General features: G+C 63.1%; 49 protein-coding genes (2 of these 49 only partly in view). 23 read left to right on the top strand and 26 right to left on the bottom strand.

Annotation, left to right across the window (positions count from 1 at the left end):
* Both AADW23_RS08365 and AADW23_RS08360 read left to right on the top strand, forming a co-directional pair.
* Positions 1 to 1,041, top strand: partial view of a sarcosine oxidase subunit alpha family protein gene (locus AADW23_RS08365; protein ID WP_341864049.1) — the 3' portion only. 1,890 nt of this gene lie to the left of the window's left edge; only the last 1,041 of its 2,931 coding nucleotides appear in the window; the start codon falls outside the window, past its left edge; the stop codon is at positions 1,039 to 1,041.
* On the top strand, positions 1,034 to 1,570 hold the full coding sequence (locus AADW23_RS08360; protein WP_341864048.1) for a sarcosine oxidase subunit gamma: 537 nt from the start codon (positions 1,034 to 1,036) through the stop codon (positions 1,568 to 1,570). Before AADW23_RS08365 ends, AADW23_RS08360 begins: the two co-directional genes overlap by 8 nt.
* A gap of 25 nt (positions 1,571 to 1,595) precedes the next feature.
* Here AADW23_RS08360 and AADW23_RS08355 read toward each other — a convergent pair whose 3' ends face one another.
* Complete coding sequence (locus AADW23_RS08355; protein ID WP_341864047.1) at positions 1,596 to 2,060, bottom strand: hypothetical protein; 465 nt, start codon at positions 2,058 to 2,060, stop codon at positions 1,596 to 1,598.
* Positions 2,061 to 2,203: 143 nt separating this feature from the next.
* On the opposite strand from AADW23_RS08355, the gene dnaG reads away from it, so the two are divergent.
* The 5 genes from dnaG (at position 2,204) to AADW23_RS08330 (ending at position 8,387) form a co-directional block, all read left to right on the top strand.
* Positions 2,204 to 4,165 carry a DNA primase gene (dnaG, locus tag AADW23_RS08350; protein ID WP_341864046.1) on the top strand — a complete coding sequence of 654 codons (1,962 nt, stop codon included), beginning with the start codon at positions 2,204 to 2,206 and terminating at the stop codon, positions 4,163 to 4,165.
* A 94-nt stretch (positions 4,166 to 4,259) separates the two neighbouring features.
* Complete coding sequence (rpoD, locus tag AADW23_RS08345; protein WP_341864305.1) at positions 4,260 to 6,275, top strand: RNA polymerase sigma factor RpoD; 2,016 nt, start codon at positions 4,260 to 4,262, stop codon at positions 6,273 to 6,275.
* A gap of 872 nt (positions 6,276 to 7,147) precedes the next feature.
* Positions 7,148 to 7,417: an HlyU family transcriptional regulator gene (locus AADW23_RS08340; protein ID WP_341864045.1), complete on the top strand. Its 270-nt coding sequence runs from the start codon at positions 7,148 to 7,150 to the stop codon at positions 7,415 to 7,417.
* Positions 7,414 to 7,866, top strand: a complete 453-nt coding sequence (locus AADW23_RS08335; RefSeq protein ID WP_341864044.1) for a DCC1-like thiol-disulfide oxidoreductase family protein — start codon at positions 7,414 to 7,416, stop codon at positions 7,864 to 7,866. Before AADW23_RS08340 ends, AADW23_RS08335 begins: the two co-directional genes overlap by 4 nt.
* Positions 7,866 to 8,387 carry a DUF4166 domain-containing protein gene (locus AADW23_RS08330; protein ID WP_341864043.1) on the top strand — a complete coding sequence of 174 codons (522 nt, stop codon included), beginning with the start codon at positions 7,866 to 7,868 and terminating at the stop codon, positions 8,385 to 8,387. Before AADW23_RS08335 ends, AADW23_RS08330 begins: the two co-directional genes overlap by 1 nt.
* 50 nt (positions 8,388 to 8,437) lie before the next feature.
* Here AADW23_RS08330 and meaB read toward each other — a convergent pair whose 3' ends face one another.
* Positions 8,438 to 9,409: a methylmalonyl Co-A mutase-associated GTPase MeaB gene (gene meaB / locus AADW23_RS08325; RefSeq protein ID WP_341864042.1), complete on the bottom strand. Its 972-nt coding sequence runs from the start codon at positions 9,407 to 9,409 to the stop codon at positions 8,438 to 8,440.
* A gap of 91 nt (positions 9,410 to 9,500) precedes the next feature.
* On the opposite strand from meaB, the gene hrpB reads away from it, so the two are divergent.
* On the top strand, positions 9,501 to 11,906 hold the full coding sequence (hrpB, locus tag AADW23_RS08320) for an ATP-dependent helicase HrpB (RefSeq protein ID WP_341864304.1): 2,406 nt from the start codon (positions 9,501 to 9,503) through the stop codon (positions 11,904 to 11,906).
* A gap of 147 nt (positions 11,907 to 12,053) precedes the next feature.
* On the opposite strand, the gene AADW23_RS08315 is transcribed toward hrpB, so the two are convergent.
* The 4 genes from AADW23_RS08315 to truA form a co-directional block, all read right to left on the bottom strand.
* The gene (locus tag AADW23_RS08315; protein WP_341864041.1) at positions 12,054 to 13,148 is read right to left on the bottom strand and encodes a DUF2235 domain-containing protein; all 1,095 of its coding nucleotides are present in this window, start codon (positions 13,146 to 13,148) and stop codon (positions 12,054 to 12,056) included.
* The gene (locus tag AADW23_RS08310; protein WP_341864040.1) at positions 13,135 to 15,441 is read right to left on the bottom strand and encodes a xanthine dehydrogenase family protein molybdopterin-binding subunit; all 2,307 of its coding nucleotides are present in this window, start codon (positions 15,439 to 15,441) and stop codon (positions 13,135 to 13,137) included. The genes AADW23_RS08315 and AADW23_RS08310 overlap by 14 nt, the downstream gene beginning before the upstream one ends.
* A 69-nt stretch (positions 15,442 to 15,510) precedes the next feature.
* Positions 15,511 to 17,649 (bottom strand): selenide, water dikinase SelD, encoded by a 2,139-nt coding sequence (gene selD, locus AADW23_RS08305; RefSeq protein ID WP_341864039.1) that lies wholly within the window; start codon positions 17,647 to 17,649, stop codon positions 15,511 to 15,513.
* The gene (truA, locus tag AADW23_RS08300) at positions 17,646 to 18,431 is read right to left on the bottom strand and encodes a tRNA pseudouridine(38-40) synthase TruA (RefSeq protein ID WP_341864038.1); all 786 of its coding nucleotides are present in this window, start codon (positions 18,429 to 18,431) and stop codon (positions 17,646 to 17,648) included. The genes selD and truA overlap by 4 nt, the downstream gene beginning before the upstream one ends.
* A gap of 103 nt (positions 18,432 to 18,534) precedes the next feature.
* On the opposite strand from truA, the gene AADW23_RS08295 reads away from it, so the two are divergent.
* The 3 genes from AADW23_RS08295 (at position 18,535) to AADW23_RS08285 (ending at position 22,022) form a co-directional block, all read left to right on the top strand.
* Positions 18,535 to 19,947 (top strand): YcjX family protein, encoded by a 1,413-nt coding sequence (locus AADW23_RS08295; RefSeq protein WP_341864037.1) that lies wholly within the window; start codon positions 18,535 to 18,537, stop codon positions 19,945 to 19,947.
* A 96-nt stretch (positions 19,948 to 20,043) separates the two neighbouring features.
* Entirely contained in the window at positions 20,044 to 21,045 is a 1,002-nt protein-coding gene (locus AADW23_RS08290; protein WP_341864036.1) for a TIGR01620 family protein, read from the top strand.
* A 59-nt stretch (positions 21,046 to 21,104) separates the two neighbouring features.
* Positions 21,105 to 22,022 carry a DMT family transporter gene (locus AADW23_RS08285; protein WP_341864035.1) on the top strand — a complete coding sequence of 306 codons (918 nt, stop codon included), beginning with the start codon at positions 21,105 to 21,107 and terminating at the stop codon, positions 22,020 to 22,022.
* On the opposite strand, the gene AADW23_RS08280 is transcribed toward AADW23_RS08285, so the two are convergent.
* Positions 22,000 to 23,190 (bottom strand): NAD(P)/FAD-dependent oxidoreductase, encoded by a 1,191-nt coding sequence (locus AADW23_RS08280; RefSeq protein WP_341864034.1) that lies wholly within the window; start codon positions 23,188 to 23,190, stop codon positions 22,000 to 22,002. The two genes, AADW23_RS08285 and AADW23_RS08280, sit on opposite strands and share 23 nt — an antisense overlap.
* A gap of 127 nt (positions 23,191 to 23,317) precedes the next feature.
* Between AADW23_RS08280 and AADW23_RS08275 the strand changes: the two genes are divergently transcribed.
* From AADW23_RS08275 to AADW23_RS08260, 4 genes are all read left to right on the top strand, one after another.
* The gene (locus tag AADW23_RS08275; protein ID WP_341864033.1) at positions 23,318 to 23,620 is read left to right on the top strand and encodes a hypothetical protein; all 303 of its coding nucleotides are present in this window, start codon (positions 23,318 to 23,320) and stop codon (positions 23,618 to 23,620) included.
* Positions 23,621 to 23,812: 192 nt separating this feature from the next.
* Positions 23,813 to 26,731, top strand: coding sequence for an isoleucine--tRNA ligase (gene ileS, locus AADW23_RS08270; RefSeq protein ID WP_341864032.1), 2,919 nt, complete (start codon positions 23,813 to 23,815; stop codon positions 26,729 to 26,731).
* A gap of 85 nt (positions 26,732 to 26,816) precedes the next feature.
* A complete protein-coding gene (gene yghU, locus AADW23_RS08265; RefSeq protein WP_341864031.1) occupies positions 26,817 to 27,680 on the top strand; it encodes a glutathione-dependent disulfide-bond oxidoreductase in 864 nt (287 codons plus the stop codon).
* A gap of 89 nt (positions 27,681 to 27,769) precedes the next feature.
* The gene (locus tag AADW23_RS08260) at positions 27,770 to 28,228 is read left to right on the top strand and encodes a methylated-DNA--[protein]-cysteine S-methyltransferase (protein ID WP_341864030.1); all 459 of its coding nucleotides are present in this window, start codon (positions 27,770 to 27,772) and stop codon (positions 28,226 to 28,228) included.
* Positions 28,229 to 28,259: 31 nt separating this feature from the next.
* On the opposite strand, the gene AADW23_RS08255 is transcribed toward AADW23_RS08260, so the two are convergent.
* On the bottom strand, positions 28,260 to 29,018 hold the full coding sequence (locus tag AADW23_RS08255) for a folate-binding protein (RefSeq protein WP_341864029.1): 759 nt from the start codon (positions 29,016 to 29,018) through the stop codon (positions 28,260 to 28,262).
* Positions 29,019 to 29,135: 117 nt separating this feature from the next.
* Here AADW23_RS08255 and AADW23_RS08250 point away from each other — a divergent pair, with 117 nt between their 5' ends.
* Positions 29,136 to 30,326 (top strand): aminotransferase class V-fold PLP-dependent enzyme, encoded by a 1,191-nt coding sequence (locus AADW23_RS08250; RefSeq protein WP_341864028.1) that lies wholly within the window; start codon positions 29,136 to 29,138, stop codon positions 30,324 to 30,326.
* Here the strand turns inward: AADW23_RS08250 and AADW23_RS08245 are convergent.
* Positions 30,323 to 31,414 carry a pyridoxal phosphate-dependent aminotransferase gene (locus AADW23_RS08245; RefSeq protein WP_341864027.1) on the bottom strand — a complete coding sequence of 364 codons (1,092 nt, stop codon included), beginning with the start codon at positions 31,412 to 31,414 and terminating at the stop codon, positions 30,323 to 30,325. The two genes, AADW23_RS08250 and AADW23_RS08245, sit on opposite strands and share 4 nt — an antisense overlap.
* 63 nt (positions 31,415 to 31,477) lie before the next feature.
* On the opposite strand from AADW23_RS08245, the gene AADW23_RS08240 reads away from it, so the two are divergent.
* Positions 31,478 to 31,645: a Tat pathway signal protein gene (locus AADW23_RS08240; protein WP_341864026.1), complete on the top strand. Its 168-nt coding sequence runs from the start codon at positions 31,478 to 31,480 to the stop codon at positions 31,643 to 31,645.
* 75 nt (positions 31,646 to 31,720) lie between these two features.
* Here AADW23_RS08240 and AADW23_RS08235 read toward each other — a convergent pair whose 3' ends face one another.
* The 11 genes from AADW23_RS08235 to AADW23_RS08185 form a co-directional block, all read right to left on the bottom strand.
* Entirely contained in the window at positions 31,721 to 32,218 is a 498-nt protein-coding gene (locus tag AADW23_RS08235; protein WP_341864025.1) for a hypothetical protein, read from the bottom strand.
* A gap of 134 nt (positions 32,219 to 32,352) precedes the next feature.
* Complete coding sequence (locus tag AADW23_RS08230) at positions 32,353 to 32,637, bottom strand: hypothetical protein (protein ID WP_341864024.1); 285 nt, start codon at positions 32,635 to 32,637, stop codon at positions 32,353 to 32,355.
* A 5-nt stretch (positions 32,638 to 32,642) separates the two neighbouring features.
* Positions 32,643 to 35,558, bottom strand: a complete 2,916-nt coding sequence (locus AADW23_RS08225) for a valine--tRNA ligase (protein WP_341864023.1) — start codon at positions 35,556 to 35,558, stop codon at positions 32,643 to 32,645.
* 217 nt (positions 35,559 to 35,775) lie between these two features.
* Complete coding sequence (gene mnmH, locus AADW23_RS08220) at positions 35,776 to 36,822, bottom strand: tRNA 2-selenouridine(34) synthase MnmH (protein WP_341864022.1); 1,047 nt, start codon at positions 36,820 to 36,822, stop codon at positions 35,776 to 35,778.
* Positions 36,823 to 37,039: 217 nt separating this feature from the next.
* On the bottom strand, positions 37,040 to 37,288 hold the full coding sequence (locus AADW23_RS08215; protein WP_341864021.1) for a hypothetical protein: 249 nt from the start codon (positions 37,286 to 37,288) through the stop codon (positions 37,040 to 37,042).
* Positions 37,242 to 38,558, bottom strand: a complete 1,317-nt coding sequence (locus AADW23_RS08210) for a hypothetical protein (RefSeq protein ID WP_341864020.1) — start codon at positions 38,556 to 38,558, stop codon at positions 37,242 to 37,244. Before AADW23_RS08210 ends, AADW23_RS08215 begins: the two co-directional genes overlap by 47 nt.
* Positions 38,559 to 38,615: 57 nt before the next feature.
* Positions 38,616 to 39,497 (bottom strand): NAD(P)-dependent oxidoreductase, encoded by an 882-nt coding sequence (locus AADW23_RS08205; RefSeq protein WP_341864019.1) that lies wholly within the window; start codon positions 39,495 to 39,497, stop codon positions 38,616 to 38,618.
* Positions 39,498 to 39,561: 64 nt separating this feature from the next.
* Positions 39,562 to 40,752, bottom strand: coding sequence for a CoA transferase (locus tag AADW23_RS08200; RefSeq protein WP_341864018.1), 1,191 nt, complete (start codon positions 40,750 to 40,752; stop codon positions 39,562 to 39,564).
* Complete coding sequence (locus AADW23_RS08195) at positions 40,742 to 42,268, bottom strand: tripartite tricarboxylate transporter permease (protein WP_341864017.1); 1,527 nt, start codon at positions 42,266 to 42,268, stop codon at positions 40,742 to 40,744. The genes AADW23_RS08200 and AADW23_RS08195 overlap by 11 nt, the downstream gene beginning before the upstream one ends.
* Positions 42,269 to 42,281: 13 nt before the next feature.
* On the bottom strand, positions 42,282 to 42,773 hold the full coding sequence (locus tag AADW23_RS08190) for a tripartite tricarboxylate transporter TctB family protein (RefSeq protein WP_341864016.1): 492 nt from the start codon (positions 42,771 to 42,773) through the stop codon (positions 42,282 to 42,284).
* Positions 42,774 to 42,857: 84 nt separating this feature from the next.
* The gene (locus AADW23_RS08185) at positions 42,858 to 43,835 is read right to left on the bottom strand and encodes a tripartite tricarboxylate transporter substrate binding protein (protein WP_341864015.1); all 978 of its coding nucleotides are present in this window, start codon (positions 43,833 to 43,835) and stop codon (positions 42,858 to 42,860) included.
* A 99-nt stretch (positions 43,836 to 43,934) separates the two neighbouring features.
* Here AADW23_RS08185 and AADW23_RS08180 point away from each other — a divergent pair, with 99 nt between their 5' ends.
* The 3 genes from AADW23_RS08180 to AADW23_RS08170 are packed head-to-tail and all read left to right on the top strand — an operon-like array spanning position 43,935 to position 47,001.
* Complete coding sequence (locus tag AADW23_RS08180; protein WP_341864014.1) at positions 43,935 to 44,594, top strand: response regulator transcription factor; 660 nt, start codon at positions 43,935 to 43,937, stop codon at positions 44,592 to 44,594.
* Complete coding sequence (locus AADW23_RS08175) at positions 44,591 to 45,979, top strand: sensor histidine kinase (protein ID WP_341864013.1); 1,389 nt, start codon at positions 44,591 to 44,593, stop codon at positions 45,977 to 45,979. Before AADW23_RS08180 ends, AADW23_RS08175 begins: the two co-directional genes overlap by 4 nt.
* Entirely contained in the window at positions 45,949 to 47,001 is a 1,053-nt protein-coding gene (locus tag AADW23_RS08170) for an ABC transporter substrate-binding protein (protein ID WP_341864012.1), read from the top strand. The genes AADW23_RS08175 and AADW23_RS08170 overlap by 31 nt, the downstream gene beginning before the upstream one ends.
* Positions 47,002 to 47,005: 4 nt before the next feature.
* Here the strand turns inward: AADW23_RS08170 and putA are convergent, their stop codons facing one another.
* On the bottom strand, positions 47,006 to 50,413 hold the full coding sequence (putA, locus tag AADW23_RS08165; protein WP_341864011.1) for a bifunctional proline dehydrogenase/L-glutamate gamma-semialdehyde dehydrogenase PutA: 3,408 nt from the start codon (positions 50,411 to 50,413) through the stop codon (positions 47,006 to 47,008).
* Positions 50,414 to 50,534: 121 nt separating this feature from the next.
* Here putA and AADW23_RS08160 point away from each other — a divergent pair, with 121 nt between their 5' ends.
* The 3 genes from AADW23_RS08160 (at position 50,535) to AADW23_RS08150 (ending at position 53,179) form a co-directional block, all read left to right on the top strand.
* A complete protein-coding gene (locus AADW23_RS08160) occupies positions 50,535 to 51,014 on the top strand; it encodes an Lrp/AsnC ligand binding domain-containing protein (RefSeq protein WP_341864010.1) in 480 nt (159 codons plus the stop codon).
* A gap of 107 nt (positions 51,015 to 51,121) precedes the next feature.
* Entirely contained in the window at positions 51,122 to 52,339 is a 1,218-nt protein-coding gene (locus AADW23_RS08155; RefSeq protein WP_341864009.1) for an FAD-binding oxidoreductase, read from the top strand.
* Between the two features lie 12 nt (positions 52,340 to 52,351).
* Positions 52,352 to 53,179 (top strand): NAD(P)-dependent oxidoreductase, encoded by an 828-nt coding sequence (locus tag AADW23_RS08150; RefSeq protein WP_341864008.1) that lies wholly within the window; start codon positions 52,352 to 52,354, stop codon positions 53,177 to 53,179.
* A gap of 6 nt (positions 53,180 to 53,185) precedes the next feature.
* Here AADW23_RS08150 and AADW23_RS08145 read toward each other — a convergent pair whose 3' ends face one another.
* The 5 genes from AADW23_RS08145 to hpaD all read right to left on the bottom strand — a co-directional run.
* Positions 53,186 to 53,683, bottom strand: coding sequence for a hypothetical protein (locus AADW23_RS08145; protein ID WP_341864007.1), 498 nt, complete (start codon positions 53,681 to 53,683; stop codon positions 53,186 to 53,188).
* A 129-nt stretch (positions 53,684 to 53,812) separates the two neighbouring features.
* Positions 53,813 to 54,613, bottom strand: a complete 801-nt coding sequence (hpaH, locus tag AADW23_RS08140) for a 2-oxo-hept-4-ene-1,7-dioate hydratase (RefSeq protein ID WP_341864006.1) — start codon at positions 54,611 to 54,613, stop codon at positions 53,813 to 53,815.
* Entirely contained in the window at positions 54,610 to 55,464 is an 855-nt protein-coding gene (locus AADW23_RS08135; protein ID WP_341864005.1) for a fumarylacetoacetate hydrolase family protein, read from the bottom strand. Before AADW23_RS08135 ends, hpaH begins: the two co-directional genes overlap by 4 nt.
* Positions 55,461 to 56,858, bottom strand: a complete 1,398-nt coding sequence (locus AADW23_RS08130) for a pyridoxal-dependent decarboxylase (protein ID WP_341864004.1) — start codon at positions 56,856 to 56,858, stop codon at positions 55,461 to 55,463. The genes AADW23_RS08135 and AADW23_RS08130 overlap by 4 nt, the downstream gene beginning before the upstream one ends.
* A gap of 12 nt (positions 56,859 to 56,870) precedes the next feature.
* On the bottom strand, positions 56,871 to 57,671 hold the 3' portion of the coding sequence (gene hpaD, locus AADW23_RS08125; RefSeq protein ID WP_341864003.1) for a 3,4-dihydroxyphenylacetate 2,3-dioxygenase. The gene runs 183 nt beyond the window's last position; 801 of the gene's 984 nt are visible here — the last part of the coding sequence; the start codon falls outside the window, past its right edge — the gene reads right to left on this strand; the stop codon is at positions 56,871 to 56,873.

The raw sequence follows: 57,671 nt of genomic DNA, 5'->3' as shown, positions 1-57,671 counted from the left end.
GTCGCCATGGTCCGCAATGCTGTGGGGGTGGTCGATGTCTCGACCCTAGGCAAGATCGAGATCTTCGGCAAAGACGCTGGCGCGTTTCTTGACTTCTTATACACAAACAACTTCTCCGCCCTGAAACCGGGCCGGGCACGCTACGGGCTGATGCTGCGTGAAGACGGCCATGTGATGGACGACGGCACCACCGCTTGCCTTGCGGAAAATCATTACGTGATGACAACCACCACCGCTGCGGCGGGGCAAGTCATGGCGCATATGGAGTTTGCGGCGCAGGTCCTGCGCCCCGATCTGGACGTGGCCTTCACCTCGGTCACCGAACAATGGGCGCAGTTCTCGGTCGCGGGGCCGCTGGCGCGGGATCTGATGAACGGCGTGCTCGACCAGCCGATCGACAACGACAGCTTCCCCTTCATGCAATGCGGCGTGGTCTCCGCCCATGGCATCAAGGCCCGCCTCTTCCGCATCTCTTTCTCGGGCGAACACGCCTATGAAATCGCCGTGCCAAGCCGCTATGGCGATGCGCTCTACCGGGATCTTGTGGCCCGGGCCGAGGCTTTGGGCGGCGGCGCCTACGGGATGGAGGCGCTGAACGTCTTGCGGATTGAAAAGGGCTTCATCACCCATTCGGAAATCCACGGGCGTGTGACCGCTTTCGATGTGGGTATGCAGGGCATGATGTCGAAGAAAAAGGACTTCATCGGAAAGGCCGCCGCCACCCGTCCGGGCCTTCTGGAGGCCAATCGCGAACGCCTCATCGGCCTCAAACCGGTGGGGGAGGTCAAGGAACTCACCTCTGGGGCGCATCTGTTTGACGCCGACGCCGCGCTGACGCGCGAAAACAGCCAGGGCTACGTCACTTCTGTCGGATACTCTCCGACCTTGGGGCATTTCATCGGACTGGGTTTCTTGCGCGACGGGCCGAACCGGGCCGGCCATCACCTGAAAATGGTGGACCATATGCGCGGCGTCACCGCAGAGGTCGAAATCTGCGACCCTGTGTTCTTTGACCCTGAAGGAGGGCGTGCCCGTGGCTAAACTGACCCCGAAAACGCCCTTCGACGGGCTGCTTCCGATATCCCACGGATCCCTGACCCTGTCCGAGGCCCGCTACGACACGATCACATGGGTTGCGCCCGCCAAGGGCAAGGACGCGGCCGTGTCCAAGGCGTTGGAAAAGCAGATCGGCGCGGCGTTCCCCGAACCGGGAAAGATCAATGGGGCCGCCGTGTGGACCGGACCGCGTCAGGCGATGGTGTTGGGGAAAACTCTGAAGCCGATCACCGGGGCGGCGCTATCGGATCAATCCAGCGCATGGGCCTGCTGCGTGTTGGACGGCCCGCAAGCCAAAGACGTGCTGGCACGGATGCTTCCCATCGATCTGCGCGACACGGCCTTTGCCGTGGGCGATACGGCGCGCACATTGCTGGGACATATGAATTGCGTGGTGATCCGCCGAAGCGCTGACCGTTTTGAGGTCATGGTGTTCCGCTCCATGGCGGCCTCGGCGGCCCATGAAATGCAACGAACTATGGTTATGGTCGCGGCTCGGGAAGCCGCGCAATAAGGGAAGTGGCTCGGGAAGCCGCGCTCTAGATGTTGTCGTGGGGTTCCAGATGCCGCGCGTCCAAGGAAAACTCCAAGATACGCACCAGATCGGCGGCTCGGGCCGGCTGAGAATAAGCGGGGTCGGCCATGCGGCGCGACCACGTGCGGTGGGCGTTGCGAACCTGCGCGTCGGTCTTCCGCTCGGGGTCGCTCCAGATATCATAGCGGTTGCCCATGGCATTGGCCGAAAAGAACTCTCTCGTGCCCTCCATCAGAACGGTCCGGCGGTCGCGCCCGAAGTTCTGTGTCATGAAAATCAGCTCTGAATCGGTTAACTCGGAAACGATCTCGTTCGAGATGTCCTCCAGCCCGCCGCTTAACGCGGTGATTGTCGCGAAGGCTGCTCCGACCACGGCGGCGGTCATGAAGACATAATCAACCGTGACCGCGCCGTTTTCGTCGCGCAGGTATTGGGCCAACCTTGTGGCTATGGGAAAGCTCGAAGTCATGGCCCATGACATGACAGCCCAAATCGGCAGCAGCTAGACTGGAATACGCCACAAATGTGAAACTTCCGAGCGCCCGCCCAGAGTTAACCAATAGGGCCGTTCAGTGGCTAGACTTCCCGCCCCCGCGCTCCGATATTAGGGCCATGTCGATGCCCCCCGGATTCCTAGACGAACTGCGCACCCGCACCTCCATCGTACAGGTGGTGGGCCGCAAGGTGATGTGGGACAACCGCAAGTCCAATCAGGCCAAGGGCGACATGTGGGCGCCCTGCCCGTTCCATCAGGAAAAAAGCGCCAGCTTTCACGTCGATGATCGCAAGGGTTTCTACTATTGCTTCGGCTGTCAGGCCAAAGGCGATATGTTCAAATTCGTGCAGGAAACCGAGAATGTGGGCTTCATGGAGGCCGTGCAAATCCTTGCTGCTGAAGCCGGGATGCCAATGCCCGAACGTGACCCGCGCGCACAGCAGAAGGCCGACAAGAACACGGAACTGGCGAAGGTGACAGAAGCGGCGGTTCAGCATTTCCGCCTGCAACTGAAGACCCAGGCCGCCTCTGACGCCCGCGCCTATCTGGAAGGCCGTGGCATGGACGCCGCCACCCTTGATCGCTTCGAAATCGGCTTTGCCCCCAACGCGCGCCAAGGCATTCATCAGACCTTGATCGACAAGGGCATGGCGGAAGAGGACGTGATCCTTGCGGGTCTGTCCACCCGCCCCGACGACGGCCGCGCGCCCTATGATGCCTTCCGCGACCGGATTATTTTCCCGATCCGCGATGCCCGCGGGCGCTGCATTGGCTTTGGCGGCCGCGCCATGGCGGCGGATGCACGGGCGAAGTACCTGAACTCTCGTGAGACGCCGTTGTTCGACAAGGGCCGCGCGCTGTACAACCACGGCCCCGCGCGGGAGGCGGCAGGCAAAGGCCAGCCGCTGATCGTGGCCGAAGGCTACATGGACGTTATCGCCTTGGTGAAAGCCGGGTTCGGCGCGGCAGTGGCCCCCCTTGGCACCGCGATTACCGAGGATCAGCTGCGCCTGATGTGGCGCATCACCGACGAGCCGATCATCGCGCTTGATGGCGACAAGGCGGGCCTTCGCGCCGCCATGCGTCTGGTCGATCTGGCGCTGCCGCTTCTGGAAGGCGGCAAAAGCCTGCGCTTCGTGATCTTGCCCGAAGGTCAGGACCCCGACGATCTGATCCGCGCCCAAGGGGCCGCCGCGATGCAAGCTTTGCTGGACAAGGCACAACCGATGGTGACGCTGCTTTGGCAACGCGAGACCGAGGGGCAGGTCTTCGACAGCCCTGAGCGCCGCGCCGCCCTCGATGGTCGCCTGCGCACAGCCCTCCAGCGCATCACCGACCCCGGCCTGCGCCGCCACTATGCCGACGCCATCGCTGAACTCCGCGGGGCGCTGTTTCGCCCGCAGCAATCCAATTGGCAGCAAGGCAAGGGCCAAGGGGCGTGGAAAAAGGGCGGCGCTTGGAAGGGCCGAGGCTTTGCCGAAGCGCAGATGCCGTTGGCCGCCACCCGTGCCCGTGTCGGTGCCCTCAGCGGGGAAAGTCTGCGCACCGGGCTGATCGTGGCCACCTGCATTCGCTTCCCCGAGCTGATTGACGTGTTCGAAGACCGGCTCGACCGCCTGACCCCGCGCGACCCCGATCACGCGCGGCTGTCGGCGCACCTTCTGCGCACCCAGACCCGTGACGCGGCGACCCTGTTGGACGAATTAAATGCCTCTCCCCTCGCGCCCGCCCTTGAAAGCCTTCTGGGTCTTTCCCATCTGGCGATTACGCCCTTCCTGATCGGCGATGGTGATTCCTTTCGTGCCGAAGAATGTCTGGCCGAAGAATTCGCCAAACTCGCCGCAACCCGCGCCATAGAGGATGAGATGTTGGAAGCCAGCCAGGACGTGGCCTCGGTTCCCGACGAAGGAGACCCGGCGCTGGCCTACCGCATGAACGAAGCGTTGCGGGGCAAACATGCCGCGCAAAACCCGAAGGGTGAGGATAACGCTGAACAATTTGGCGAGACCAACGAAGCACGTTCCGCGTTCCACCAGTTGCTCTCGACCGCGGGACAGGGCAAGAAAAAAGGCGTCTAGGCCTACCCGAATCAGTGATTCGCTTTAAGGTATGGCAATAGACGGAAGTGATTCGGGCCGCGCCCGATGTAATCCAAGCCCAAAGGGGTAGACGATAATGGCCAAAGACACCGACGATCGTAAGCCAGAGGGCGACGAGCCCGAAATGGGCCTGGATATGAGCCAAGCCGCCGTCAAAAAGATGATCGCGGAGGCCCGCGTTCGCGGCTACATCACTTACGACCAGCTCAACACCGTGCTGCCGCCTGAACAGGTCAGCTCCGAGCAGATCGAAGACGTGATGTCGATGCTGTCGGAAATGGGCATCAACATTATCGAAGATGACGAAGCCGAAGAAAACGACGACAAAGCCGCCGGTGAACTCGTCACCGCAGAAGGCTCTCGTGAAGTGGCCGTTGCCGCGACCGAGACCGAAAAACTCGACCGCACCGATGACCCCGTCCGCATGTACCTGCGTGAGATGGGCAGCGTCGAGTTGCTGTCGCGCGAAGGCGAAATCGCCATCGCCAAACGCATCGAGGCCGGTCGCAACACGATGATCGCGGGCCTCTGCGAAAGCCCCCTGACGTTTCAGGCCATCACCATCTGGCGTGACGAACTTGTCGAAGAAGAAATCCTTCTGCGTGACGTGATCGACCTCGACACCACCTTCGGGCGCACCATGGGCGATGACAACGACACGCCCGTCGTGCCCGCCGGCGTCGGCTCCACCACGCCCACGGCCGCTGCCGCCGCCGCCGCAGCCCCGCCCCCGAAGAAGGAAGAGCCCGCGCAAGAGCTTGACGCCGACGGCAACCCCATCGCCAAAGACGACGACGATGATGAGGACGAACAGGCCAACATGTCCCTCGCGGCGATGGAACTGGCGCTGAAGCCGCAGGTTCTCGCCACGCTGGACCAGATCGCGAATGACTACATCAAACTGTCCGAAATGCAGGACAGCCGCCTGTCTGCGACGCTGAACGAAGACAACAGCTTCTCGAAGGCGGAAGAGGCCGAATATCAGCATCTGCGCTCGGAAATCGTCGAATTGGTGAACGAGCTGCACCTCCATAACAACCGGATCGAGGCGCTGGTGGACCAGCTTTACGGCATCAACCGCCGCATCATGTCCATCGACTCGTCCATGGTGAAGCTGGCCGACCAGGCCCGCATCAACCGTCGTGAGTTTGTGGAAGAATACAAAGGTCAGGAACTGGACCCGACCTGGCTCGACCGCATGTCGCAGAAGTCCGGGCGCGGCTGGCAGGCGCTGCTGGAACGCTCCACCGACAAGATTGAAGAGCTTCGCGGCGACATGGCCCAGGTCGGCCAATACGTCGGCCTCGACATCCCCGAATTCCGCCGCATCGTGAATCAGGTCCAAAAAGGCGAGAAAGAGGCCCGTCAGGCCAAGAAGGAAATGGTCGAGGCGAACCTGCGCCTCGTGATCTCCATCGCCAAGAAATACACCAACCGCGGCCTGCAATTCCTTGATCTCATTCAGGAAGGCAACATCGGCCTGATGAAGGCCGTGGACAAGTTCGAATACCGCCGCGGCTACAAGTTCTCCACCTACGCGACCTGGTGGATCCGTCAGGCAATCACCCGCTCCATCGCCGACCAAGCCCGCACGATCCGTATCCCGGTCCACATGATCGAAACGATCAACAAACTGGTCCGCACCGGTCGCCAGATGCTGCACGAAATCGGCCGCGAGCCGACGCCGGAAGAACTGGCCGAGAAGCTGCAAATGCCGCTCGAAAAAGTGCGTAAGGTGATGAAGATCGCCAAAGAGCCGATCTCTCTGGAAACGCCGATTGGCGACGAGGAAGACTCACAGCTCGGCGACTTCATCGAGGACAAAAACGCCGTCCTGCCGCTGGACTCCGCCATTCAGGAGAACCTGAAAGAGACCACCACACGGGTTCTGGCCTCCCTCACCCCGCGCGAAGAACGCGTCCTGCGCATGCGCTTCGGCATCGGCATGAACACCGACCATACGCTTGAGGAAGTCGGTCAGCAGTTCTCTGTGACGCGGGAGCGAATCAGGCAGATTGAGGCGAAGGCTCTGCGCAAGCTGAAGCACCCAAGCCGGAGCCGGAAGTTGCGGAGCTTCTTGGATCAGTGACCAACTTAGAGTGGGCAGACGCAATCCTTGTTGCCTACCGTGAGGGGGCGAAGCAGGGTCGTTTCATTTGGACATATAGTGACATGGCCTCTGCGACTGGCCGCGCGGGCCAGCATCGGTTGATGGGGCCTGCTCTGGACTTGGTGCGGGACCACTGCCAAACAAATGGGCTTCCTGATTGTGCTTCTATGATTGTTACCAAAGCTGAACTCGGCGCTGGATCAATCAAGCCGTCTGAAAATGCTCTCGAGAAACACGGCGGCTGGCCCGAATTGCGCATGCAACAAGCTGCGTGCCTCACGTTCAATTGGTAGACTTTTGAGACGTTCAGGCTTGTTCCTGTCGAGCAATTTTTGTGATCACCCAGCATTAAGGTCGTAGGCCCCGGACGAGCGCTTGCCCGCCTTCACGCGCTATCCGTAGACCGGGCCTTGGCCCGGGATGCGTCTCTGCCACAGAGGGAATGAAGCTCCGCCTCGCCCACGCAAGAATGCTCACCGCACGGCATCATCCTCACCTACTGTGGCTCAAAATACCCGTCTCCGGCGTCCCTACGACAGGCAAACCCAGGGCGCGCCCCGGTCAAAACCGTTAAACGCAACTGGAAACCCTCTAAGGCCACTCACGACACTTGGGCGCTTTTGGCCCCTGACTGCCCCCTCCATAGCGATGACGGAAAGGCAGGCATAGGCATGGTGATCGTGCGGATGCCGGAACGCGAGCTGCGAATAAACTAACAAGACGTTAGCGAAAATACACTTATTAAACTATATCAACAGCTTAAGCCCTTGCTCAAGCTTGAGCACCCCCTCCCTTCCCTCCTGCTCCCATTCCTCCTATCCTCGGACACGACCCAGAAAACGGAGCCCCCCATGTCCCTCCTCTCCAAACTCTTCGGCGGCGGCGAGAAGCCCAAGGCAGAGCCCGTCCTCCACAACGACTACCGCATTTTCGTGGACCCGCAGTCCGAGCAAGGCGGCTTCCGCGTGGCCGCCCGGATCGAGAAGGACGTAGACGGCGAAACCAAGGTCCATCAGATGATCCGCGCCGATACCTGCCGGACGCAGGAAGAAGTAGCCGAAACCTCTCTGTTCAAGGCCAAGATGTTGATCGACCAACAAGGCGACAGCATTTTCCGGTGAGATCCACGTCCGCCCTGCCCCAAGCCCTTCAAGAGAGGCTGAAAGAACGGGATCTGATCGTGTTCGACGGCGAATGCGTGCTGTGCTCGGCCTTCTTTCGGTTCATCGTCCGCACCGACAAGGGCCAGCGTTTCCACTTCGCCCACGCGCAATCGGACTTCGGCGGGCAGGTCTACGCGGCGCTGGACATGCCGGTGGATGACTTCGACACCAATATCGTTATCGTGGACGGCATGATCTATGAGCGCCTTGATGCATTCGCCGCCGCGATGTCTGCCGTGGGCTGGCCCTATAAGGCGCTGGCCGCGACCCGTTTCATTCCCGAGCCGCTGCGCAGTTTCCTCTATTACCGGATCGCCAAGAACCGTTACGCCATATTTGGCCGCTATGACGCCTGCATGATGCCCGACGCGACCCTGCGGGCGCGTTTCATCGACGGGGTGATCTGATGCTATACCCACGCATCTTGGGCAATGCTTTCCATGATCTACCCGCGCCGTTGCAGGCCTTCCATGCGGTCGAGAATACGGTGTTCTATAAGGGCCGTGTGACCGTCACCCACGGCAACGCCCTGACCCGGCAGATCGCGAAGTCCGGCGGGATGCCTGCGAAATCCGGCGAAATGCCTTTCAGTTTCCGCGCCACCCGCGACGGCGGCAAAGAGATTTGGGAGCGTAACTTTGACGGCCACATGACCCGGTCCCTGCAATGGCTGCACGCGGACGGGGTCGTGGCCGAACAGGTCGGCACCAGTGAGTTTCTGATGGAACCGAAGGTGGAAGGCGACAGGCTTCTGATCCCGATCACTGGCCTGCGCGGCTTTGGCCTGCCGATGCCCCTTGGCGTTCTGAGCAGTGCCGAAGGGGTGGAGGGCGTGACCGAGGACGGCGAGATCACGTTTGACGTGCACGCCCGCCTGCGCGGCTTGGGGCTGGTGATCCGCTACCAAGGCACCCTTGCTCCTGCGTAATCCACCCCGTCGTAGGGCGGGCTTGAGCCCGCTTCCCCCGCCGACGCTCGCTATTTCAACCCGACCAAGATCTCCCGCGCGGCTGCCGTCGGCGTCGCTTCACCCAGGGCCACCGAGCGCGCCAGATCGGCCATTGCGGCTTTCACGCTCTCGTCCTCGCGCAGACGGGCCAGAAGTCCCTCTCGCACCTCGTACTCAAACCAATGGCTCGCCTGTTGCGCCCTCGTCTTGTCCCAGTAACCGTTCTCACGCCGCCAAGTGGCCAGCGTTTGCATCTCGGTCCAGGCCTGCTCCAGCCCGTTCCCTTCCACCGCTGAAACCGCCATGGCTTTGGGGAAATCTGCCGGGTCCTGGGGCCGTTTGCGCAACAGCCGCAACGCGCCGGAGTAATCGGCGACGGTGCGCGAGGCGGTGGCTTTCAGATCGCCATCGGCCTTGTTGACAAGGATCAGGTCGGCCATTTCCATGATGCCGCGTTTCACGCCCTGCAATTCGTCCCCGCCCGCCGGGGCCAGCAACAAGACGAACAGATCGCACATCTGCGCCACCATGGTTTCTGACTGGCCGACCCCCACGGTCTCGATCAGCACCACGTCGAAATTGGCCGCTTCGCATAGGGCAATCGCCTCCCTCGTGCGGCGGGCAACGCCGCCCAATGCGGCTGACGAGGGCGAGGGGCGAATAAAGGCGTTGGGCTCGCGGCTCAACAGATCCATCCGGGTTTTATCCCCAAGGATAGAGCCGCCGGACCGGGCCGAGCTGGGGTCAACGGCCAAGACGGCCACCCGCAGACCCGCTTTCACAAGCGCCATGCCGAAGGCCTCGATGAAGGTGGATTTTCCGACGCCGGGGGTGCCCGAAAGGCCGATGCGCAGGGCTTGGCGGTTTAACCCGCGCAAGCGTTCCAGCAGGTCCGCGGCCTGCGCCTGATGGTCGGCGCGGGTGCTTTCCACCAAGGTTACGGCGCGGGCCAGGGCGCGGCGTTCTCCTGTCGCAATTCGCTCTGCCAGATCGTCGATCATGTCTGCTCCTTCCAGTGCCCCCACTTGACCCATTGGCGCGCAAAGTGTCCAGCCGTTGACGCAAGCCCAAAGCCCGCCTATCGCCGTTGCCATGGACTTGCCCATTGACGTTATTCTGCCCGATCTTGTGGCCGCCCTGCGCGATCAGGGCCGTGCTGTTTTGCAAGCGCCGCCCGGTGCCGGCAAAACCACCCGCGTGCCCCTGGCGCTCCTGCCCGAGGTGCCGGGCCGTATCCTGATGCTGGAACCGCGCCGCCTTGCCGCCCGCGCCGCCGCGGAACGCATGGCGCAGACCATGGGCCAGGACGTGGGAAAAACCATCGGCTACCGGGTGCGCGGCGATAGCGCCGTGGGGCCGGACACAAGGGTCGAGGTGGTAACCGAAGGCATCCTGACCCGGATGTTGCAGGACGATCCAGAACTGCCGGGCGTCAGCGCGGTCATCTTCGATGAATTCCACGAACGGTCTCTGAATGCGGACCTCGGGCTGGCCCTGACGTGGGAGGTGCGCGGCGCGTTACGCGAAGACCTGTGGCTGGTGGTCATGTCCGCCACGCTGGACGCCGCCCCCGTGGCCGCTTTGCTGGACGATGCGCCGCTGATCTCGTCCGAGGGCCGCGCCTTTCCGGTTGAGACCCGCTGGCTCTCCACGCCGCTTCACCGGGACGCGCGTTTTGAAGCCTCCGTCGCCGATCTGGTGCTGCAAGCGATGGAGGAGGTCGCGGGCGGTTGTTTGGTGTTCCTTCCCGGAGAGGGCGAAATCCGCCGGGTAGAGGGCGCGTTGAAGGGGCGATTGCCCGCAGATGTCGTGGTGCGACCGCTATATGGGGCGCTGAAACTGGCCGAGCAACGCGCCGCGATCCGGCCCGAGCCATCGGGGCGCAAGCTGGTGCTGGCGACGTCGATTGCGGAAACCTCGTTAACGATCGAGGACATACGCATTGTGGTGGATGCAGGCCGCGCCCGTCGCGCGCGCTTCGACCCCGGATCAGGCATGACCCGGCTGGTAACAGACCCGGTCAGCCGCGCCGAAGCCGCGCAACGCCAGGGACGCGCGGGCCGCGTGGCCAAGGGCGCGTGCTATCGGATGTGGACCAAGGGCGCAGAGGGCGCTTTGCCCGCCTTCCCCCCCGCCGAGATCGAGGCCGCCGACCTGACCTCTCTCGCGTTGGAACTGGCGCTTTGGGGCAGCGCCGAGGGGCTCGCCTTCCTGACCCCGCCGCCCGCAGGCGCAATGGCCGAAGCACAGGCGTTGTTGCACGGGCAGGGGGCCTTGGAGAACGGTAAAATCACCGCCCATGGACGCAAGCTGGCGCGTTTGCCGCTGCATCCGCGTTTGGCGCATATGGTCGCGAAGGGCGGGTCCGGCGCGGCACGGCTGGCGGCGTTGCTGGCCGAGAGAGATCCGCTCAGGGGGCGCGGGGTGGACCTGAAACTGCGCCTCAAGGCCCTGGACGCCCCGAGGGAATTTAACGCCAACGAAGGCATCATCGCCCGCGTGCGCCAAGACGCCAAACGCTTGCGGCGCTACGAGGATGGAGAGAAACAAAGCCCCGGCGCACAGGCCGCCCTGGCCTACCCCGACCGGATCGGACTGCGCCGCCCCGGAGATCAGCCGCGCTACGTTTTGTCCGGCGGCAAAGGCGCGGTTCTGCCCGATGGCGACGGGCTAAGCGGGGCAAGGCTGATCGTGGCCACAGATCTGGACGGCAACCCGAGAGAGGCCCGCATCCGCATGGGCGTGGAGGTGTCCGAAAGGGACGTCAGGGCGTTATACGGCGACCAGATCGCTTGGGAAAACGTCTGCCAATGGTCCAGGCGGCACCGCCGTGTGGAAGCCCGCCAGCAAGAGCGTCTTGGGGCACTGGTGCTGGACGACAAGCCTTGGCAAGACGCGCCGCCCGAGGCGATGATCGGAGCGGCGATGGACGGTATCCGCGACCTTGGCCTTGCAGCGCTCGGCTGGAACAAACGGGCCCGCCTGCTGCGGGCGCGTGTGGCGTTTTCGGGGGTGGCGGATATGTCCGACGAACGGCTCCTCAGCGCGCTGCCCGATTGGGCCGCCCCCTTCCTCGTCGGCGTGAAGAACGCCGACGACATTGCCCGGTTTGACCCGGCCCCGGCGCTGGAAGCCTGGCTCGGGTGGGACGCGCTGCAAGAGGCCAGCCGCCTCGCGCCCGAGGCGTGGACCACGCCCATGAACCGGCAAATCGCGATAGATTACGCCGGTGAAGTGCCCGAAGTGTCGCTGCGCCTGCAAGAGGTGTTCGGCACGACCGTGCACCCGGTGGTTGGCCCCGATCGCCTGCCCCTGAAGGTCACGCTCCTGTCGCCCGCACAACGCCCGGTGCAGGTCACCACAGATCTGCCGGGGTTTTGGGATGGCTCCTACGCTGATGTCCGCAAGGAGATGCGCGCCCGCTACCCGCGTCACCCTTGGCCCGAAGACCCCCGCCAAGCGGACCCGACATTGCGGGTCAAACCGCGGGGGCAATAGCGCTGTCATTCGCCGCCGAAGGCGGCCCTGCGAAATCGCGCCGAACGCGGCCCTTAGTAAATGCGCCGAAGGCGCGCCAGCACAAGAAACGCGCCGAAGGCGCGGGGCGGTTTGCGAAGCAAAGCGCAAGCGAGGCCCGAAGGGCGCTCAGCCCGACGCGGCTTGGTCGCTGGGGGCTTCGATCTTGATGCCCAGATCATTGGCCCAAGCCTGCGCGGTGGGGTGCAGGGATTCCGAGGCATCTGCCCCAATTTCCCGCCGCCGCCGTTCCCAGAACAATTTCCCAAACCCCGAGAAATTCCCCACCGACGGCGCAAATTCATCGGTCGGAAATCGCTCTTTCCAGTCGGGCGGCAGGGGCAAGCCCGTGGCTTCGGCTTCCTCCAGCATCCAGACCAATGACAGATTTGCCCTTGGGCGTGCGGCGTCGTTGCCGTTCAACTGCCCGCCGATATCCCCGTGAGAGCCCTTGAACCAGACCTGCGAAACGCTCTGCCCCGCCACGGCGCGGTCCGTATTCCAAAGGATCGGGCGGTAAGCGACCCGCGTTTCGTCCATCGCCAAGGCTTGCCGCGCAACCTTGATATGCTCGCCCAATTCGTGGGTGTGAAACGGGTGCGGCAACGGCAAGAACCGCCACACCAGCGGATAGCGCATCCCCAAGGCGCGCACCGTGTCATAGACGCCCAGAAAGCTGATCGGTGCATCGTCGGCTCGGCAGTATTCGGCCCGCATCGCGTCGGCCTGCGCGCTGGCCGCGTCACTGCGGTACAAGTCATACAGCGCCTCAACACGACTTTCCGTCACGGCATCCGGGCGGAGCAAGCCCATTTTGTCGATCAACCCCCCCAAGGATCGCACCGCATAAGCCCCGCGCGAATACCCCATCAAGAACACCCGGTCGCCCGGTTCGTAAGATTTCGCCAACCAGACGTAGGCGCGGCGGATCTGGCGGTTGATGCCGATACCCGCCATGACTTCGTGAGCGTGCAGGATGCCGCGCCATTGGATGCCGGGTTCATAATAGACGTTAAGGCGCGGGTCCTGGGGCTGCTCCTGCGTTGCGTCCGTCAGAAGACGATAGGTCAGGCCAATGTTCGTCTCGGACCCCGGCGTGAGGGACGACATCGTCCCATCCAGCAGCACCACATGGCTGCGGGGCACACGGGGCGAGGCATCATCGGGCGCAGGCTTTTGCCGGAAGCCCTTCAGCCACGCCCATATGGTCTCAAGTCCCAGCAAAAGAAGCCTCTGTGGGGGCGTTTTGCAGCATTTCCCAGACCCTCACCGGGGTGAAGGGCATATCCACATGCTCAATGCCCAGGGGCCACAAAGCGTCTTGCACGGCGTTGGCTACCGCGCCCAAGGCGCCGACGGTTCCCGCCTCTCCGCAGCCCTTCATGCCAAGGATGTTGGCGGTGGAGGGAACGACCTCGTTGCGGAACTCGATCATCGGCAAATCAACGGCACGGGGCATGCCGTAGTCCATGAACGTGGCGGTCAGAAGCTGGCCGTCGTCGTCAAACACGGTGTGTTCCATGATCGCCTGCCCGATGCCTTGGGCCACGCCGCCATGAACCTGGCCCTCGGCCAGCATCGGGTTCATCAACACGCCGAAATCATCGACCACGCTGTAGCGTTCAACGCGGGTCTCTCCGGTATCTCGGTCAATCTCGACCTCGGCGATGTGGCAGCCGTTGGGGTAGGACCGCCCCGGCAGGGTCGTCGTTTCGGACGCTTTCGCCAAGTCTTCCCGTCCCGCCGCCTTGGCCCGTGCGGCGGCCTCCAGCAAGGTAATCACCACGTTGGAGCCGGGGGCGCGGAACACGCCTTCTTCCGCGTCAAAGCTGATGTCGCGGGCGTCCATATCATCCGCCAGAAAGCCCACGAGGCCCGATATCAGCACATCCGCCGTGGCCCGCATCGCTGTGCCCTGGGTTGTGACCGAGCGAGAGCCGCCGGTGCCGCCGCCCGTAGCGATCCGGTCACTGTCGCCTTGCACGACCTCGATCTGATCAAGGGGCAAGCCGGTTTGATCGTGCAGGATCTGGCGGTAGACCGTTTCATGGCCCTGCCCGTTGGACTGGGTGCCGACATATAGCGTTGCGCCTGTTTCCGTCAGTTCCACCGTGGCGGTTTCGTCAGGCGAGCCGAGGATGCTTTCGATGTAGAACCCAATCCCAAGGCCGCGCAGATGCCCTTTCGCCTCGGAAGCCGCGCGGCGGGCGGCGAAGCCTGCCACGTCGGCCTCATCCACGGCACGCGATAGCACACGGTCAAACTCGCCCACGTCATAAAGCTCTCCGGTGGCCGAGGTATAGGGGAAGGCGTCGGGCTTGATGAAGTTCGTGCGGCGCAATTCCACCGGGTCCACGCCCAACTCACGAGCCGCATGGTCCATGACACGTTCCAGCGCATAAATCGCCTCGGGGCGGCCGGCGCCACGATAGGCGTCGACTTGGGTGGTGTTGGTGAAAATCCCGCGGTTACGGAACGCGATGGTCTGAATGTCGTAGGGGCCGCACAGCACTTTGGCAAAGAGACCGGCCTGAATGCCCTGCCCAAACTCGGAATTGTAGGCCCCCATGCTCGACAGGCTATCGACCTTGTAGGCGGTGATCTTGTGATCCGCGTCAAAGCCCAAGGTGCAGGTCACGCTGAGGTCGCGCCCGCCGTTATCGGACAGCATGGACTCTGTGCGCTCTGCCATCCAGCGCACGGGACGGCCCAGTTGCCTTGCGGCGATCGGTACCAAGAGGTTCTCGGGGTAGACCATCGCTTTCATCCCGAAACCGCCGCCCACATCGGGGTTGGTCACGCGGATCTGCGCCGCGTCGGTCTTGAACAATTTGGCGAGGTCTTTCTTGATGCCCCATACGCCCTGCCCGTTCACCGACAGGTGCAGGCGGTCGCCGTCCAGTTCAGCGAAACACCCGCGCGGTTCCATCGAGTTCACGATCACGCGGTTGTCGTAGCTGGTATAGGTCACCACATGGGCTGCCGCGTCCAACGCGGCTTGCGTTGCGTCTTCGTCCCCGACGCCGAAATCGTAGACCACGTTATCGGGTGCGCTTTCATGCAAGACGGGCCCGCCGGGGGCGATGTCCAGTTTCACCGGCAAATCATCCACATCGAAGACGATCAGCTCTGCCGCATCCTTGGCCTGCTGCAAGGTTTCGGCGACCACGAACGCCACCGGTTCACCCACAAATCGCACATGCCCTTCCGCCAGCATTGGACGTGGCGCGTCGTTGCCCTTGGTGCCGTCACGGTTATCCGCTCGAAAAAAGCGCATCGCGTTGTCGAAACCCTCAGCCTTCAGATCAGCCGCCGTCATGACCGCATGAATGCCCTCTGCCATCAGCGCGTCCGAGACATCCAATTCGGTGATGACACCGTGGGCCATGGGGGATCGGAAGACATAGGCAAACAGCGCGTCATTCGGGGCGATATCGTCCACATAGCGGCCTGCCCCGGTCAGAAAACGCGTATCCTCATAACGAGTGACAGACTGGCTGGAACCGAATTTCGACATCTGGCGCGCCTTTCAAAAGGGTGGTTTGTGCAGACACTAGACGCGGAGGCTCTGGTGTCCAGTGGGTCTTTACCGGAACGTTAACCCGGGCGTTTGTGTCACCGTCCCGATGCGGTTGGCATCGGGGATTGTCTCGGCCAGTTCGGCGGGGATTGCCGCCAGAAGGCCGCCTGCGGTTTGGGGATCAAACATCAGATCGGCCAGCGGGGTCTTTGGGGCCGCAGCCACGACCGAGGCCCGGTTCTGCGCCCAAAGGCTCGACCGGATGCCCTTGCGGGCCAGCGCCTCGGCGCCGGCCAGTAGCGGCACGGCATCGAGCGTGATTTCTGCGCCCACGCCAGACGCCCCGCAAATGTTGCTCAGGTGACCGGCAAGGCCAAACCCGGTCACATCGGTCATCGCGTGGGCTATGGGGGCAAGCGCCCGGGCGACCGGTCCGGAAGACTTCGCCATCGCCTGCCAGCAGGCCAAAACGTCTTCGCCGGGGGCTTTGGTCTGCATCTCTGCCGCCAGAATAACGCCCGTACCGATGGGTTTCGTGAGGATCAAGGCATCCCCCACCTGCGCGCCTTTCAGGGTGATCGCGGGACCGTCCAGCAACCCGGTGACAGTGAATCCAACCGTCAGCTCTGCCCCGGCAGAGGAATGGCCGCCCACAACCGCCGCGCCCTCTGCGGCGAAGACCTCTGCGGCGGCGTGCATCACCTCTTCCAGCCATTGGCCCTGCAATCGCGCCGCCACCTGAGGCAAGATCACCTGCGCAAGGGCCGCCTGCGGGGTCGCCCCCATTGCCCAGATATCACCCAAGGCATGGACAGCCGCGGCCCGGGCCACCAAAGCGGGGTCCAGCGCGAAGCCGCGCAGATGGTCGGTGCTGATGACTTGACGGGCCGCCCCCATCTTCAAGACCGCCGCGTCGTCGCCCGGCACGGCCTCCACGTCATCGCGGCTGGCCCCCATGGTTTGCGCCATCACGCCTGTCAACGCGCCCGAGGCCAGCTTCGCCCCGCAACCGCCGCAGGGCACGGGGCCCTCCATCTCTGTCGAAACGCCAATGGCCGCGCCTTTGGGCGCTTGCGGCTGGGGCATGTCCGGCAGGTTCCGAAACTTGTCCATGAACGCCTGGTCAATGCGGTTCTTGAGGGTCCACAAAGGCGCACCGGCCAGTGCGATGCCGGATTTCTCGGCCACGGCGACCTTGCCGCCCAAGGACACCAGCTTCAGGAAATCCTTCTGGGGATGGAAAGGCTTGGCCCGCTGCCCCAGCAGATCAGCCCGAATGTTATGGGTAAGGATCGGCGCTGCCCGCACGGCATAGACGCCTGCCTTGGGGCGCGGATCATGGACGAGATGCACGCAATCCCCAGCGCCGTAAATCGACGGATCAGCGGGCGAGCGCAGGTGTTCGTCCACCTCCAGATACCCATCGTGGCAGGGCAAACCGCTTTCAGCGACCCAAGCCTGCGGCGTGGCCCCGGCGGTGCCGATGGTCAGGTCTGACGCGACGCGACGCCCGTCCTCTAGTTCTACCGCTTCAGCGGTGACGCGGGCGACATTTGCCCCCTCGATCAGCGTAACCCCGTGGTCGTGCAGCCCCGCCAACAGCTTGGCCCGGGCCGAGGCCGCAACGGCGGAGAGAACGTCGCCTCGGTCAATCACGCTGACACTCACCTCGCGGCCCAAGGACCGCATCCGGTGAACGGCGGCCATGGCAACCTCGCATCCCGCGACACCGCCGCCGATGACCGCGATGTTAATCGGGCCTTCATCGCCACAAGCCTGCGCCCAAAGGTCCGCAAACCGGCCCAAGGGCTTCGCCGCAATGGCATGTTCCGAGAAGCCCGGCAGCTTGGGCATTTCCGAGGTGATCCCCACGTCCAGCGACATGATGTCATAAGCCACCGCCCGCCCCGAGGCCAAGCGCACCAGCTTTGCCGCCGGATCAATCGCCACGGCGCGGTCCACCAAGAGCCGAGCATTGGCAAAACGCGCCAGCCGCACCAGATCAATATCAAGGTCTTCGCGGGCGTAATGCCCCGCCAAATGCCCCGGCAACATGCCAGAATAGGGGGCGGTCGCGCCGGGATTTATCAGCGTGACCCGCACGCCGGGGACCGGGTTCATGCCCCATTTGCGCAGGACCAACGCGTGGGTATGGCCCCCGCCCACGAACACCAGTTCCTTTACGATCGGGACCAACGGCGTCATGCCTCTTTCCACCCTTCCGCAAACGGATCATCGGGGTAGCCTACACCGGTCATATACAGCCCATGTGGCGGGGCGACGGTGCCGCATTCAGCCCGGTCACAGGCTGCCAAGGCGCGGCGGATGTTATCGGGCTCCCACGCGCCAGAGCCCACATGCTCTAGCGAGCCAACGATAGAACGCACCTGGTTGTGCAGAAAAGACCGCGCTTTCAGGTGAAAGCGGATCTCCTGGCCCGCAGGTAAGTTGATCTCCTCCAGCCGGACCTCATCCAGCGTTTTGATCGGAGAATTGGCCTGACATTGGGTGGCGCGGAAGGTGGTGAAATCGTGTTGCCCCAGAAGGTGCTTGGCCCCTTCCGCCATCGCCGCCACGTCCAACTTGCCGCGCACGCCCCACGCAAGGCCCGCGTCATGGATCAACGGTGCCCGGCGAGAGATCAGGCGGTAGGTGTAGCTGCGCCATTGGGCCGAAAACCGGGCGTGAAAATCCTCGGTCACTTGCGCACAGGCGGTGATTGCAACGGGGTGGGGCCGGAGATGATGGTTCAACGCCTCCGCCAGCCGGAACGGTGTCCAGTTGCGCTGCATATCGGCGTGGGCCACCTGCCCCACCGCATGAACGCCCGTGTCGGTGCGCCCGGCCGTGGCGATGGTGGGCACGTCCTTTTCCAACCGCGCCAAGGCGGCCTCAATCGTGCCCTGCACCGACGGCAGGTCCGTTTGGCGTTGCCAGCCGACAAAGGGCTGACCATTATATTCGATCTTCAAAGCATAACGAGGCATGTTACGGGGCTATCCCATGTCAGCTTCCCCGTCCATTGGCCCTCGAAACCTTTGGTGCGAATGACTATCTTTAGGCGATCACGAAGCAGAGAGGACGCGCCCCTTGGTCATCGGAGCCATCGCAGACACCCTTGGCCGGGGCATCGAGACCGTGTCGGACACGGTGTCGGAGACGTTTTTTGAACCGGTAATCCGCCTTGGCGTCACCGGATTGGCGCGGTCAGGCAAGACGGTATTCATCACTTCTTTGGTCGCCAACCTGCTGGACCGGGGCCGCATGGCGGGCCTAGAGGCCGCGTCCTCGGGGCGGATCGAAGCGGTTTACCTGCAACCGCAACCCGACGACACGGTGCCAAGGTTCGAGTTTGAAAGCCACCTCGCAGCGATGACCGGGACAACGCCCTATTGGCCCGATAGCACAAGATCGGTGTCGGAATTGCGCGTGTCGTTGCGGGTGCGCCCAAAGGGGTTGTTGTCGGGGCTGTCGGGGCCGCGCACGGTGCATCTGGATATCGTGGATTACCCCGGCGAATGGTTACTGGATCTTGGGTTGCTGGAGCAAACCTACGCCACTTGGTCGGCAGAAGCCCTGGCCAAGGCCCGCACCCGCAACGAGGGCGCGCGCTTCATCGCGCGGCTCGACGCTGTGGACGCCAGCGAGCCGTTGGACGAGGCTGTGGCAAGCGAGTTGGCCCGCGACTGGACGCGCTATCTGAACGCCGCCCGCGACGCGGGCTACAGCGATTGCACGCCGGGGCGGTTCCTGTTGCCCGGTGATCTGGAAGGCTCGCCCGCATTAACCTTTGCGCCCTTGCCCGAGGGGGCCTCGCCGCGCGGCAGCCTGGCCCGCGAGTTCGCCCGGCGGTTTGAGGCCTATAAATCGCAGGTGGTGAAGCCGTTCTTCCGGTCCCATTTCGCGCGGCTCGACCGGCAGGTTGTCTTGGTGGACGCCTTGGGCGCCATTCATAATGGCCCCCGCGCGGTGGAGGATTTGCGGCAGGCGCTGTCGGGTATTCTGGGCAGCTTTCGCCCCGGTCGGAACACGTTTTTGACCTCGATCCTTGGCAAGCGGATCGACAAGATCCTGTTTGCTGCCACCAAGGCGGACCATTTGCACCATGAGCAACATGGGCGGTTGCAGGCGATCATGGAGGCGCTGGTCGCAGACGCGCGACGGCAGGCGGATTTCTCAGGCGCGGGAACGGGAGCCATGGCCATCGCCTCGTTACGCGCCACGGTGGAAGAGATGCGGCGCGTGGATGGCGCGGATTTGGGCGTGGTGCGGGGCGCTTTATTGGACAGCGGACGGCAGGCGGCGCTGCATCCGGGCGACTTGCCCGCCGATCCGAACGCCCTGCTGGCCCCGGCCCGGGATGGGGCAGAGGCTTGGTTGGATGGGGATTTCGGCGTCATGCGGTTTGCCCCGGCGCCTCTGTCGTTGCGCGCCGGAGAGGGCCCGCCCCATATTCGGCTGGACCGGGCGGCGGAGTTTTTGATCGGGGATAAGTTGCGATGAGTGGCACTGTTGACAGGGGCTCTGCCCCTTATGCGCATCCAAGAGATGCGCAAACCCCGGAGGTGTATGGCCAAGGTGAAATTGGGAGCCCCCGTGATGAGTGAACGTAAGGGCCCTGTGCTGATCGAGCTGGATGAGGCCCCGCAAGTCGGGCCAGAAGTGGCAGAGCCGGTGCCTGACGCGATCGGTGGCGCCGATGGGCGCGCGATGCAGGTCGTGGCGACCTTGGGGGCGAAGCGAGCGTCAAGGTTGGCGCGATTTTTCTGGTCGGCGCTACTGGGGCTGGTCGGCTTTGTGGCGTCCTTGGCGGCATGGAACTTCGTGACAGGGTTGCTGGCGGAAAATCCCATTTTGGGGTGGATCGCTTTGGGGCTGGTCGGCGCTGTGTTGTTGGCTTTGGTGTTGGTCGCGCTACGGGAATTGGCGGCGTTCGCCAGGCTTGGGCGATTGGACCGGGTGCACCGGGCCGCGGAAGCGGCGTTGGCAGAGGGGGATCTGGCCGGGGCACGGCGCGTGGTGGCGCAGATCTCTGGCCTGTATGTCGGGCGGCCTGAGTTGCGGCTCGGGCGCGATGCATTGGAGCGCCAGCGGGAGGAGTTGTTCGATGCGGCTTCGCTATTTGCCTTGGCGGAAGCAGAGGTGATGACACCGTTGGACCGCGCGGCCAGTGCTGAGATCGAGGCCGCAGCCCGGCAAGTGGCGACGGTGACGGCCCTTGTGCCCTTGGCGTTGGCCGATGTGATCGTGGCGCTGACGGCGAATTTGCGGATGATCCGACGGATTGCAGAGGTCTATGGCGGGCGCGCGGGCACCCTTGGGTCGTGGCGGTTGACACGGGCGGTGATGACGCATCTGGTGGCCACGGGGGCCGTGGCGATTGGCGATGATCTGTTGGGGTCGGCCCTGGGCGGTTCGGTCCTGTCAAAGCTATCGCGGCGATTTGGAGAGGGTGTTGTAAATGGCGCGTTGACCGCAAGGGTAGGCCTTGCGGCGATGGAAGTCTGCCGCCCGCTGCCCTTCGGAGAGGGGCGCCGTCCCAATGTGACCGGCCTGATCCGCCGCGCGCTTACGGGTTTGCTGAACCGCGGCGAGGGTTAAGTCCGCGGCCTCGCACGGCGGGCTGATGACAAGCGCCCTGCGCCGTGTCATGGAGAGCCATGGCAGCTTCCACAATCCATGCAGACCGCCCGTTGCTCGGCATTCTATTGATGCTGGGGTTTTGCGTGGTCATCCCCTTTTCGGACGCCTTGGCGAAGGTATTGGGGGAAGAGTTTCCCCTGATGCAACTGGTTGTTGTGCGCTTCGCCACCCAGACGCTTCTGTTTGTGCCGATGGCCTGGATGGCGGGGGCGGTCTTGTTTCCCTCGCGCAGGGTCGCGGCGCTGACGCTGTTGCGGGCCTGTTTGCAGATCGGCGGTTTGGTATTGATGTTCTCGGCGCTGAGGGTGTTGCCCCTGGCTGATGCTGTGGCGATTGCCTTTGTGATGCCGTTTCTGATGTTGATCCTTGGGCGGTTTTTTTTGAACGAGGAAGTGGGGCCGCGACGCCTGTTGGCTTGCGCGGTGGGATTCATCGGCACGTTGATGGTGGTGCAACCCAGTTTCATCGCCGTCGGGTGGAGCGCATTGATGCCCGTGGGCGTTGCGTTTTGTTTTGCGTTCTTCATGTTGGTGACGCGGGCTATGGCGCGGGAGATTGACCCGCTGGCGCTACAGGGGGCTTCGGGCCTTGTGGCGCTGCCCTTGGTGGTGCCGTTCCTGTTCTTTCCAGTGGCCGAGGTTGCGCCGCTGGCGGGCGCTATTGCCCCGGTCGGCGCTGAGGTCTGGTTGTTGGTTGCCTTGGGGATCTTCGGGTCCATCGGCCATTTGTTCATGTCGTGGTCCTTGCGCTACGCGCCCGCGGCCACGCTTGCACCGATGCAGTATCTGGAGATCCCCGTAGCAACATTGGTGGGGTTCGTGATGTTCCGGGATTTGCCCGACGGATTGGCGGCGGCAGGGATTGCCGTCACCGTCGCTTCGGGGCTCTACATCGTGTTCCGCGAACGCCGCCTCAGCCGCGAGGGCGCGGTGTAAGCGTTGGCATTGGCGGGATGATGTCGCCGCAGACAAGCCGTGTCAGGACCAGTGGTAACGGCCATGTCCGGCTAAGCGGTGCCAGAATGTGATCGCGCAAAAGGGGCAGCGCTGTGCTATCGGATTGATATTGGGGCGTGAAGGCGGCCGAAAAGGCTTGGTAGAGCTTCACATGATATTTGCGCGCTTGGGCGTAGCATCGCAGCGCCTCCTCGCGCCCGACGGGCGCTCCTCGCAGCGCAAGTTGGAGGGCCTGGGCATCCAGAAGCGCCATGTTTGCCCCCTGCCCCAGTTGCGGAGAGGCTCGGTGGGCGGCATCTCCGATATGAACCAGCCCCTCGGCGTAAGGGCGGCGCAGGGCACCGTGGGTATAGCGGGCCGGGGTGAAATCGGCGTGGGACAGGTCATCGGGCAGGAAGGGTGCGAAGTCAGGCCAAAGCTGCGTCGCCTCGGCCCGCCAATCGGCGAAGGGACGCGCGAAGTGAGCGTCGATCTCTGACACCGGCAGGGAGTAGAAGATCGCGGCAAGTTGGGTGTCTGGTGCATCGGCCATGGACCCCACCGGCAAGATGCCAAGCATCCGGTTGGCCTTGCGGTAGCGCTGCGACAGGCGGTCTTGCGCAAAAGGCGCATCCTTCGGCCAGGGGACCGTGGCCCAAACTGCGCCGTAAGGCAGCGGGCGCGCGGAGAGCGACGACAGCGCAGACCCCGCGCCAAGGGCATCAACGATCAGATCAAACGGGCCGATCGGCTGGCCATTCACCAAAAGGCTTTGCCCGTCGCGCCCGGTCACGGTGCTAGAGGCCATGATCCGGCCCCCCGCCTTCTGTGCAGCCCGGTAAAGCGCCGTGAACAGGGCAGCGCGATGGATGCCGAGGCCCTGACGCTCGGGCGTCTCGCCATAGGCCACGGACAAAACGACCTTCCGACTTCTCGCCTCATCGCCATACATGTGCTTGATCGCGGTGCCGCAGGTTGCGGCTTCTTCCGCGGCACCGCAGGCGCGTAACACATCCATGCCGACAGGCTGGATCACCAGCCCGGACCCCACGGGGCGGGGCGCATCGAATTGGTCAAAAACCGTGACCGCGTGGCCATCGCCCGCCAAAAGCGCCGCTGCGGCCAACCCGCCGATCCCTGCCCCTGCAATACCGATATTCATCTTCATGGGGCGTAGCTTATCCCACCCCCCGTCGCCGCCTATGCGACGCGGAGTCCCCCTGCAGGGTTTCCCGCATTGCGGGCAGAAACCATGCTATGTTTAAAACGCACACTTCATCTTGAGGAAATCTGTAGTGAAAATTTCAGACCTGACCACCCTGTCAAAACTCGCCATTGGCCTCGTTATTGCGGGCGGCGTGCTTAGCTTCCAAATGACCAACACGTCTTCGGTAAACGGCGTCTCATCTTGTGAGTTCATCGACTACGGCAAACTGATCTTCGGTGCCTTGGCCGTGATCGTGGGCGGCTTGGGCGAAGTCGCCGCGCTGCGCCTGACGGACACGCGAATGATCAACCTCGTGGCCTCGGGCGGGGCTTCCATCCTGGGCATCTTGCTGGTGCTGATGGGTCTCGGCATCGTCGGCGGGCCTTGCTAACAGCCCTTTGACGTTGGCGGACGGGGGCGTTATACGCCCCCCATGGCACGGCAATTCGGCATGTTCATTCGAATTAGCACCCCGGCGCTCTGAACCCAGAGACGCCGGGATTTTCGCGCTGCATTGGGGCTTGAGCCTCTGCGCCGCCCTGCTACACCGACACCAGACATTTGAATATGAGGAGCGCCCGACATGTGCGCCGCTGAACCCGTGGACTACAAAGCCACGTTGAACCTGCCCAAAACCGATTTCCCCATGCGCGCGGGATTGCCCAAGCGTGAACCCGACTGGCTGGCCCGTTGGGAAAAAATCGGCGTCTACGATCGCCTGCGCGACAAGGCCGCCGCAGCCAAAGGCACCGATGCCGCCCGCGCGCCGTTCACGCTGCACGATGGTCCCCCCTACGCCAACGGCCACCTGCACATCGGTCACGCTCTCAACAAGACGATCAAGGATATCATCGTCCGCAGCCACCAGATGATGGGCCGCGACGCGCGCTATATCCCAGGTTGGGATTGCCACGGCCTTCCGATCGAATGGAAGATCGAAGAGCAGTACCGCAAGAAGGGTCGCAACAAGGATGACGTGGATATCGTCGAATTCCGCCAGGAATGTCGCGACTTTGCCGCCGGTTGGGTGGATATCCAGCGCGAGGAATTCAAACGGCTCGGCATCACGGGAACATGGGACAAGCCCTACCTGACGATGGATTTCCGCGCCGAACGGATCATCGCCGAGGAATTCCAGAAGTTCCTGATGAACGGCACGCTCTACCAAGGCTCCAAACCCGTCATGTGGTCTCCGATCGAGCAGACCGCCCTGGCCGAGGCCGAGGTGGAATACCACGATAAAGACAGCTTCACGATCTGGGTGAAGTTCAAGGTGCAAGGGGCCGCGACGGACCTGAACGACGCCTTCGTGGTGATCTGGACGACGACCCCATGGACGATCCCGTCCAACAAGGCGGTCGTGTTTGGCAATGACGTGGCCTACGGCCTCTACGAAGTCACCGACGCGCCCGAGGAATGTTGGGCCGCCAAGGGCGACCGCTTCTTGCTGGCCGACAAGATGGCCGCTGACGTTCTGGGCCGTGCCCGTCTGGAAGAGGGCCAGTGGACCCGCGTCCGTGATGTGCCAACCTCGGAACTGGAAGGCGCATCGCTTTCCCATCCCCTTGCCGGGGCCGAAGGCTCAAACGGCGAATGGGACGATCCGCGCGACTTCCGCCACGGCGATTTCGTCAGCGACGAGGAAGGCACAGGTTTCGTCCATTGCGCCCCGTCCCACGGGATGGAGGAATACGAGCTCTACCGTGATCTGGGCATGTTGGAGCAGGTCATCACCTACAACGTAATGGACGACGGCAGCTTCCGCGCCGATCTGCCGTTCTTCGGCGGTCACTTCATCTTGTCGCGCAAGGGCGGCGAAGGCACCGCCAACAAAGCGGTCATCGACAAACTTGTCGAGGTCGGCGGGCTGCTCGCACGAGGCAAGATCAAGCACAGCTACCCCCATTCGTGGCGGTCCAAGGCCCCGATCATCTACCGCAACACGCCCCAATGGTTCGCCGCAATCGACAAGACCATGGCCATCGGGGACGATGAATTCACCATCCGTGGCCGGGCCTTGCAGGAAATCGACAAGGTGGAGTGGACGCCAAAATCAGGCCGCAACCGCCTGCATTCGATGATGGAAGCCCGCCCCGATTGGGTTCTGTCGCGCCAACGCGCTTGGGGCGTTCCGCTGACGTGTTTCACCAAGAAGGGCGCTCTGCCCACGGACCCGGATTACCTGCTGCGCAACGAGGCCGTGAACGCCCGTGTGCTGGAAGCCTTCGAGACCGAGGGCGCGGATGCCTGGTACAAACCCGGCGCGAAAGAGCGTTTCCTGGGCAGCGATGTGGATCCCGAAGCCTACGATCAGGTGTTTGATATTCTTGACGTTTGGTTTGACTCCGGCTCCACCCATGCCTTCGTGCTTCGTGACCGTGAAGACGGGACCGAGGACGGCATCGCCGACGTCTACATGGAAGGCACCGACCAGCATCGTGGCTGGTTCCATTCCTCGCTTCTGCAATCGGTCGGCACCCAAGGCCACGCGCCTTATCGCAACGTGGTGACTCACGGGTTTACGCTGGATCAGAAGGGCATGAAGATGTCCAAATCCATCGGCAACACCATCGTGCCCGAGGAAATCATCAAGCAATACGGCGCCGATATCCTGCGCCTTTGGGTGGCTCAGACGGACTATACCGCCGACCAACGGATCGGGCAGGAAATCCTGAAAGGCACGGCCGACAGCTACCGCCGTTTGCGCAACACGATGCGCTTCATGTTGGGCTCTCTCGCCGATTTCACCGAGGCCGACCGGGTCGAACCCGCCGATATGCCCGAGCTGGAGCGGTGGGTTCTGCATCGCCTGACCGAGCTGGATGCAGTCGTGCGCGACGGCTACGCCAAGTTCGACTTCCAAGGCGTGTTCCAAGCGGTCTTCACCTTCGCCACGACGGACCTGTCGGCCTTCTACTTCGATATCCGCAAGGATGCGCTTTACTGCGACGGTGACACCGAACGCCGCCGCGCGGCGCGCACCGTGTTGGATATCCTGTTCCATCGCCTCACCACATGGCTCGCGCCGATCCTGGTGTTCACGATGGAAGAAGTCTGGCTGGAACGCTTCCCCGGCGACGATAGCTCGATCCACCTGACCGACATCCCTGAGACGCCCGCCGCATGGGCAGACGCGGAATTGGCAGCGAAGTGGGCGAAGGTCCGCAGCGCCCGCCGGGTCGTGACCGCCGCGCTGGAAATCCAGCGCCGCGACAAGGTGATCGGCGCCTCGCTGGAGGCCGCGCCGGTGGTCCATGTGGCCGACGCGGACGTTTTGGCCGCGCTGCAAAGCGTGCCCTTCGACGATATCGCCATCACCTCGGACGTGGTGCTGCAAGAAGGCACAGGCGGCGCGTTCACCTTGCCGGAAGTGGACGGTGTCTCGGTCGATTTTGCCAAGGCCGAAGGCGAGAAATGCCAGCGCTGTTGGAAGATCCTGCCCGACGTGGGCAGCCACAGCCACGAAGGCGTCTGCGGGCGTTGTAACGACGCTTTGAACTGAGATCGGGGGGGCCGCGGGGAAATCCGCTGGCCCCTTCCGCTTTGGCGACCTACGTTCAGGGCAACCTGACACGAGGAGACGCATCATGAGCGATCAAGAAAAATACACCCCCCCGAAGGTCTGGACATGGGACGCAGAGAACGGCGGCGCTTGGGCGTCATTGAACCGTCCGATTTCGGGCGCGACCCACGACAAGGAATTGCCCGTGGGCGAACATCCGTTCCAGCTCTATTCCCTCGGCACGCCCAATGGCGTGAAAGTTACGGTACTGTTTGAGGAACTGCTGGAGGCGGGCTACAGCGATGCTGAATACGACGCTTGGCTCATCCGCATCGGCGATGGCGACCAGTTTGGCAGCGGTTTTGTAGAGGCGAACCCGAACAGCAAGATCCCCGCCATGTGGGACCGTTCCGGCGACACGCCCGTGCGCGTGTTCGAAAGCGTCGCGATCATGATGCATCTGGCCGAGAAGTTTGACGCCTTCCAAGGGCCTGCATCCGCCCGTGCCGAATTGCTGTCGTGGCTGATGTGGCAGATGGGCAGCGCGCCTTTCCTTGGCGGCGGCTTTGGCCATTTCTACGCCTATGCCCCCTATCCGATGGAATATCCGATCAACCGTTACGCGATGGAAACCAAGCGTCAGATGGATGTGTTGGACAAGCATCTGGAAAAGAACGAATGGATGGTCGGCGGCGAATACACCATCGCTGATATGGCGATTTGGCCATGGTACGGCCGCACGGTCATGGGGGATGCCTACGACGCCGGAGAATTCCTTTCCGTGCACGAATACAAGCACCTGCTGGCATGGGCCGAACGCATTGCCGCCCGCCCCGGTGCTGACCGGGGGCGGATGGTCAACAAGACCTCCGGCGATCCGTCCGAGCAGCTGTGGGAGCGCCACTCTGCCGAGGATTTCGCCACCAAGACCCAAGACAAGATCGGCTGATCGCGCCCCGCGCTTCGCCGCCCCGGTGGCGGAGCGCTTTGCACAGGTTCCGGGTTGATCGCTGCGCCGCCCCGTCCCAGGATCATCCCATGAGCAACCGTCTTTCCCTTGATACCCCCATCGGGCCAACTTGGATCGAGGCCGATGAACGCGCCATCATCGGCGCGGGTTGGGGCCGTGTGGATGCCCCCGCCGAGACCCCGCTTCTGCTTGAGGCGGCCGCAGAGTTGCGGGCCTACTTTGACGGCAAGCTCGTTCGTTTCACGGTGCCAATCCGCCACGGACGCACCGATGCGACGGGCCGCGTTTTGGACGCGATGCTGGCCATTCCCCTTGGGGAAACCCGCGAATACGGCGCCATCGCGAAACAGGTGGGCCTTCCCCCGCAAGCGGTCGGTCAGGCCTGTGGCGGCAACCACATTCCGATCCTGATCCCCTGCCATCGCATCTTGTCCGCCAAGGGCCTTGGCGGGTTTTCCGCACCAGGGGGTGTGGATACAAAAGTATGGCTTTTGCGACATGAAGGGGCGGCAGGTTTGCTGATCTAGCCCATAACTTGCACAATCTTTGCCTTTGCCCTCAATTATCCACAGGCGCGTCGGGCCAGGTAACCCGCGCCTCGCCCGCCGTCATTTCGCCCTTGGCTCGGTCGAACCGAAGGTAAGCGATACCCTGCCCACCCGCTTGGGTGTAGAGCGTCCCGGCGGGTTTTTCCCCGGCCAGAATCTCGGTCCCCGAGGGGGCCGTGCCTTCCACATCCACTGTGACGAAACCCTTTTTCAGCTCCGTCTTGTGCTTCATGCGGGCCGTGACCTCTTGCCCGACATAGCAGCCCTTCTTGTGGTCCACGCCTGCCAGTCGGTCAAAGCCGGCCTCCAGAATGTAGGTGTCGTTGGGCACCAGTTCGATCCCCGTCTCAGGCACGCAAGCGGCGACGCGGATGGCGTCCCAATCAATGCTCGGGTCGCCGCCTTCCACCCCGTACCCACGCCAGCCAAGCGCCGGGTCGCGCGGGTCCGCAAAAGTGCCCTCGGGCGCGTCGCCAAGGCCACGCGCAACCGATAGCCCGAATTCCTCGATCGTCACATCGGCGCGAAGGCGATACATCGACAGACGTTGCGCCACGGCGGGGGCAATCTCGGACTTCACATCCAGCAGCAGGTCGTCGCCCCGGTCGAGCAAGAAAAAATCCGCCAGATATTTACCCTGCGGCGTCAGCAGCGCTGAATAGGCCAGCCCCTCGCCCGCATCACGGGTCACGAGCCCCTTGAGGAAGCCATGGGCGTCCGCCCCCGACAGCCGCAACACTGTGCGATCTTCCGCCCGCTCACCGATCATATTCGCCTCCGTTGATATCTGATATCACAGCTAATCATCGCGCGGCTGCTGCGCAACATTGACCGACCCAAGGGCGCGGGATACGCCTGTCTCACCACCAGAAATCCGGAGCTTTCCATGACCCTTGCCAACGGCCGCCACTACCTTGCCATCCCCGGTCCTTCGGTCATGCCAGACCGCGTTTTGCAAGCGATGCATCGCGCCGCGCCCAACATTTACACGGGCCAACTGCCCGATATGGTCGCCACCATCGTGCCCGATCTGAAGGCCGTGGCAAAGACCAAGCACAACGTCGCCATGTACATTTGTAACGGCCACGGGGTGTGGGAAGCGGCCTTGGTGAACACCTTTTCTCGCGGGGATCGGGTCCTGGTCCTGGGCACGGGACGCTTTGGCACCGGTTGGGGCGACATGGCCCAAAAATTGGGCATCGAAACGCAGGTGGTGAATTTCGGCGATGACACGGACGTCGACCTGCCCACTGTGGCGAGCGTCTTGGCGGATGATCCCGATCACCTGATCAAGGGCATTCTTGTCACGCAGGTCGATACCTCTACCTCGGTCAAGAACGACGTGTTGGGCCTACGCGAGGTGCTGGACGCGGCGGACCACCCCGCGCTGCTGCTCTGTGACAACATCGCGAGCCTTGGGTGTGATGAATTCCATATGGATGACTGGGGCGTGGACGTGATGATCGCCGCTTCTCAGAAAGGGCTGATGACACCGCCCGGCATGGCTTTCGTCTACTTCAACGACCGTGCCGACGCGGCGCGGGAAACGGCCGATCTGGTCACGCCCTATTGGGATTGGCGCGGCCGGATCGAGCCCGATTATTTCTACGAATACTTCCTTGGCACCGCCCCGACCCACCACCTTTACGGGCTGCGCACCGCCTTGGACATGATCGTCCATGAAGAGGGGGTCGAGGCCGTCTGGAACCGTCACAAGGTTCTGGCCGAAGCAATTTGGGCGGCGCTGGAAGTTTGGGGCCAAGCGGGCCCTGTGCGGGCCAATATCACCGAGCATGAAAAACGCTCTCACGCGGTGACGCTGGTGAACTTCGGCCCCGGCAACGGGCTTAAACTACGGGAATGGATGGAAAAATCCTATGGCGTGACCCTCGGCATTCCGTTGGATAACGTCGATACGCCCGAGGATTATCTGCGGATCGGCCACATGGGCCACGTGAGTGCGCAGATGGTTTTGGGCGTCTTGGCGGGCCTGCAAGCGGGCATGACCGCGCTGCAAATCCCCCACGGCCCCACCGGGCTGGAAGCCGCGATGAAGGTGATCGCCGAGGCCGCCTAGAGCGCCTTCGGCAATGCCTCCGCAAAGATCGCCAGCGCTGTGTCCGGGGCGCAAGACACCCGGATGCAGCGATCTTGCGGGGCCACAAACGGCATCCGCACGAACACGCCTTGCGCGATAAGCGCCGCCACAACGGTACGGGCATAGTCTCCGTCTTTGCCGCAATCAATCGTCACGAAATTGGTGGCGGACGTCAGGGGTGTCAGGCCATTGGTCCGCGCGATATCACTGATCCTGTCACGGGCGGCGGCGATCTTTTCGACTGTGGCTTGAAGGTATGCCTGATCCTCTAACGCCGCCAAAGCCGCCGCTTGCGCCACCCGCCCCATGCCGAAATGGTTGCGGATCTTGGCGAAGGACGTGATGAAATCCGACGCTGCGATGCCGTAACCCACGCGCATCCCCGCAAGCCCGTAAGCCTTTGAGAACGTACGGAAACGGATCACCCGAGGGTGCGTTACGTCCAGCGGAGGAATTGCGCCCTCGGGGGCGGTATCTGCATAGGCTTCATCCAGCGCCAGAACACAGCCTTCGGGCAGGGTGTCGATCATCCGTTGGACCGCTTCTGCGGAATGCCAAGTGCCCATGGGGTTATCGGGGTTGGCGAAATAAATCAGCTTTGCGTCAACTTCCCGGGCTTTCGCGATCAACGCGTCTGGGTCTTCGCGGTCATCTTTGTAGGGCACTTTGTGCAGCACCCCACCAAAGCCCGCGACGTGATAGTTGAACGTGGGATAGGCGCCGTCCGACGTCACGACCGCGTCGCCCGCCCCCACAAAAAGCCGCACAAGGTAGCCGAGAAGGCCGTCGATCCCCTCCCCCACGATCAGGTTTCCGGGCGCTATGCCGTGATGGGCCGCAAGGGCGTGGCGCAGGTCATGAACCTCTGGATCGCCATACATCCAAGCGCCCGAGGCAGCTTGCGCAATGGCCTGCAACGCAAGGGGCGACGGGCCAAAAACGCTCTCGTTGGCGCCAAGACGCGCCTTGAACGATGCGCTCATGGCTCGTTCCTGCGTTTCAGGGCCCACAAAGGGGACGGTGGCGGGCAGGGATTGAACGAGGGCGGTATAGCGAGGATCAGTCATAGCGTCAGCGTTCGCGGATTTTTCCCCGCCCTGCAAGGGGATCGTTGGCCCATAGTGCCCGCCATGAAACAAACTCGACGCCAATTTCTTGTGATCAGCGCCGCCGCGACGACGGCGGCGCGGCTTGCTCCTACGCTTGCAGCACGCGCTGGCGGGGGCCGACGCGTGCTGACGCTTGTCTATGACAAGAGCTTGGGGATGATGCGCGCCATCGACAGGCTTGTGCCGTAGGCGCAGTGTTAAAGAGACGTGCCTTAGACGCAGTGTTTAAGTGACGTGCCGCAGCCGCAGCCGCAAAGGGTGTGTTTAGTAGTGATCCTCGGCCAGGTAGCGGGCGTTGACCCAACCGCGCGGGTGGCCGTTCCAGGTGACGGTGCACCAAGTCGCTGGCCCTCGAGAGGTCGAGATCTGTGCACAATGGCCGACCTGAATGGCACGGGCATTATAGGGCAAGTGGTAGACCACGTGGTTGCGAACACCGGGCCCGTGACGAACGTTCAGGTGATCGTGGGACGCCACGCCGTGCACACGGTAGTAGTCGGGGCCGTGTCCGTCGTTGTAGCCGCCACCGTGACCGCCTTGCTGCCCGTAGCCATTGCCATGACCGTTGCCGTAGCCATTGCCGTGGCCCTGACCGTGGTAATTCACGTTAACAGGGCCATAGCCCGTACCCGGCGCGTACCACGTCTGGACCGCGCCACCATTGCCGTAAGAGGTGTACCCATCGGCAGAGGCCGTGGAGGTTGTGGATGTCAGGGAAAGGGCTGCGGTGGCAGCAAGGGCGAGAGCTTTCAGGGTACGCATGATTTGGGGTCCAATTCGTGAAGGGGTATCAATGCCCTCATCATGGACGAAACGCCGGATTCGCCTCAATGGAGGTATTCCGTATGGAGGTTTTCCTACAGGCCAACGTCTTGCGCAAAGAAGGCTCGGCCGCTTCAGGAACGCGGGCGATCAGCCCCGTCGCCCTCCTCCGCCGGGGCCGCCACAAGAAACAGCCACAGGGCGAAGGTGCCGGCAATCGCGAAGAAAATCGCACCGCCAGTCGCCCCCAGAACCCGCACAATCGCGTGCAAGACCAAGTCGCCTATGTCGTGAATGCCAAAAGTGTCGACAAACCACCCCTGCCCCAGACTGAACAACCCCATGGCGATCAGCCAACACCCGACGCAGAGGAAGATGCCAAAGGCGCGCCTCCCCCAGTGCCGGAGTGTGGCCATCATGATCGTTACGCCACCTCGGCCAACCGGGCGAGGGCTTGCTTCAAGCGGGCTTCTTCCTCTTCCCGGGCGGCGAGGTTGGCTTTGGTTTCCTCGACCACCTCTGCCGGGGCGCTTTGCGCGAACTTGGGGTTATTCAGGCGCCCGCGAAGGCCACCCAACTCCTTGGCGAGTTTGCCAAGGGTCTTCTCAAGCCGCGCTTTTTCCTCGTCCACGTCGATGATATCGGCGATCGGCATCCCGAAGGTGCCACCGTCTACCGCGATGGTAACGGTGCCCTTGGGGAAGGCATCGGTTGGTGTGACCTCGGACAGGCGCGCGAGGCGTTGGATCATCGCCGCGTTGTTGCCGAAGGCAGTCTGACCCGCAGCATCCAGATCACTCTGCAACAGTTGCACCTTGAGGCCCGCAGGCACGTGCATTTGCTGACGCGCAGAGCGGATCGACTCGATCAGGTTGATAACCCAGGACATCTCCCGCTCGGAGGCATCGTCGATCAGGTCTTCGCCATATGTCGGCCAATCCGTGTGAACCAACATGGTGTCGCGGGGGGTGATTTCGCCCCACAGCTCTTCGGTGATGAAGGGCATGGTGGGGTGCAGAAGGATCAAGCATTGGTCGATGACCCAAGCCATCGTGGCGCGGGTTTCCGCGATCACCGCGTCGTCGCCGGACGCGAAAAGTGGCTTGGCAAATTCCAGATACCAGTCGCAGACCTTGCCCCAGACGAACTGGTACAGACCGCTTGCCGCATCGTTGAAACGGTAGTTGGCCAGCGCCTCGTCATGGGCGATGCGGGCCTTGGCCGTTTCGGTCACGATCCACTTGTTCACGGTTTGGGTCGGGGTCGTGGGGTCGAAATCCGCGTCGGGTTTACATTCGTTCATCTCGGCAAACCGCGCGGCGTTCCACAGCTTGGTGCCGAAGTTTCGGTAGCCTTGGATGCGGTCGGTGCTGAGCTTCAGGTCGCGCCCCATGGCGGCCATGGCAGTCAGCGTGAACCGCAGAGCGTCTGCACCGTATTCGTCGATCAGCTCCAACGGGTCGAGGACGTTGCCGATGGATTTCGACATCTTGCGGCCCTTCTCGTCGCGGACGAGGGCATGGACGTAGACGTCCCGGAAGGGGATGTCGTCCACAACGGCCAATTGCATCATCATCATCCGGGCAACCCAGAAGAAGATGATATCGAAGCCCGAAACGAGGGTTGAAGTGGGGAAGTATTTTTCCAACTCCGGAGTCTGCTCCGGCCAGCCGAGGGTGCCGATGGGCCAGAGACCGGAAGAGAACCAGGTGTCGAGGACGTCGGGGTCGCGGGTAAGCGCCTTGCCGCCCGCTTGTGCGACGGCGTCGTCCTCAGTGGCGGCGCAATATTGGTTACCGTCCTCATCATACCAAACCGGGATCTGGTGGCCCCACCACAACTGGCGGGAAATCGTCCAAGGCTCGATGTTTTCCAGCCAGTGGAAATACACCTTACGGTGCTGTTCCGGCAGGATTTTCGTGCGGCCAGATCGGACGGCGTCCAGGGCAGGCTCAACGATTTTGGCGGTGTCCACGAACCATTGGTCGGTCAGCATCGGTTCGATGATGACCTTGGAGCGGTCGCCGAACGGCTGGGTGATCGGTTTCGCTTCGACCAGTGGAACCTCCGACGGCTCCTCCGCTTCCGCGTCCTCGCCGCTTTTCTTCTTCGGTTTCAAGCCCAAGCGAGGGTCATCGGCGGCGCACATGACGGCGAGGCCCTCTGCGGTGATTTCATCAACCACACGTTTGCGGGCCTCGAACCGGTCCAACCCGCGCAGGTGGTCGGGGACGAGGTTAAGGGCATCGACCTCCATTTCGCCAAGGGTCGTCTCGCCGTTGGCAACGGACTGCGCGATGGCAGCAGCTTCGGCATAGGGTGCGCCGTCATCGCGCAGGTGCGCACGGGTGTCCATCAAGCGGTAGCAGGGGATGCCATTGCGCTTGGCGACGCCATAGTCGTTCATGTCGTGGGCGCCGGTGATCTTCACCGCGCCGGAGCCAAAGGCCGGATCGGGATATTCATCGGTGATGATCGGGATCAGGCGGCGGTGTTCCTTGGGACCGACGGGGATCTCGCAAAGTTGGCCGATGATGGCCTTATAGCGTTCATCATCGGGATGAACCGCAACGGCACCGTCACCGAGCATGGTTTCAGGACGGGTTGTGGCGATGGAGATGTAATCGCGCTCCTCGTCGATGAGGATCTCCCCATCTTCACCTTTTTCCAAATATCGGTAAGTCGCGCCATTCGCGAGGGGGTACTTAAAGTGCCACATGTGGCCGGGTTGGTCGATGTTTTCGACCTCCAAGTCACTGATTGCCGTCTCGAAATGCGGGTCCCAGTTCACCAGGCGTTTCCCGCGGTAGATGTAGCCCTTGTTGTACATCTCCACGAAGACCTTGATCACTGCGTCGTGGAAATTGCCGTCTTCGCCCTCGGGTGCGCCGGGCGCGCCAGACATGGTGAAGGCTTCGCGCGACCAATCACACGACGCGCCAAGACGCTTGAGTTGTTCGCGAATGGTGCCGCCGGATTTGGCCTTCCACGCCCAAACGTGGGCGAGAAATTCTTCTCGGGACAGGTCCTTGCGGGCAATGCCCTCTTTCGCCAGCTCGCGCTCTACCACCATCTGGGTGGCGATGCCCGCATGGTCGGTGCCGGGCTGCCAGAGCGTGTCGAAACCGCGCATCCGATGCCAGCGGGTGAGAACGTCTTGAAGCGTGTTGTTGAAAGCATGGCCCACGTGGAGGACGCCCGTAACGTTGGGCGGCGGGATCATGATGGAGAAGGGCTCGGCCCCCGGCTTGGCGTTGGCACCGGCTTTGAAGGCACCGGCGTCGTCCCATTTGGCGTAGATACGGGCTTCGGCTTCGGCGGCGTTGAAGGTCTTTTCCATGGGTCTCACCCTTTGTTCACTTAACGGGTGGGGTAGCCGATGGAGCGGGAGGTGTGAAGGGGGGATTGGGGGAGAGTTGACGGCGTCTGGCGGGGCGGGTGCGGTAGATCAATGGTAGATCGATTTAGGTAACGGCGCGAGGCAGGGGGCCAGCCCCCTTGGCGCATCCGGAGATGCGCTTACCCCCGCGATATTTTTGAAAAGATGAAGGAGGGGGTCAGGTCAACAGGTGAGCGATCTGCGCGGCGGCGGCGTTGAGTGCCCGGTCCGAGAGGTCGCCTGCGTCGATGGTGGCAATGGGCGGCGCAGTTTTGGAGCGGATCAGACGGGCGTAGGCGGGATCATAATGCTCGGCGATCAGGGCGTGGGCGAGGGCTTCGTTCTGGTTGGCGTCGAGGAGGGAGAGCCATTTTTCCACCGTTGCGTGACCCGCGAGGGGGCGGAGGTGGTTGAGGCGGGTCGTCAGGGCCGGCGCGTCGGCGGAGAGGTCCTTGTACGCCGTGGCCAAGAAGCGGGCGCGGTGGTGGGGAGCGGCCTCGACCTCGATCCGGGGGCTGTCCTTCATGGCGTTCCAAAGCGCGGGTGGCAGGCGGACGGTGCCGATGCGGGCGGACTCGGCCTCGATCAGGAGGGGTTTGGCGGGGTCGAGGGATGTGAGGGTTTCGAGAAGGGCCGTTTCAAATCCCTTTTGGGCAGGTTGGACGCCGTCGATATCGCCGAGGATGGAGCCGCGATGTTTGGCTAGGCCTTCGAGGTCCAGCACTTGCCCCCCGAGGCGGGCGACGCGGCCGAGAAGCTCGGTCTTGGCGGTGCCCGTGTAGCCATCGAGCCGGATCACTTTGAAGGGCAAGGTTGCGTCATAGAGTTGAGCGACCACGTGGCGGCGCCAGCTTTGGTAACCGCCTTCCAGCACCTGCGCCCGCCAGCCGATTTGTTGCAGGATCGTGGTGAAACTGCCCGAGCGTTGCCCGCCACGCCAGCAATACACCAGCGGTCGCCAGCCGCCTTCTTTGTGGAGGAGGTGTTCCTCGATCGCATTCGCCGCGTTTCGGGCCACGCGTGTGGCGCCGATCTTGCGGGCCTTGAACGGGCTTTCCTGCACGTAGATCGTGCCCACTTCCGCGCGTTCTTCGTTGGACAGCACGGGCATGTTGACCGCGCCGGGGACGTGATCCTCGGCAAACTCCGCAGGGGTGCGCACGTCGATGATGGTATCGAAGCCCTCGGACTGGAGGGTGGGGAGATCTGTCAGGGAATAGGCCATGAAGGGGGCTTAGGGGAGAATGGGGGCGGGGTCAAAGCGGGGCGCCTTTGGCGGGGCTGCTCAAGCTTGAGCAGGCCTGTAAGGTACTGTTCGCAAACAGTTTATCGTTTTTCGCTTCTTTGAGCATGGATATTTTGGGGGCCTTGCGATGCGGCAGGCCGGGATCAGCCCCCCGGTGGCTCTGGGCGTCTTCGCGCCTCAGGACACCTCAGGACACTCAGGGGGTCAGGTCAGAGGCGGACCAGTGAAACCCGGCCCCGATGAAATCCTGGGGAGAGCCGGCGCGGAAGGCGACATCGGCCATGTGGGTCAGAACAAGGCGTTCGACGTCTTCGGCCCCCAGTCGATACGCCACGCGCAGAAGGTTCTGATAATGCCACATCGCGTGGACAGCCCGAGGCGGGGTGGCCAGGGCCAGATCAAGGGCCGAAGCGCAGGCCCACGGGGCGTCCGCGACCGAGCGCACAGCGCGACGTTTCCTCGGCCACTTGTGCGCGCAGACGCACGCCCCCCCCCGGCGACAAGTCGGATTGCGCGGCCTCCAGAAGGGCATCGCGGCGCGTGTCGGGCACATCGGGGCCAAACATCGCCCCCCAGGCGTGGGAGGGTCGGTCAATGCCATCCAGCCACCGCGTGGCCGCCGCGACATCGCCAAGCCGGGCGCGCAGCTGTGCCAAGGCGCGGCGGGCGTCGTTACCCGGCCTAGAGCGCGGCGATATGCCGGCCTCGGCCCGCGCGAGGGCCGCGCGCACCTCGGCCTCAGGCGCTTGCGCGTCGATCAGGGCCTGCGTGGCGGCGATATGCGCGAACTGCCTTGAAAAGGCCGGGTCCGTTTGGGCGCTGGTATCCAGATCGCGGGCCATTTGCAGGGCCACGTCCGCCAGCCCAAGGTCGGCGACGGCGCGGGTGGTGGCCGCCATCCACCTATGATCGGGCCAAGGCTGTTCCTCGGCAAAGGCGGCAAAGGCGGTTTGCAGGTGCTCTGCCGCGCGGGCCGGGTCAGGTTCCACTGCTGCCGCCCGCAACAAGATGCGCGCATCGCCGCCACCGCCTGCCGCGCGAAACAGGCGCAACGCGCGGTCCGAGCCGATCAGGGCCATCACCTCGGTCGGGAGGGTGACGGGGGGTGTGTCCGTCGGCGGAAGGGCCGCGAGGACGTCAACCACCGCATCGGCGTTGCCAAGACGGGCGTGCAGTTCCGCCGCGTAGAGCATCTGGTAGATCCGCGGCTGTGCCGGGTCGGCCGTGGCAAGGCGCATGATCGTGTCCGCCATGTCAGCCACTGTCGCCAGCGCCTCGGGCGTTGGATCCGGGCGGGGCGGCAGGGGTGTGCCATAGGGGTTGCCGCCCAACAGCGACAGGGCGCTGATATAGAGCGTGCCACCGTCAGCACCCGGGGTTTGCGCGACGGCATCGGCCAGAGGCATGCCTGCGGCCAAGGCGTGGGTGACGCGGTGGCTGGCGACGCTCCGGCCCACCTCCGCCGCGGTTGGCTCGGGGGTGCTGCCGGTCAGACGGCCGCGCAGGGTTAGGGCCTGATCAAACCGCCCCATCGCCGCGAGCAGGTCGACCTGGTGCCCGTAGGCCGACGGGTCACGGCCGCGCAGGGCCAAAGCAATACCCACATCGGTGAGGCATTGCGCGGTTGGCGCGGCCACACAGGTGGCGACATCAGGGCGCGGTGGGCGGTCCAACGTGGCGCTGGCCAGCGGCAGGCATCCCCCCGCGATGGCCACCGCTGTGGCTATGCTGAGTTAAAGCGCGCTGCGGTTGCCCATGGGGCGCCCGAGCTTTCAGATTTCGCTGTTCATCTTGCGGAACCGTTGGATCAGCGAGGACGTATCCCAACGCCCGCCGCCCATCTGCTGCACCTCTGCGTAGAACTGATCCACGAGGGCGGTGACGGGCATCGACAGGCCCATATCCTTGCCTTGAGCCAGCGCGATCCCAAGGTCTTTGCGCATCCAGTCCACCGCAAAGCCGTGGTCGAATTCGTTATCCACCATGGTCCCTGCCCGGTTTGCCAACTGCCAGCTTCCGCCCGCCCCCTGGCTGACCAGATCGGCCACTTTCTTCGCATCAAGCCCCGCTTCCATCGCCAGATAGAGCCCTTCGGACACGGCCTGGATCGCCCCGGCGATGCAGACTTGGTTAACCATCTTGGTCAGCTGCCCCGCGCCCACGTCTCCGAAATGCACGGTGCCTTTGGAATAGGCCGCGATCACCGGCTTGGCGGCAGAGAAGTGGTCTTCCGCGCCGCCGCACATGATGGCGAGCTGCCCGCTTTCCGCCCCTGCCTGACCGCCGGATACCGGCGCATCGACCCAGCCGACGTTCTGCTTGGCCGCGACCTCGGCCAATTCACGGGTAACCAGCGCCGAGACGGTCGTGTGGTCCACGAAGATCGCGCCGTCCTTCATGCCAGCCAACGCGCCGTCCTCGCCCAAAACGACCGAGCGCAGATCATCGTCGTTGCCCACACAGGCCATGACGAAATCCGCGCCCTCAGCGGCTTCACGGGGCGTTTCGGCGAAGGTGCCACCGATATCGGAGGCCCATTGTTCGGCCTTCGCGGTGGTCCGGTTGTAGACGGTCACGGAATGGCCCGCGTTCAACAGGTGGGCTGCCATTGGGAAGCCCATCACGCCGAGCCCCAGGAATGCTAGTTTCGCCATCGTATCCTCCTGCTGGTTGCTTGGGGCGAACCTAACAGGGCGCGGGGCGGTGTCTAGCCGGACTCTATGTGGTGCCGTCGTGGGCCATGCGGGCAATATCCTCGGCCGAATAACCAAGCGTCGCCAGGATCGTCGCGGTATCCTGGCCCAGTTGCGGCGGCGGGTGAGCGACGGAAGGGCGGGTGCCGTCCAGTTGGAAACCTGCGGTGACCACATCAATGGCATGGTCCACGCCCGGCACCGTATCGAAATGGGTGACGAGGCCCCGGTCCGCCACCTGCGGATGGCGCAAGATATCCGGCACGCTGAGCACCGGACCAGCGGGGATACCGTGGGCGTTGAGTTCCTTCACCCAATGGGCGGCCGGTTTGCGTGTCAACGCGACCTCCAACTCGGCGCGCAGCGCGTGGCGGTTGGCTTTGCGATCTTCGCGGGTCGTGAAACGCGCGTCTGCGAGGAGGTCGGCACGACCGAGGAGAGGCGCGAGGGCTTGCCACTGCGCGTCCTTGTTGGCGGCAATATTCAGCGGCGCGTCCTGCGCCTGAAAGGTCCCCGAAGGGGCCGAGGTGGGGTTCTCATTCCCATGGGCCTGGGGCGAGGCCCCGCCGATCAGGTGGTTCGACACGACCCATCCCATGGTTGCCAGCGTTGCCTCCAACATACTGACATCAATGAAACTCCCCCGAGGTTGCGCGTTCAGCGCAGCGGTAATCGCCATCGCCGCTGTCAGCCCGCCCACAGTATCGCTGAGCGGATAGCCCACCCGCGTAGGCTCGCCGGTGCCGGTGATCGACATCACGCCCGAGGCCCCTTGGATGATCTGATCGTAGGCCGGGTTCGCGGCCCAGGGCCCGTCTTGCCCATAACCGGAAATCGCGCAGTAGATCAGGGCCGGGTTTTCCGCCCGCAGGGTCTCGTACCCAAGGCCTAGACGGGTCATGACGCCGGGGCGGAAGTTTTCCACCAACACATCGGCCGTTCGCACCAGCCGCTTCAGCGCCTCTTTGCCCGCGTCGTGTTTGAGGTTCAGGGTCAGGCTTTTCTTGCCCGCGTTCTGCGCCAGAAAGCTGATCCCCATGCCTTTGGCCGACAGCGTGGCAGAGGCCCCAAGGTTCCGGGCCAGATCGCCCCCTTCCGGGTTCTCGACCTTAATGACCTCGGCCCCCAGATGGGCCAGTTGGTGACAGGCAAAGGGGCCTGCCAGCACATTGGTCAGATCGAGAACGCGGATGCCCGAGAGCGGCTTAGTCGCCATCGGCCACGCCCTTGGCCCGGTTCCGGGCGCGCGCCGCGCGGAAGGTGGGCAGCATCACAAGGAAGGCGGCCAGAACCAGAAGGCCAAGGGTCATGGGGCGTTCCAGGATGAAGCCCAAGCCTTGGTAAAGCTGCATGGAGCGAGAGAAGTTATCTTCCAGCATCGTGCCCAGAATGAACCCGATCAGCAGAGGTGCCAGCGGGTAATCGGCAAAGCGAAGGATGGTGGCAATCACCCCAAAGCCCACAAGGATCAACAGCTCGGTCGCGTTGTTTTGGCCGATATAGGCCCCCATCAGGGTGAAGAATAAAATGAACGGGATCAGATAGTTGCGAGGGATCGCGAGGATTTTCGCGATGTAAGGGATCAGCGGCAGGTTCAGCACCAGCAGCACCAGATTACCGATATACATCGAGATGATGACGGCCCAGAACACCTGCGGCTCGTCCACCATCAGGCGCGGCCCCGGCGTGACGTTCAGGGCAATCAAAGCGCCCAAGAGGATCGCCGTGGTGCCTGATCCGGGTATGCCGAGGGTCAGCAGAGGCACGAAGCTGCCCGTGCAGGCCGCGTTATTGGCGGTTTCCGGCGCGGCGAGGCCTTTGATGGAGCCTTTGCCGAACTCTGCCTGTTCCTCTTTCGTGGCAAGGTTACGCTCTACCGCGTAGCCAAGGAACGAGGCGATCGTGGCCCCTGCCCCCGGCAAAACGCCGATGAAAAAGCCCTGGATCGACTGGCGCCCAATGACCGGCGCGATGGCGCGGGCCTCGGTGCGGTTGATGCGCAGGTTGTCGATCTTGCCCGAGCTGTCCTCTTCCCCGCCTTGGGACGAGCGCATGGGATTCATCACCAGAAACAGCGCTTCCGGCAAAGCGAACATCGCCATGGCCAGCGTGATGAAGGAAAAGCCCGACTGCAGGTCAAGGATGCCCGCGGTGAAGCGTGGCATGGCGGCCAAGGCGCCCTCGCCCACGGTGGCCATCATCAGGCCCAGAAGGGTCATCATCACGGCCTTGCCCACCTGCCCCGTGCCCGCGAAAGCGGCGATGGCAGAAAGGCCCACAACCATCAGTGCGAAATATTCGGCCGAGTGGAACAGCAACGCCACCGACGACAGCATGGGCGCGAACACCATCAGCAAGATCGCCCCGATGGTCCCCCCCATGAACGAAGAGATCGCGGCGATGGTCAGCGCTTTGCCCGCTTGCCCTTTTCGGGCCATCGGATAGCCATCGAAACTGGTCGCAACGGTGCCCGCGACCCCCGGCGCGTTCAGAAGGATGGACGAGGTCGAGCCGCCGAAGATGGCCCCGTAATACACCCCCGCCAGCAGGATCAGCGCCGCGGTCGGGTCGCCCAGGGTGATCGCCACGGGGATCATGATGGCGATGATCGACATCGGCCCCAGGCCCGGCAACATGCCGATAAAGGTGCCGATGATGCAGCCGAAAATGACCATACCAAGGTTGAACGGGTTAATGGCCGTTTGCAGGCCGATCAAGAGTCCTTCAAGCATTACTTTTCTCCCCTCAGGCCAAGAAGAACGGCCAAGGCCGCAGGAAAATGCCAAGGACCTCTTGCACGAGATACCAGACGATAAAGGTGGCAATCCCCGCCACGGGGATCATGACGTGGAACTTCCGCTCGCCCAGAACAAAGCTTCCGGCGATCAGGAAAAGCGTTGTGGCGGCGATGAAGCCCGCCGGGCGCAGGGCCAGGGCATAGACCACCATGAGGACGAGCAATCCGATGGCTTGGCCGGTGTTGTAGTCCTGCAAACGGCGGTAATTGATATCGGTGGCGGAGGGCTCTTTCTCCTCGCCCTGTTTCTCGAGGCCAAGCACGACAACCAATCCGGTCAGAATGCCCGCGATGGCGAGAATTTTCGGAAACGTCGAGGGCCACACCGGGTTGCGCTGCATGAACGGCGGCAAAAGGTGGTCCATCGTAAAGAAAGCTGCGTAGCCGTAAGCACAGCACATGCCCACGAAAATCAGCGCGATCCAGCGATCGAGCGCCATGGTGTCCCCTCCCGGTATGTTCTTGTGTGTGATCCCGGGCCAAGGCCGGGGCCGCCGCGCAGGGCGCGGCGGCAAGGCTGTTCCTTAGAGGAAGCCCAATGTACGCATCAGGTCGCCGATTTGCTGTTCCTGGTTTTCCAGGAACGTCTCGAAATCGTCGCCGGGGTTGTGGATGTTCACCCAACCGTTTTGCGCACGAACGGTTTCCCATTCAGGCGTGTCGTACATTGCAGCGATTGCAGCACGCATGTTTGCAACGGTCTCATCGTCCAGACCCGGAGCGGCGAAGAACCCACGCCAGTTGACGAATTCCACATCGATGTCCTGCTCCATCATCGTGGGCGCGTCGGCATAGGCATCCACACGCTCGGGCGCGGTCACGCCAAGGATGCGCACTTCGCCTTGCTCGGCCAATGTCACGGCCTCGGAGAAGCCGGTGGAAAGCGCCTGGATCTCGCCGGACAGAAGGCCCGCCATCGCCGCGCCGCCCGCGTCATAGGGGATGTAGTTGAAGCCGGTGGGGTCTTCGCCCGCTGCTTCCATCGCCATGGCCGCGACAAGGTGATCCATCCCGCCGGGAACCGAACCGCCACCAATGGCGAAAGCCGTGGCATCGGTTTGGTAGGCAGACACGAGGTCAGCCATGGAGGTCAATTCGCTGTCCGCAGGCACAACCAAGGCGGCGTAGTCACCGATGGTGCCCGCCACAAGCGTCAGATCACGGAACGATTGAGGGAACACACCGGTCAGGGACCGGATGACGATGGGGGTAGAGTTCACCATCATCGTGTTGCCCATGCTGTCGGCGTTTTCGATCATGTGGGCAATCGCCACACCGCCGCCGCCGCCGGACATGTTCTCATAAGAAGCAGAGCCGACAAGGCCAGCGCCGGTCAGCGCCTCGCCCGTGCCACGGGCTGTGCCGTCCCAACCACCACCGGCGCCGCCGGGGATCAGGAAGTGAAGTTCGTCCAGCACCTGGTGGCCATCGGCCTGCGCTGCACCAGACATTGCCACCATTGCGGCGGCCGCGGTCATCATGACCCGACGCGAAAGTTTCATTGGTAATCCTCCCATTTGACAGGCAGTCGTCTGCCGCCCATTGCTAGAGGGTGGCAGACGAAGCTGACACAAGCCTGACATGGGAAGGTTGCGGGACGGATGCGGTTCTTACTCGTTGAAGATAATGAAGAATTAGCCGACAGCGTGGTGCAGCGTCTGGGGCTGGATGGCCATGCCGTGGATCATGCGGGCACGCTGTCAGAGGCCGAGGACTGCCTGGCCGTGGCGGAATATGACCTGATTCTGCTCGACGTGATGCTGCCCGATGGCGATGGCCGCGACAGGCTGACGCGCTGGCGCGACCGGCTGCAAACTCCGGTGATCGTGCTGACCGCCCGCAGCCAGATTTCCGACCGGGTGGGGGCGTTGGACCAAGGCGCCGATGATTACATCACCAAGCCCTTCGACTTCAGCGAGCTGGAGGCCCGCTGCCGCGCCGTACTCCGCCGCCGGGGCGGGGCCGCCAAGAACGAGGTGGCCCTGGGGGATGCCATCTTCGACCCCACCGCGGGCACGCTGCGCGCGGGCGGCGCGGTGGTGGACCTGCGCAACCGGGAGATCCGACTGCTTGAGGTCTTCGCCCGTAATCCCGGCCACATCCTGTCAAAATCGCAACTGATGGATCGGCTGTTTTCCCACGACGCCGACGTGACGGAGAACGCGATCGAGGTCTATGTGGGCCGTCTGCGCCGCAAGTTGGACGGCGTTGGCGTGAAGATCGAAACGGTCCGTGGGGCGGGCTACCGGATGACCCCATGAGCGGATCGGCCCATGCCCGCGGCGTGCGCCCTGGCTGGAGCATCGCCCGCAAACTGACCCTGTTTCTGGCAGCGATCGTGGCGCTTCTGGCGCTTATCAGCTGGGGCATGGTGACCTCTTTCGCGCGCGAGGCGGCGGGGCGCACCCAGGACAACGTGCTGGAGGCATCGGCCACCTCGATTGCAGAAACGCTGCGCTCGGAAGGGGGGCAAATCCGCCTGGAACTGCCCTATGCCGCCTTTTCCATGTTGGGCGCGATCAGTGAGGACCGGGTGTTCTACCGGGTCGCCGCCGGAGAGGAAGTCCTGACCGGCTACGCGGATCTGGAGGGGCCGGAGGTCGCGCCGGGAGAGGTGCAGTTTCGCACCCTGAGCTACCGCGGTGCGCAGGTACGGGCCGTATCGGTCATGCGGGTGATCTTAAGCGACGGCGTGGCGGTCCCCGTGACCGTGACCGTGGCGCAAACCCGCGACGGGGTGCGAAACATCGCGGCGGGCCTGTCACGGCAGGCGGCGGCATTGTCGATGGTGGTGTTCCTACTGGCGGTTGGGATGTCGGCCATCGCGGTGCGGTCATCGCTGCTACCTCTCAACACCATGGCGCAAAACGTGGCGACGCGCGGCCCCTCGGACCTGCGCCCCTTGCGCAGGCGGGGCCCGCCCGAGTTGATGCCGCTGGTCCACGCCCTCAACCGCCTGATGGAACGCCTTGGCGGGTCCATGAAACGGTCCGAGGATTTCATCGCGGAAGCCGCGCACCGGGTGCGCACCCCCTTGGCGATTGTGCGCACTCAGGCCGAGATCGCCCTGCATTCGGTGACGGAAGACGGGCAAAAGCAAACCCTGCGCAGGGTCATTCGGGCGGTCGATGATGCGTCGCGCTCGGCCTCGCAATTGCTCGATCACGCGATGGTGTCGTTCCGCGCCGACGCCCTGGCCCGCGAACGGGTGGATTTGCCAAGCCTTGCCAGCGGCGTGGCCGATACGCTGCGGCCCACGGCAGAGATGAAGGACATCGACATCGCCTTGACCCTGAGTGCGGGAACTGTCGAAGGGGATGCGATCTTGCTGCAAAATGCTCTTCGAAACGTGCTGGACAACGCGATCAAATACTCGCCCGCCGAGACCATCGTGCGGGTGGATGTGACCAAACAGGGGGACGAAGCGCGGATCGTGGTTCGTGATGAGGGGCCGGGGTTCGGGGACGGGTCCGCGGCGCATCTGACCGAGAGGTTCAGGCGCGGCGCCAAGGTGGAAGGGATTGTGGGCTCGGGCCTTGGGCTGACCATTGCGGACGAGGCGCTACGTGCCCACGGCGGCCGGCTGGAGTTGGGACTGGCAGAGGGAGGTGGCGCATGTGTTTTCCTGATTTTACCAGCAGTCTGAAGGGTTTGCTGAACGGCCTGCTCCTTGCTGCGTGCTTCGCCGGAGGGGCTGCGGCGCAGGACTTCGAGATCGAAGACCGTCGCGAATATCCCGGCACCAGCGAAACGGTGCTGCGGGTTATCTCGACCGCTGATCTGGATGTGTTCGAGCCGTTCCTGGCTCGTTTCCAGACCGAGAATCCGCAGGTGGGGATCGACTATGTCGTCGCCTCCTCGGCTGAAGTGCACCGGGCTGTGCGCGGCGGGGCGGTGTTTGATCTGGTGCTCTCGTCTGCGATGGACCTGCAATTCACCCTGGCCAATGACGGGATTGCGCAGACCTATTCCAGCAATGTGACCCAAGCCTTGCCAGATTGGGCGCGCTGGAATGACAGGCTTTTTGCCTTCACCGCCGAGCCCGCCGTGATCGTTATCAACGATGCCCTGTTCAACGGCCTTCCGCTGCCGCGCACCCGCGCGGAGCTGGTGACGCTGCTGCGCGAGCACCCGGACCGGTTCGCGGGGCGTTTGGGCACCTACGATCTTCATGTGTCGGGCCTTGGCTACCTTTTCGCGACCCAAGAGGCGCGATCATCGGACGCCTATTGGCGATTGACCGAAGTGATGGGGCGGCTGGACGCGCGGCTGTATTGTTGTTCTGGCCAGATGATCGACGACGTGGCCAGCGGAGAATTGGCGTTGGCATACAATGTCTTGGGCTCCTACGCGGCGCAAAGGTTGACGCGGGTGGAAGGGCTTTCCGTGCTGCCGCTGGAAGATTTCGCCAACGTCATGCTGCGCACGGCCCTTATCCCGACCACGGCGACCGAGGTGGCAGCGGCGGGCGCGATGCTGGACGCGTTGCTGCGCGAGGGCATGGGCCAAAGCGCTGCCCGGCCCATCTTGCCGCCCCTGCAAACGCGCGGAGAGGCTGACAGTTCTCCGTTCGGGCCGATCCGCTTGGGACCGGCCCTGATGGTCTACCTCGACCGGTTGAACCGCGAGAGCTTCCTTGCCGCCTGGGGCGCGGCGATGGAGCAGTAGAGGCTCAGGCCACCGCTGCCAGAAGCGCCGCGTTGCCCCCCGCCGCGGTGGTGTCGATGCAGGTGTGCCGTTCGATCGTGAGGCGCGGCGTGGGGTCGACCTCCATGATCAGCGGCAGGATCGGCCCATCCATCGCGGCCAGTGCGATCCGATAGGGCTGCGCCTCTGTCGCGCTGCCCCAGTAGATCACGGCGTCAAACGGGGGCAGCTCGGCCAAGGCGGCGGGGGCAAGATCGGGCGCGATCACCGGCGCGCACCCCGTTGAGGTGGCAAACTGGGCCTGAGCGCGCGCCGCCCCCTCCCCCGGTCCGAGGCAAAGCACACGGCCCCGAGGATGGGTTGTCAGGCGGTTCGCCTCTCCGGTGGGGCCGGGCAGATCGACGGTGGCAAGCACCTGATCTGCCGCTACCGCAACGCGGGTATCACGGGCCGCTGCCGCCACATCCGAGGGCACGCCCGCATGTCCCGCGCCCATAAGCGCACGGCAGAAACGCGGCACATAGGACGGCCCGCCGGCCTTTGGCCCGGTGCCGGAAAGGCCCTGTCCGCCAAAGGGTTGGCTACCTACGATGGCGCCAATCTGGTTGCGGTTCACATAGAGGTTGCCCGCCTTGATCCGCCCCGTGACGTCGGCAATCCGGTCGTCAATCCGCGAGTGGATGCCAAACGTCAGCCCGTAGCCCGTGGCATTGATCTCGTCGATCACACGGTCCAGATCACGGGCCTTGAAGGTGGCGACATGCAACACCGGGCCGAAGATTTCCTCGGCCAGATCGGTGATTGCGCTGACCTTGATAGCGGTGGGGGCAATGAAGGTGCCTTTGCTTGGCGCCGTGCCTTCATGAAGGATGCGGCCTTCGGCCCGGGCGGCGGCGATATGCTTGGCGATACCGTCTTGAGCGCGGGCGTCGATGACGGGGCCAATATCGGTGGCCAGCGGCCAAGCGTTGCCCAGGGAAAGCTCATCCATCGCGCCGTAAAGCGCCTTGAGGAAGGCGGGGGCGATGTCTTCCTGCACGTAAAGGCAGCGCAGGGCAGAGCAGCGTTGCCCGGCCGAGCGGAAGGCGGACATGACCACATCCTTCACGGCTTGTTCGGGCAGCGCGGTGCTGTCCACGATCATCGCGTTCAGCCCTCCGGTTTCCGCAATCAGCGGCGCGGAAGGCGCAAGGTTTGCGGCCATCGCCCGGTGGATTGCCTGTGCCGTCGCGGTGGAGCCGGTGAAGGCCACGCCGTCAATCAACGGGTTGCTGGTGAGCGCCGCGCCCACGCTCGCGCCTTCGCCCGGCAGCAATTGCAGGGCTGTCTTCGGAACGCCCGCTTCGTGCAGCAAGGCAACGGCGCGGGCCGCGATAAGCGGCGTTGACTCCGCCGGTTTCGCCAGCACCGCATTGCCCGCCGCAAGGGCCGCCGCAATTTGGCCGGTGAAAATGGCCAAGGGGAAGTTCCACGGGCTGATACAGGTCATGCGGCCCAAAGCGGGGTTTTTCAGATCGGCAATGCGTGCCGCGTAATAGCGCATAAAATCAACGGCTTCGCGCAGTTCTGCCTCGCAATCGGGTAGGGTTTTCCCGGCCTCACGGGCCAGCAGGGAAAACAACTCTGCCGTGTGCGCCTCATAGAGATCTGCGGCCTTGTTCAGGATCGCGGCGCGGTCAGAGGCATCCCACGGCTCTGCTGCGGCGATGGCTTGCGCGGCGTCTTCGGGCGTGGTCAGGCGCACCTGGCCCACGATGTCGCTGGGGTCGGCAGGGTTGGTGATATCCAAAACCTCGCCCGTGCCGGTGCCCGCTTGCCATGTGGCCTCGCGGAAGGGCGCACGGTCCGCGTCCAGTTTGGCCAGCGTCTCTGGGTCGGCCAGATCAACGCCATGGGAGTTCGCCCGCTCAGGCGCGTAAAGCGCACCGGGCAGCGTGACGGGCGTGGCGGGACGATCAAGGGTAATGAAGGGATCTTCGGCAACCGCCTCAGGGGGTGTTTCCTCATCCATGATCTTATGCACAAAGGACGAATTCGCCCCGTTTTCCAGCAAGCGCCGCACCAGATAGGCGAGCAGGTCGCGGTGCGCCCCCACGGGCGCGTAGATCCGACAGCGAGAGCCGTTGCCGCGATGCACCTGGTCATGGAGCGCCTCGCCCATGCCGTGAAGGCGCTGAAATTCAAACGCTTGCGGGTCGTCGGCCATCTCGATCACGGCGGCGACGGTATGGGCGTTATGGGTAGCGAACTGCGGATAGATGCGGTCGGTGCGGTCCAGAAGCTGCCGCGCACAGCTAAGGTAGCTGACATCGGTGGCGGCCTTGGCAGTATAGACGGGGAAGCCCGGAAGGCCCGCGACTTGGGCACGCTTGATCTCGGTATCCCAATAGGCGCCTTTCACCAGCCGCACCATGATGCGGCGGTCGTGGGCCTCGGCCAAGGCGTAGAGCCAGTCGATCACCGGGGCGCTGCGTTTGCCGTAGGCTTGCACCACAACGCCGAAACCGTCCCATCCGGCCAGGGACGGATCGGACAGAACCGCCTCGATCACATCGAGGGAGATATCCAGCCGGTCGGCCTCTTCCGCATCAATGTTGAACCCCATCTTGGCGGCTTTCGCAGCTTGGGCCAGCTCCAACACGCGGGGCACCAACTCGGCCAGAACACGGTCGCGCTGCGCTTCTTCATAGCGGGGGTGCAGGGCCGAGAGCTTGACGGAGATACCGGGGTTCTCGCGGATATCCTCGCGGGTGGCGTGTTTGGCCAGATAGGCGATGGAATCGGCGTAGGCCGCGTGGAAGGTGTCGGCCTCTTCGGCGGTAACGGCGGCCTCGCCCAACATATCATAGCTGAAGGTATAGCCCTCGGCCGCGCGATCCCGGCCCCGCTTCACGGCACTGGCGATGGTCTCGCCCAGAACGAACTGATTGCCCATCTCTTTCATCGCGCGGCGGGTGGCGGAACGAATGACCGGCTCGCCCAAACGTTTTACCGCGCCTTTCAGGGTTCCCGCGATGCCTGCGCCGTCCTCATCGGACAAGACCGCACCGGTCAGCATCAACGCGAGGGTCGAGGCATTCACCAGCCCCGATTTCGACTTGCCCCGGTGGCCGGACCATTCCGCGGGCACGATCTTGTCTTCGATCAGCGCATCGACGGTGGCGTCATCGGGCACACGCAACAGCGCCTCGGCCAGACGCATCAGGGCCAGACCTTCGGCTGTCGAAAGGCCATATTCAGCCAGGAAGACCTCCATCAACCCGCCGCGATCCTCGGCCCGGATGTCGGCCACCATGCGCGTGGCCCGAGCAGAGGCCGCCTGGCGGGTGTCGCTACTGATCGGATGGGCCTTGCAAAGACGTGCCAAGGCGGTGGCGTCGTCTTCCAGGTAGGCTGTGGAAATGGCTTGGCGGAAGGCAGAAAGATTGGACATGGCACGCAAACTCCGGCGCAGGGTTGATAAACCCATGTAGCAGATGCAAGGAAGTCGAATTGCCCGAGTATCGCCCGCGTGATACCGTTTCGGACCAAAATAATAGTGGAAATCAATCAACATGCCTCTCCCGCCGCTAGAAGACAGTGACCTTGACCAAGCCGACATGCGAATCCTTCGGGTGCTGGCGGCGGACGGTCGTATCCCCGTAACAGAATTGGCGTCGCGCGTGGGCCTGTCCAAGACGCCGTGCCAGACCCGCATGAAACGCCTGCAAGAACAGGGCTACATTCAAGGCTTCCGCGCGATCCTTGATCCCGAGCGGCTGGGGCTGGCCCATGTTGCCTTTGTCGAGGTCCGCCTGAGCGACACGAGAGAGCCCGCCCTGCGCGCCTTCAACGATGCCGCCCGCGCCGTACCCGAGATTGAACAATGCCATTTGATCGCCGGGGCTTTCGACTATCTTCTCAAGGTGCGCTCCACCGACATCGCCGATTATCGCCGCGTGTTGGGCGAAGTCATCAGTCGCCTGCCCCACGTGGCGGCCACCTCTACCCATGTGTCGATGGAGGCGGTGAAGGACGGAAACGGCCTTGGTTAATCGCTGCGACCATACAGACGTTCACAGAGCTTGCGTTTGTCCCGCGGGCGCGTAAGCGTGCGCCAAAGACCGTGCCCAATTGGGCCCGAACAATCAGGAGGACGCATATGGTGAAAGCGGCATTTGACACGACACCAACGCGCGACAGCTACGACGTGGTGATCGTAGGCGGCGCAATCATGGGGTCGTCAACGGCTTGGTTTCTGACGGAAAATCCGGACTTCAACGGCTCGGTTCTGGTGGTCGAACGCGACCCTAGTTACGAGCTGTGTTCAACTGCCCACACCAATAGCTGCATGCGGCAGCAGTTCTCGACCGAGCTGAACGTGCGCATCAGCCAGTTTGCCGCCGATTTTGTGAAGAACATCCGGGCCCGCATGGGCAATGATGACCGCATCCCGGACCTGTCGATCCGTTCTTTCGGCTATCTCTATCTGGCCGATACCGAAGACTTCGCCAACGTCCTGCGCAACAACATCAAGGTGCAGCACAAGGCAGGCGCTGCCACACGGTTGCTGAGCGCCGATGAGATCAAGGCCGCCTATCCATTCTATAACGTCGACGACATTGTTCTTGGCTCCATCAATACCGTGGACGAGGGCTATTGGGACGGTGCCGCCGTGTTTGATTGGTGGAAACGCCAAGCCCGAGAGCGCGGCGTTGAATATGTCGCCAACGAGGTGGTGGACATGACCCGCGATGGCGGGCGCATCAGGAGCGTGACCCTGAAATCCGGCGAGGTGATCGCCTGTGGTCACGTGGTCAACGCCTCTGGCCCCCGTGCCGCACGCACCGCGAAGATGGCCGGGATTGACGTGCCGGTAGAGCCGCGCAAGCGCTATTCCTGGGTGTTCAAAGCGGAAACCCCGCTGGACCGTGACCTGCCGCTGACCATTGACCCATCGGGCGTGCATTGCCGCGAAAACGGCGGCGGCACCTATCAGGCGGGGGGCCATACAGACGTTGACCCGGCGGTGGATTACGATGATTTCACGATGGACCACGGCTTTTGGGAGAACCACGTCTGGCCCATCCTTGCCACCCGCATCCCGGCATTTGAGGCGGTGAAGGTGCAATCTGAGTGGGCCGGGCATTATTCCGTCAACACGTTGGACCACAACGCCATTCTTGGCCCGCACCCAGAGGTGGAGAACTTCATCTTCCTCAACGGGTTCTCGGGCCACGGGTTGCAACAATCCCCTGCCATGGGCCGCGCCACTGCCGAGTGGCTGGCCTACGGAGAATTCCGCACGCTGGACATGGGCGCGTTCTCTTACGACAGAGTCCTGCGCAATGCTCCGATCATTGAGACCGCCGTTATCTAAGAGGCTAGAAATATGCTTGAGAAAATCGTCCTAACCGGAGCCGCCGGCCGCTGTGGTTCCCTCCTCCGACCCGCGCTGGCTGCGATGTGCAAAACCCTTGTGAGCACCGACATCGTGGACAGTGTCGAAGGGCTGGCCGCGAATGAAACCTACGTGAAGGCCGATCTGGCCGACTACGACGCGATTGCCGCGTTGATGGACGGCGTCGAGATGGTCGTGCATTTTGGCGCAATCGTGGATGAGGGCCCGTTTGAGGAACTTCTCGGCCCCAACTTCATCGGCTCTTACAACATCTGGGAAAGCGCCCAGAAAGCGGGCGCGCGGCGGATTGTCTATGCGTCCTCGATCCACGCCGTGGGGATGCACCCGCGTCAATCTTATATAGGAACGGATGCAGAGCACCGCCCCGATACGTTCTACGGCCTTGCCAAGTGCTTTACCGAAGATCTGGGCCGGATGTATTGGGAAAAGCGCGGGATCGAAAGCGTCCACTTGCGCATCCTGTCTTGCGCCCCGGTCAAGAACGCCCGCGCCTTGGGCACATGGTTAAGCGACGGCGATCTGGTGCGCTTGGTAGAACGGGCGGTTGATACGCCGACCACGGGCTTTGCGGTGATCTACGGCGTATCGGACAATGACCGCGCCCCGGTAGATAACTCCAAGGCGGCTTTTCTGGGCTACAAACCCCAAGACAACGCCGAGCAATTTGCTGAGGACATCCTTGCCAATGAAGGCGCGGGCGATCCGACAGATGTATCGCAGATGGTCCACGGCGGCCCCTTCGGCACCGTCGCATTAGGCCAAGGCGGCGCATCGGCGGCGGCCAAGGGCGACGATTAACGCAAGCTACTGCGCGGCCGTGTCGTTCTTATTTTGTTGAACAATGCCGCGCAGAGCCAACGTCGGCTGAGAGACCTTTTCCTCCGCGAACTGACATCTGGTCAGTTGCCATTGTCCGTCAATCTGACACATCGTGCACAGGCCAGTGTAGGCCTGTTGCACGATGCCGCTTCTGTCGATCAACTTGGTCTCATGCACGGCGCGGATTTCATCAGGCCCCACGAACTGCGCGACGGAACACGTCCGTTTCACCTCGACGATATCGAGGTCGTGCTGGCTGTCATGCAGGCCATTAAACACAAATCGAAGTACTTCTGGCGTATCCACCGTCCTTTCGCCTTCAAATGTCTCAAGCACCAGGGGCAGATGAAAGAAGGGCAAGAAGCGGCTGAAATCACCTAGAGTGATTGCGTCGCTATAGGCATCGAGAATCGACTTGTAGATCGTGCGGGCAAGGTCATTGTCATGGATCACGAACGCACCTTCGCTAGAGTCTTCTTTCATCCCGGGTCTCAGTTCGCCGGCATTCGCACGTATTGCCACGCACGAAAAATTCTTGGGGCACGCGTAAGGCCAAAGCATCACCGGGTTAAGGGGGAAAATCCGGCCGGATCGTGCAGGTCGATCTTGGGTTCAAGCGAAAGCGATTTCAACATGCCCAAAAGTACCAAAATCTGCGCTGATCTCCGTGCCCGGCGGGCATTCCACCGGGCGGATGAAGCTGCCCGAAAGGATGATTTGCCCCGGCTCGATGCTTTGCCCGTATTGCGCCATGCGCCGCGCGAGCCAGACGACACTTTCCACCGGATCGTTCAGCACGCCCGCGCCAAGGCCGGTTTCCTCGACCTCTCCGTTACGCGACGTGATCGCGCCGACCCACCGCAGATCATGGGCGTCTGGGGCGTGTCTTTGCGGCCCCAGGACGACGCCTGCATTGGCGGCGTTATCGCTGATCGTGTCGAAAATCTTGCGTGTCGTGCCCGTGGCTGCATCCACCCGCGTGATCCGCGTATCAAGGATTTCTAGCGACGGTGCAACGTAGTCCGTGGCGGCCAGAACATCTTCCCGCGTCACCTCCGAACCGCCAATGGGCGCTTTCATCACAAAGGCGATTTCCGCCTCCACCCGAGGTTGGATGAAACGCCCCGCAGGCACTGTGGAACCATGGTCAAACGCCATGTCATCAAACAAGATCCCGCTATCGGGAATGTCGATGTTCAGCGCATATTGCATCGCCTTGGAGGTCAGCCCGATCTTCCACCCGATCACCTGCCGCCCTTGGGCCAGCTTGGCCTTGGCGATGGCGTTTTGCACCGCATAGGCGTCGTCCATCCCGATCTGGGGATGGCGGAGCGTCAGCAGGCCGATTTGTTCGCCCGTTGCTTCGGCCCGAAGAAGATCCTCGGCGGCTTTCGCGTGATCTGCGGGCGTCATACCACTTCGTCCTCGACCGTGTTGCGCAGGGTGCCGATGGTGTTGACCTCGACCTCGACCACATCGCCGGGCTTGAGGTATCGGGGCGGATCAAAACGCGCGCCTGCCCCCGTGGGGGTGCCGGTGACAATGATGTCGCCGGGCTGGAGCGTCATGAAGGTTGAGATGTATTCGATCTCTCGCCGGATCGGGTGCATCATCCGGCTGAGCGTATCGTCTTGGCGCACCTCACCATTCACCCGCGTGATGATACGGGCGTCGTCCAACTGGCTGGCATCGGCGAAGGGCACCAGCCAAGGGCCCAGAGCAGCAGAACGATCCCAGTTCTTGCCTTGCGTCACGTTGAATTTCGCATGCCGCACCCAGTCGCGGATCGTGCCTTCGTTGCAGATCGTCAGGGCCGCGATGTGGTCATAGGCGTCCCCTTGGCTGATGCGCCGCCCCGCTTTGCCGATGACAATCGCCACCTCGCCCTCATAATCGAGCGTGTGGTTTTCCGGCGGACGGATCAGGGGCCGGTTGTGCCCCGTGAAGCCGCTGGCGAAGCGCGGAAAAAGCGACATGTATTTCGGCGTCTCGCTGCCGTCTTTATATTCAGCATTTCGGTCGGGAAAGTTGACGCCCACACACAGGATGCGGCGGGCGTCGGGCAGGACCATCTCGTATTGGAAATCCGTGTGGGTGACGGATTTGCCGGTTGTCAGGCCCGAGAGTTGATCCAAAGCGCCTGCCCGGATCACGTCGGACAGCGTGGCGAATTGCGGCAAATCGGGGCTGAGCGCGATCATGCCCGCGTCGGTCACGGCCCCATAGAAGGTTTCGCCCTCGGCAGAGTAGGTCGCGTATCTCATTGAATCTTCTCCCAAACATCCGCAATCACATCGCGCGCCAGCATCACGTCATCGCGGGTGCAATCGAACTGGCCCACCTGAAACCGGATCACCTTGCGGCCCTCAAACGCGCCTTGGGTCAAGTAGATGCGGCCATCATCGTTCAGCGCATCGACAAGGCGTTGCTGATCGTCGTCGCTGCCCGGGCAGCGGAAGGAAAAGAGGCTTAGGATCGGCTCGGACGTGATTTCGAACCCTTCCATCTGCCGGATCGCCTCGCATAATTCTCCGGCCCACAGGACGTGGTTGCGAATGCGCGCGCGCAGACCGTCGAGGCCATAGCAGCGGATTAGGAACCAGATTTTCAACGCCCGAAAACGGCGGCCCAAGGGGATTGTCCATTCGCTGTAATTCGTGACCGCATCGCCCGAGGTCTTCAGATACTCCGGCTCGATTTTCAGGGTGTTAAGCTGCGGCTGCGGGTCCAGAAGGAACTGGATGGAGCAATCGAACTGCGCCCCCAGCCATTTGTGCGGGTTGAACACGATGGAGTCATACCCCGCGACGCCGTCCCAGAAATCGGCGTGAAACTCCGGGCAGATCATCGCAGACCCCGCCCACGCCGCATCGAGGTGGGTATAGAGGTCATGTGCTTTGGCCACAGCGAGCACGGCGCCAAGGTCATCGGACGCGCCAACGCCCGTGCCGCCGGTGATCGCGATGATCCCCGCGGGCGTGTGGCCGGCTTTGATATCGGCGGCGATGGCGGCTTCCAGCGCTGCCACGTCCACCGCGAAACGGGGGCCGTGGGTGGGGATTTTCACCAGATTATCCTGCCCGATCCCCGCCACCCAAGCCGCCCGGTCAATGGACGAATGTACTTGGTCCGAGCAATAGACCCGCAACGCGCCCTTGTCTGAGAGCCCGTCGCGGTTACCGGTGTAGCCCGTCGCCCGTTCGCGCATGGTCAACACCGCCGACAGGGTCGCAGATGAGGCGCTGTCCTGGATCACGCCCGTATATTCCGATGGGAGGTCAAGCGCTTGGCGCAACCAATCGACCATCACGCCTTCCACCTCTGTGGCGGCGGGGGAGGTCTGCCAAAGCATACATTGCGCGGCAACGGTGTTCACCAACTGCTCGGCCAACATCGACGGGGGGGAGGCATTCGCGGCGAAATAGGCGAAGAAACGCGGGTGCTGCCAATGGGTCATTCCGGGCATCACGATGGTTTCAAAATCCGCCATGACAGCGTCCAACCCCTCGGCCCCATTGGGCGGCGCAGAAGGGAGTTGTGCGGCAATCTCACCGGGGGCGGTCTGCGCCCGTACGGGACGATCGCGCAGGGTCTTGTGGTACGCCGCGCCCCAATCGGCAATCTTGCCGCCCCAAAGGGCGTATTCGTCCCAATCCATTGTCATATTCTCCTAAGGGGCAATAATCGGGCTGGCCTTGATCTGGCTGTCCGAGGTGTCCACACCCACAAAGGGCGAGCCGTGTTTGAACCAGCTTTCCGGCGCAGGTGCCCCCCATAGGGTCTGGCGCTGCGGGTCTTGCAGATCCCATTTGATCGGTTCCAGATCCGGGTCAACTGTCTGATAATCCGAGCAATATATCTCGGTCCGGTGGCCGTCCGGGTCAAGAACATAAAGGAAGAAGGCGTTGGAGATTCCATGCCGCCCCGGCCCGCGTTCGATGTTGCCGACGTAGCCGGTGGTGGCCATCAGGTCGAGCAGGTCGATGATATTCAGCGGCGTCGGCACCCAGAATGCCATGTGGTGCAGGCGCGGCCCGGTGCCGTTGGTGAACGCCATATCATGCACGCCGCCCTTGCGGTGCATCCACGCGGCCCAGAGCTTCCCGCTATCGGCGTCCTCGGTGTATTCCGTCACGCGGAAGCCGAAATCCGAATAGAACGCGACCGAGGCATCCACATCGGGAGAGAAGCAATTGAAGTGGTCGATCCGCAGGGGTTTCACGCCATTATAGAGCGCGTATTTCTGGTGGATCGAGGGCAGACGGTCCATCTTGTGATAGAACTCTAGCGGGATGCCCATGTTGTCCGAGGTCAGTAGCGTGCGGCCCTGATAGGGGCGTTTCACCCACTCCGTCGGGCGGCCTTTGGCCTGAAAATACGCCTCGGCCCGGTCAAGATCGGCGTCATCGAAGGTCTTGAAGCCCATGACCTCTACGGTGCCGGGCTGATCAGACTTTTGCAGAATCACGCT

Origin of the sequence: Gymnodinialimonas sp. 57CJ19 (assembly GCF_038396845.1) — a bacterium.
Lineage (GTDB): Bacteria > Pseudomonadota > Alphaproteobacteria > Rhodobacterales > Rhodobacteraceae > Gymnodinialimonas.
This window is presented reverse-complemented; position numbering and strand designations above follow the sequence as displayed.

Coding starts and splice junctions, on each gene's coding strand:
- AADW23_RS08355 (WP_341864047.1), bottom strand. CDS start 2,060: ATGACTTCGAGCTTTCCCATAGCCACAAGGTTGGCCCAATACCTGCGC.
- dnaG (WP_341864046.1), top strand. CDS start 2,204: ATGTCGATGCCCCCCGGATTCCTAGACGAACTGCGCACCCGCACCTCC.
- AADW23_RS08340 (WP_341864045.1), top strand. CDS start 7,148: ATGTCCCTCCTCTCCAAACTCTTCGGCGGCGGCGAGAAGCCCAAGGCA.
- AADW23_RS08330 (WP_341864043.1), top strand. CDS start 7,866: ATGCTATACCCACGCATCTTGGGCAATGCTTTCCATGATCTACCCGCG.
- meaB (WP_341864042.1), bottom strand. CDS start 9,409: ATGATCGACGATCTGGCAGAGCGAATTGCGACAGGAGAACGCCGCGCC.
- hrpB (WP_341864304.1), top strand. CDS start 9,501: ATGGACTTGCCCATTGACGTTATTCTGCCCGATCTTGTGGCCGCCCTG.
- AADW23_RS08310 (WP_341864040.1), bottom strand. CDS start 15,441: ATGTCGAAATTCGGTTCCAGCCAGTCTGTCACTCGTTATGAGGATACG.
- selD (WP_341864039.1), bottom strand. CDS start 17,649: ATGACGCCGTTGGTCCCGATCGTAAAGGAACTGGTGTTCGTGGGCGGG.
- truA (WP_341864038.1), bottom strand. CDS start 18,431: ATGCCTCGTTATGCTTTGAAGATCGAATATAATGGTCAGCCCTTTGTC.
- AADW23_RS08290 (WP_341864036.1), top strand. CDS start 20,044: ATGAGTGAACGTAAGGGCCCTGTGCTGATCGAGCTGGATGAGGCCCCG.
- AADW23_RS08285 (WP_341864035.1), top strand. CDS start 21,105: ATGGCAGCTTCCACAATCCATGCAGACCGCCCGTTGCTCGGCATTCTA.
- AADW23_RS08280 (WP_341864034.1), bottom strand. CDS start 23,190: ATGAAGATGAATATCGGTATTGCAGGGGCAGGGATCGGCGGGTTGGCC.
- ileS (WP_341864032.1), top strand. CDS start 23,813: ATGTGCGCCGCTGAACCCGTGGACTACAAAGCCACGTTGAACCTGCCC.
- yghU (WP_341864031.1), top strand. CDS start 26,817: ATGAGCGATCAAGAAAAATACACCCCCCCGAAGGTCTGGACATGGGAC.
- AADW23_RS08260 (WP_341864030.1), top strand. CDS start 27,770: ATGAGCAACCGTCTTTCCCTTGATACCCCCATCGGGCCAACTTGGATC.
- AADW23_RS08255 (WP_341864029.1), bottom strand. CDS start 29,018: ATGATCGGTGAGCGGGCGGAAGATCGCACAGTGTTGCGGCTGTCGGGG.
- AADW23_RS08250 (WP_341864028.1), top strand. CDS start 29,136: ATGACCCTTGCCAACGGCCGCCACTACCTTGCCATCCCCGGTCCTTCG.
- AADW23_RS08245 (WP_341864027.1), bottom strand. CDS start 31,414: ATGACTGATCCTCGCTATACCGCCCTCGTTCAATCCCTGCCCGCCACC.
- AADW23_RS08240 (WP_341864026.1), top strand. CDS start 31,478: ATGAAACAAACTCGACGCCAATTTCTTGTGATCAGCGCCGCCGCGACG.
- AADW23_RS08235 (WP_341864025.1), bottom strand. CDS start 32,218: ATGCGTACCCTGAAAGCTCTCGCCCTTGCTGCCACCGCAGCCCTTTCC.
- AADW23_RS08230 (WP_341864024.1), bottom strand. CDS start 32,637: ATGATGGCCACACTCCGGCACTGGGGGAGGCGCGCCTTTGGCATCTTC.
- AADW23_RS08225 (WP_341864023.1), bottom strand. CDS start 35,558: ATGGAAAAGACCTTCAACGCCGCCGAAGCCGAAGCCCGTATCTACGCC.
- mnmH (WP_341864022.1), bottom strand. CDS start 36,822: ATGGCCTATTCCCTGACAGATCTCCCCACCCTCCAGTCCGAGGGCTTC.
- AADW23_RS08205 (WP_341864019.1), bottom strand. CDS start 39,497: ATGGCGAAACTAGCATTCCTGGGGCTCGGCGTGATGGGCTTCCCAATG.
- AADW23_RS08200 (WP_341864018.1), bottom strand. CDS start 40,752: ATGGCGACTAAGCCGCTCTCGGGCATCCGCGTTCTCGATCTGACCAAT.
- AADW23_RS08195 (WP_341864017.1), bottom strand. CDS start 42,268: ATGCTTGAAGGACTCTTGATCGGCCTGCAAACGGCCATTAACCCGTTC.
- AADW23_RS08190 (WP_341864016.1), bottom strand. CDS start 42,773: ATGGCGCTCGATCGCTGGATCGCGCTGATTTTCGTGGGCATGTGCTGT.
- AADW23_RS08185 (WP_341864015.1), bottom strand. CDS start 43,835: ATGAAACTTTCGCGTCGGGTCATGATGACCGCGGCCGCCGCAATGGTG.
- AADW23_RS08180 (WP_341864014.1), top strand. CDS start 43,935: ATGCGGTTCTTACTCGTTGAAGATAATGAAGAATTAGCCGACAGCGTG.
- AADW23_RS08175 (WP_341864013.1), top strand. CDS start 44,591: ATGAGCGGATCGGCCCATGCCCGCGGCGTGCGCCCTGGCTGGAGCATC.
- AADW23_RS08170 (WP_341864012.1), top strand. CDS start 45,949: ATGTGTTTTCCTGATTTTACCAGCAGTCTGAAGGGTTTGCTGAACGGC.
- putA (WP_341864011.1), bottom strand. CDS start 50,413: ATGTCCAATCTTTCTGCCTTCCGCCAAGCCATTTCCACAGCCTACCTG.
- AADW23_RS08160 (WP_341864010.1), top strand. CDS start 50,535: ATGCCTCTCCCGCCGCTAGAAGACAGTGACCTTGACCAAGCCGACATG.
- AADW23_RS08155 (WP_341864009.1), top strand. CDS start 51,122: ATGGTGAAAGCGGCATTTGACACGACACCAACGCGCGACAGCTACGAC.
- AADW23_RS08150 (WP_341864008.1), top strand. CDS start 52,352: ATGCTTGAGAAAATCGTCCTAACCGGAGCCGCCGGCCGCTGTGGTTCC.
- AADW23_RS08145 (WP_341864007.1), bottom strand. CDS start 53,683: ATGAAAGAAGACTCTAGCGAAGGTGCGTTCGTGATCCATGACAATGAC.
- hpaH (WP_341864006.1), bottom strand. CDS start 54,613: ATGACGCCCGCAGATCACGCGAAAGCCGCCGAGGATCTTCTTCGGGCC.
- AADW23_RS08135 (WP_341864005.1), bottom strand. CDS start 55,464: ATGAGATACGCGACCTACTCTGCCGAGGGCGAAACCTTCTATGGGGCC.
- AADW23_RS08130 (WP_341864004.1), bottom strand. CDS start 56,858: ATGGATTGGGACGAATACGCCCTTTGGGGCGGCAAGATTGCCGATTGG.